The sequence below is a fragment of the Hydrogenophaga pseudoflava genome (assembly GCF_031020795.1).
Lineage (GTDB): Bacteria > Pseudomonadota > Gammaproteobacteria > Burkholderiales > Burkholderiaceae_C > Hydrogenophaga > Hydrogenophaga pseudoflava_A.
On the sequence record NZ_JAVHJP010000006.1, the window covers coordinates 1 to 55,914 of the forward strand.

General features: G+C 63.5%; 55 protein-coding genes (1 of these 55 only partly in view). 21 read left to right on the forward strand and 34 right to left on the reverse strand.

Annotation, left to right across the window (positions count from 1 at the left end; translation table 11 throughout):
- Window positions 1–166: 166 nt before the first annotated feature.
- The 13 genes from RCO38_RS18385 to RCO38_RS18445 form a co-directional block, all read right to left on the reverse strand.
- A complete protein-coding gene (locus tag RCO38_RS18385) occupies window positions 167–853 on the reverse strand; it encodes a PIN domain-containing protein (RefSeq protein ID WP_308329850.1) in 687 nt (228 codons plus the stop codon).
- Between the two features lie 14 nt (window positions 854–867).
- Window positions 868–1,530: a hypothetical protein gene (locus tag RCO38_RS18390; protein ID WP_308329852.1), complete on the reverse strand. Its 663-nt coding sequence runs from the start codon at window positions 1,528–1,530 to the stop codon at window positions 868–870.
- Window positions 1,531–1,783: 253 nt separating this feature from the next.
- Complete coding sequence (locus tag RCO38_RS18395) at window positions 1,784–3,637, reverse strand: DUF3732 domain-containing protein (protein WP_308329854.1); 1,854 nt, start codon at window positions 3,635–3,637, stop codon at window positions 1,784–1,786.
- Window positions 3,634–4,122: a three component ABC system middle component gene (locus tag RCO38_RS18400; RefSeq protein ID WP_308329856.1), complete on the reverse strand. Its 489-nt coding sequence runs from the start codon at window positions 4,120–4,122 to the stop codon at window positions 3,634–3,636. Before RCO38_RS18400 ends, RCO38_RS18395 begins: the two co-directional genes overlap by 4 nt.
- The gene (locus RCO38_RS18405) at window positions 4,119–5,327 is read right to left on the reverse strand and encodes a hypothetical protein (RefSeq protein WP_308329858.1); all 1,209 of its coding nucleotides are present in this window, start codon (window positions 5,325–5,327) and stop codon (window positions 4,119–4,121) included. The genes RCO38_RS18400 and RCO38_RS18405 overlap by 4 nt, the downstream gene beginning before the upstream one ends.
- A 354-nt stretch (window positions 5,328–5,681) precedes the next feature.
- Window positions 5,682–6,653, reverse strand: coding sequence for a relaxase/mobilization nuclease domain-containing protein (locus RCO38_RS18410; RefSeq protein ID WP_308329859.1), 972 nt, complete (start codon window positions 6,651–6,653; stop codon window positions 5,682–5,684).
- Window positions 6,654–6,669: 16 nt separating this feature from the next.
- Window positions 6,670–7,242, reverse strand: coding sequence for a hypothetical protein (locus RCO38_RS18415; protein WP_308329860.1), 573 nt, complete (start codon window positions 7,240–7,242; stop codon window positions 6,670–6,672).
- Window positions 7,243–7,562: 320 nt separating this feature from the next.
- On the reverse strand, window positions 7,563–8,519 hold the full coding sequence (locus RCO38_RS18420; RefSeq protein WP_308329861.1) for a ParB/RepB/Spo0J family partition protein: 957 nt from the start codon (window positions 8,517–8,519) through the stop codon (window positions 7,563–7,565).
- Complete coding sequence (locus RCO38_RS18425; protein WP_308329862.1) at window positions 8,500–9,357, reverse strand: ParA family protein; 858 nt, start codon at window positions 9,355–9,357, stop codon at window positions 8,500–8,502. Before RCO38_RS18425 ends, RCO38_RS18420 begins: the two co-directional genes overlap by 20 nt.
- Window positions 9,358–9,585: 228 nt before the next feature.
- On the reverse strand, window positions 9,586–10,446 hold the full coding sequence (locus RCO38_RS18430; protein WP_308329864.1) for a DUF932 domain-containing protein: 861 nt from the start codon (window positions 10,444–10,446) through the stop codon (window positions 9,586–9,588).
- 76 nt (window positions 10,447–10,522) lie between these two features.
- On the reverse strand, window positions 10,523–10,975 hold the full coding sequence (locus RCO38_RS18435; RefSeq protein ID WP_308329865.1) for a single-stranded DNA-binding protein: 453 nt from the start codon (window positions 10,973–10,975) through the stop codon (window positions 10,523–10,525).
- A 700-nt stretch (window positions 10,976–11,675) separates the two neighbouring features.
- On the reverse strand, window positions 11,676–12,077 hold the full coding sequence (locus RCO38_RS18440) for a JAB domain-containing protein (protein WP_308329866.1): 402 nt from the start codon (window positions 12,075–12,077) through the stop codon (window positions 11,676–11,678).
- A complete protein-coding gene (locus RCO38_RS18445) occupies window positions 12,044–14,632 on the reverse strand; it encodes a ParB/RepB/Spo0J family partition protein (RefSeq protein ID WP_308329867.1) in 2,589 nt (862 codons plus the stop codon). Before RCO38_RS18445 ends, RCO38_RS18440 begins: the two co-directional genes overlap by 34 nt.
- 695 nt (window positions 14,633–15,327) lie before the next feature.
- Between RCO38_RS18445 and RCO38_RS18450 the strand changes: the two genes are divergently transcribed.
- The 10 genes from RCO38_RS18450 to RCO38_RS18495 all read left to right on the forward strand — a co-directional run bounded on the left by RCO38_RS18450 (window position 15,328) and on the right by RCO38_RS18495 (window position 24,104).
- Window positions 15,328–16,371, forward strand: coding sequence for an ArsJ-associated glyceraldehyde-3-phosphate dehydrogenase (locus RCO38_RS18450; RefSeq protein WP_308329869.1), 1,044 nt, complete (start codon window positions 15,328–15,330; stop codon window positions 16,369–16,371).
- Window positions 16,371–17,642 carry an organoarsenical effux MFS transporter ArsJ gene (gene arsJ, locus RCO38_RS18455; RefSeq protein WP_308329870.1) on the forward strand — a complete coding sequence of 424 codons (1,272 nt, stop codon included), beginning with the start codon at window positions 16,371–16,373 and terminating at the stop codon, window positions 17,640–17,642. The genes RCO38_RS18450 and arsJ overlap by 1 nt, the downstream gene beginning before the upstream one ends.
- A gap of 10 nt (window positions 17,643–17,652) precedes the next feature.
- Window positions 17,653–17,988 (forward strand): ArsR/SmtB family transcription factor, encoded by a 336-nt coding sequence (locus tag RCO38_RS18460; protein WP_308329871.1) that lies wholly within the window; start codon window positions 17,653–17,655, stop codon window positions 17,986–17,988.
- Window positions 17,985–19,295: a hypothetical protein gene (locus tag RCO38_RS18465; protein WP_308329873.1), complete on the forward strand. Its 1,311-nt coding sequence runs from the start codon at window positions 17,985–17,987 to the stop codon at window positions 19,293–19,295. The genes RCO38_RS18460 and RCO38_RS18465 overlap by 4 nt, the downstream gene beginning before the upstream one ends.
- A 12-nt stretch (window positions 19,296–19,307) precedes the next feature.
- A complete protein-coding gene (locus tag RCO38_RS18470) occupies window positions 19,308–19,862 on the forward strand; it encodes an ArsI/CadI family heavy metal resistance metalloenzyme (RefSeq protein WP_308329875.1) in 555 nt (184 codons plus the stop codon).
- Window positions 19,863–19,874: 12 nt separating this feature from the next.
- Window positions 19,875–20,369 carry an arsenate reductase ArsC gene (locus tag RCO38_RS18475; protein ID WP_079364899.1) on the forward strand — a complete coding sequence of 165 codons (495 nt, stop codon included), beginning with the start codon at window positions 19,875–19,877 and terminating at the stop codon, window positions 20,367–20,369.
- Between the two features lie 68 nt (window positions 20,370–20,437).
- A complete protein-coding gene (gene arsB / locus RCO38_RS18480) occupies window positions 20,438–21,451 on the forward strand; it encodes an ACR3 family arsenite efflux transporter (protein WP_308329878.1) in 1,014 nt (337 codons plus the stop codon).
- Between the two features lie 16 nt (window positions 21,452–21,467).
- Window positions 21,468–21,890: an arsenate reductase (glutaredoxin) gene (gene arsC / locus RCO38_RS18485; protein WP_308329880.1), complete on the forward strand. Its 423-nt coding sequence runs from the start codon at window positions 21,468–21,470 to the stop codon at window positions 21,888–21,890.
- Window positions 21,868–22,617: an arsenical resistance protein ArsH gene (gene arsH, locus RCO38_RS18490; protein ID WP_308329882.1), complete on the forward strand. Its 750-nt coding sequence runs from the start codon at window positions 21,868–21,870 to the stop codon at window positions 22,615–22,617. The genes arsC and arsH overlap by 23 nt, the downstream gene beginning before the upstream one ends.
- Before the next feature lie 107 nt (window positions 22,618–22,724).
- Entirely contained in the window at window positions 22,725–24,104 is a 1,380-nt protein-coding gene (locus tag RCO38_RS18495; RefSeq protein ID WP_308329884.1) for an SLC13 family permease, read from the forward strand.
- A 54-nt stretch (window positions 24,105–24,158) separates the two neighbouring features.
- On the opposite strand, the gene RCO38_RS18500 is transcribed toward RCO38_RS18495, so the two are convergent.
- On the reverse strand, window positions 24,159–24,533 hold the full coding sequence (locus tag RCO38_RS18500; RefSeq protein ID WP_308329885.1) for a winged helix-turn-helix domain-containing protein: 375 nt from the start codon (window positions 24,531–24,533) through the stop codon (window positions 24,159–24,161).
- Between the two features lie 103 nt (window positions 24,534–24,636).
- Here RCO38_RS18500 and modA point away from each other — a divergent pair, with 103 nt between their 5' ends.
- The 4 genes from modA to RCO38_RS18520 all read left to right on the forward strand — a co-directional run bounded on the left by modA (window position 24,637) and on the right by RCO38_RS18520 (window position 28,343).
- On the forward strand, window positions 24,637–25,419 hold the full coding sequence (gene modA / locus RCO38_RS18505; protein WP_308329886.1) for a molybdate ABC transporter substrate-binding protein: 783 nt from the start codon (window positions 24,637–24,639) through the stop codon (window positions 25,417–25,419).
- Entirely contained in the window at window positions 25,416–26,090 is a 675-nt protein-coding gene (gene modB / locus RCO38_RS18510) for a molybdate ABC transporter permease subunit (protein WP_308329888.1), read from the forward strand. Before modA ends, modB begins: the two co-directional genes overlap by 4 nt.
- A gap of 65 nt (window positions 26,091–26,155) precedes the next feature.
- Window positions 26,156–27,262 carry an ABC transporter ATP-binding protein gene (locus RCO38_RS18515; RefSeq protein WP_308329890.1) on the forward strand — a complete coding sequence of 369 codons (1,107 nt, stop codon included), beginning with the start codon at window positions 26,156–26,158 and terminating at the stop codon, window positions 27,260–27,262.
- Between the two features lie 658 nt (window positions 27,263–27,920).
- Window positions 27,921–28,343 (forward strand): MerR family DNA-binding protein, encoded by a 423-nt coding sequence (locus RCO38_RS18520; protein WP_308329891.1) that lies wholly within the window; start codon window positions 27,921–27,923, stop codon window positions 28,341–28,343.
- A 226-nt stretch (window positions 28,344–28,569) separates the two neighbouring features.
- Here the strand turns inward: RCO38_RS18520 and RCO38_RS18525 are convergent, their stop codons facing one another.
- From RCO38_RS18525 to RCO38_RS18570, 10 genes are read right to left on the reverse strand one after another with little or no spacing between them, the layout of a single operon-like run.
- Complete coding sequence (locus tag RCO38_RS18525) at window positions 28,570–29,556, reverse strand: cation diffusion facilitator family transporter (protein WP_308329893.1); 987 nt, start codon at window positions 29,554–29,556, stop codon at window positions 28,570–28,572.
- A 15-nt stretch (window positions 29,557–29,571) separates the two neighbouring features.
- Window positions 29,572–29,991 (reverse strand): OsmC family protein, encoded by a 420-nt coding sequence (locus tag RCO38_RS18530; RefSeq protein WP_308329895.1) that lies wholly within the window; start codon window positions 29,989–29,991, stop codon window positions 29,572–29,574.
- 43 nt (window positions 29,992–30,034) lie between these two features.
- Window positions 30,035–30,442, reverse strand: a complete 408-nt coding sequence (locus RCO38_RS18535) for a rhodanese-like domain-containing protein (RefSeq protein ID WP_308329897.1) — start codon at window positions 30,440–30,442, stop codon at window positions 30,035–30,037.
- A gap of 14 nt (window positions 30,443–30,456) precedes the next feature.
- Window positions 30,457–30,690, reverse strand: a complete 234-nt coding sequence (locus tag RCO38_RS18540) for a thioredoxin family protein (protein ID WP_308329898.1) — start codon at window positions 30,688–30,690, stop codon at window positions 30,457–30,459.
- Window positions 30,691–30,693: 3 nt separating this feature from the next.
- Entirely contained in the window at window positions 30,694–31,632 is a 939-nt protein-coding gene (locus RCO38_RS18545) for an MBL fold metallo-hydrolase (protein ID WP_308329900.1), read from the reverse strand.
- 33 nt (window positions 31,633–31,665) lie between these two features.
- Window positions 31,666–32,712 (reverse strand): permease, encoded by a 1,047-nt coding sequence (locus RCO38_RS18550; RefSeq protein ID WP_308329902.1) that lies wholly within the window; start codon window positions 32,710–32,712, stop codon window positions 31,666–31,668.
- Between the two features lie 50 nt (window positions 32,713–32,762).
- The gene (locus RCO38_RS18555) at window positions 32,763–33,308 is read right to left on the reverse strand and encodes a sigma-70 family RNA polymerase sigma factor (protein WP_308329903.1); all 546 of its coding nucleotides are present in this window, start codon (window positions 33,306–33,308) and stop codon (window positions 32,763–32,765) included.
- Window positions 33,309–33,355: 47 nt separating this feature from the next.
- A complete protein-coding gene (locus tag RCO38_RS18560; RefSeq protein WP_308329905.1) occupies window positions 33,356–34,663 on the reverse strand; it encodes a sigma-54-dependent transcriptional regulator in 1,308 nt (435 codons plus the stop codon).
- Window positions 34,660–36,105 (reverse strand): HAMP domain-containing sensor histidine kinase, encoded by a 1,446-nt coding sequence (locus tag RCO38_RS18565; RefSeq protein ID WP_308329906.1) that lies wholly within the window; start codon window positions 36,103–36,105, stop codon window positions 34,660–34,662. The genes RCO38_RS18560 and RCO38_RS18565 overlap by 4 nt, the downstream gene beginning before the upstream one ends.
- Window positions 36,105–36,863 carry a PhnD/SsuA/transferrin family substrate-binding protein gene (locus tag RCO38_RS18570; RefSeq protein WP_308330221.1) on the reverse strand — a complete coding sequence of 253 codons (759 nt, stop codon included), beginning with the start codon at window positions 36,861–36,863 and terminating at the stop codon, window positions 36,105–36,107. The genes RCO38_RS18565 and RCO38_RS18570 overlap by 1 nt, the downstream gene beginning before the upstream one ends.
- A gap of 271 nt (window positions 36,864–37,134) precedes the next feature.
- On the opposite strand from RCO38_RS18570, the gene RCO38_RS18575 reads away from it, so the two are divergent.
- The 5 genes from RCO38_RS18575 to moaA all read left to right on the forward strand — a co-directional run bounded on the left by RCO38_RS18575 (window position 37,135) and on the right by moaA (window position 42,447).
- On the forward strand, window positions 37,135–37,659 hold the full coding sequence (locus RCO38_RS18575; protein ID WP_308329907.1) for an arsenate reductase (azurin) small subunit: 525 nt from the start codon (window positions 37,135–37,137) through the stop codon (window positions 37,657–37,659).
- Between the two features lie 10 nt (window positions 37,660–37,669).
- Complete coding sequence (locus RCO38_RS18580; RefSeq protein ID WP_308329908.1) at window positions 37,670–40,153, forward strand: arsenate reductase (azurin) large subunit; 2,484 nt, start codon at window positions 37,670–37,672, stop codon at window positions 40,151–40,153.
- Between the two features lie 64 nt (window positions 40,154–40,217).
- On the forward strand, window positions 40,218–40,532 hold the full coding sequence (locus RCO38_RS18585) for a c-type cytochrome (protein ID WP_308329910.1): 315 nt from the start codon (window positions 40,218–40,220) through the stop codon (window positions 40,530–40,532).
- Window positions 40,533–40,683: 151 nt separating this feature from the next.
- Complete coding sequence (locus RCO38_RS18590; RefSeq protein ID WP_308329911.1) at window positions 40,684–41,232, forward strand: nitroreductase family protein; 549 nt, start codon at window positions 40,684–40,686, stop codon at window positions 41,230–41,232.
- A 66-nt stretch (window positions 41,233–41,298) separates the two neighbouring features.
- Entirely contained in the window at window positions 41,299–42,447 is a 1,149-nt protein-coding gene (moaA, locus tag RCO38_RS18595) for a GTP 3',8-cyclase MoaA (RefSeq protein ID WP_374694562.1), read from the forward strand.
- A 65-nt stretch (window positions 42,448–42,512) separates the two neighbouring features.
- On the opposite strand, the gene RCO38_RS18600 is transcribed toward moaA, so the two are convergent.
- From RCO38_RS18600 to guaB, 4 genes are all read right to left on the reverse strand, one after another.
- The gene (locus tag RCO38_RS18600) at window positions 42,513–44,681 is read right to left on the reverse strand and encodes a PhoX family protein (RefSeq protein WP_374694555.1); all 2,169 of its coding nucleotides are present in this window, start codon (window positions 44,679–44,681) and stop codon (window positions 42,513–42,515) included.
- A 128-nt stretch (window positions 44,682–44,809) separates the two neighbouring features.
- Window positions 44,810–46,216, reverse strand: coding sequence for a tyrosine-type recombinase/integrase (locus RCO38_RS18605; protein WP_308329916.1), 1,407 nt, complete (start codon window positions 46,214–46,216; stop codon window positions 44,810–44,812).
- A 226-nt stretch (window positions 46,217–46,442) separates the two neighbouring features.
- Entirely contained in the window at window positions 46,443–48,053 is a 1,611-nt protein-coding gene (guaA, locus tag RCO38_RS18610) for a glutamine-hydrolyzing GMP synthase (protein ID WP_308329917.1), read from the reverse strand.
- Window positions 48,054–48,124: 71 nt separating this feature from the next.
- Window positions 48,125–49,594: an IMP dehydrogenase gene (guaB, locus tag RCO38_RS18615; RefSeq protein ID WP_308329918.1), complete on the reverse strand. Its 1,470-nt coding sequence runs from the start codon at window positions 49,592–49,594 to the stop codon at window positions 48,125–48,127.
- Window positions 49,595–49,773: 179 nt separating this feature from the next.
- On the opposite strand from guaB, the gene RCO38_RS18620 reads away from it, so the two are divergent.
- Complete coding sequence (locus RCO38_RS18620) at window positions 49,774–50,331, forward strand: DUF4124 domain-containing protein (RefSeq protein ID WP_308329922.1); 558 nt, start codon at window positions 49,774–49,776, stop codon at window positions 50,329–50,331.
- A 19-nt stretch (window positions 50,332–50,350) separates the two neighbouring features.
- On the opposite strand, the gene RCO38_RS18625 is transcribed toward RCO38_RS18620, so the two are convergent.
- Window positions 50,351–50,683 (reverse strand): RnfH family protein, encoded by a 333-nt coding sequence (locus tag RCO38_RS18625; protein WP_308329924.1) that lies wholly within the window; start codon window positions 50,681–50,683, stop codon window positions 50,351–50,353.
- Window positions 50,680–51,123 (reverse strand): type II toxin-antitoxin system RatA family toxin, encoded by a 444-nt coding sequence (locus RCO38_RS18630; protein ID WP_308329926.1) that lies wholly within the window; start codon window positions 51,121–51,123, stop codon window positions 50,680–50,682. The genes RCO38_RS18625 and RCO38_RS18630 overlap by 4 nt, the downstream gene beginning before the upstream one ends.
- Window positions 51,124–51,172: 49 nt before the next feature.
- On the opposite strand from RCO38_RS18630, the gene smpB reads away from it, so the two are divergent.
- A complete protein-coding gene (gene smpB / locus RCO38_RS18635; RefSeq protein WP_308329927.1) occupies window positions 51,173–51,664 on the forward strand; it encodes an SsrA-binding protein SmpB in 492 nt (163 codons plus the stop codon).
- 22 nt (window positions 51,665–51,686) lie between these two features.
- Here the strand turns inward: smpB and RCO38_RS18640 are convergent, their stop codons facing one another.
- The 4 genes from RCO38_RS18640 to truB form a co-directional block, all read right to left on the reverse strand.
- On the reverse strand, window positions 51,687–52,787 hold the full coding sequence (locus RCO38_RS18640) for an enoyl-CoA hydratase/isomerase family protein (RefSeq protein WP_308329929.1): 1,101 nt from the start codon (window positions 52,785–52,787) through the stop codon (window positions 51,687–51,689).
- Between the two features lie 23 nt (window positions 52,788–52,810).
- Window positions 52,811–53,824 (reverse strand): DMT family transporter, encoded by a 1,014-nt coding sequence (locus RCO38_RS18645; RefSeq protein WP_308329930.1) that lies wholly within the window; start codon window positions 53,822–53,824, stop codon window positions 52,811–52,813.
- A gap of 61 nt (window positions 53,825–53,885) precedes the next feature.
- Window positions 53,886–55,712 carry a translational GTPase TypA gene (gene typA, locus RCO38_RS18650; protein ID WP_308329931.1) on the reverse strand — a complete coding sequence of 609 codons (1,827 nt, stop codon included), beginning with the start codon at window positions 55,710–55,712 and terminating at the stop codon, window positions 53,886–53,888.
- Window positions 55,709–55,914, reverse strand: the final stretch of a protein-coding gene (gene truB / locus RCO38_RS18655) for a tRNA pseudouridine(55) synthase TruB (RefSeq protein WP_308329933.1). The gene runs 760 nt beyond the window's last position; 206 of the gene's 966 nt are visible here — the last part of the coding sequence; its start codon lies off the right edge, out of view; it ends in the stop codon at window positions 55,709–55,711. Before truB ends, typA begins: the two co-directional genes overlap by 4 nt.

Sequence of the window (55,914 nt, forward strand, 5' to 3'; positions counted from 1 at the left end):
CTGTAAACCCGCGGCTTGATCTCTTGCTAAGCTATCTGTGAGCGGCCCATGTCAAGATGGGATAACCGGACGCATACGCAGCAGCGGCCGTCATCGAAAAATTCAAATCCAGACTCAAGGTTTAGGCCGTAGTGCGGTACTTGAGGTCGTAGGATGATTTCGCACGCTATCGTCCCAAGCTGTGTTTTGCGGCACCCCAGTTAGGGGCGTACTCGAGACCAACAGATGCGAGGTCAGCTGCAATGTCATTCTTAAGGTGGCGGGTGTTCGAAGCGAAGTATTCCTTGGTGTTAGAGGAAGCAAAAACCATGGGCGCCTTCATCCCTGAGGCCCGCAACTGGCTCGCCGCCTCAATATAGGCCTCGACGATCACGCAGTCTTTCATTGATTCCTTGCCGCGTCGCGCTGGCGTGCGAGGCTCGTTGACACGCCGGAATGCCCGACTCGACACGCCGTCGTTGTGCGGCACCACCTGAGCAACCTGCAGCCACCGGTCCAGCACCGGCCGGGCCCTACTGGTATGGCCATCCAGATGACGGACCTGAATTGGCCCTTGAGCACCATACGCCCCAGCCACATCGTGAATGCGCTGCGCCTGCTCCAAGAATTTCTCCAATGCAACTTGCGCCTCTTCCTCAACGTTCACGATATTGCTTGCAATCTCCAGACTGACCTGCTCGGCCATGAGCACGGTCAGCCCGGACCCCGATTCGGCCATCGCGAGCAGGGCCAGCCCTGCATAGACGTCTTCAGGCATGACGCTTTCGCGAGTGATGTCGCGAACAACGTCAAGCACGGTGCACGTGTCCACGCACAGCACTGGCAACCCCAGTCCCACCAGACTGGAGATCATTTTGGGGCTCAAACTCATGAGCGCGAACGGTCGTATTGCTCAAGGAGGCCGAGGGCGAATTCATAGTCGATTGCCAGTTCGTGTGCTTTGTCGTTGGACCATTGCTCAACTTCGACCAGCCAACGAACAAGCTGATCGGTGTCCAAGCGCTTCGATGCGTCATGTGTCGCGATCAGAAAGGTGTACCAACGATCTCGGTCCATGGGATGCGCGGCACCCGTGGACTTGTTCGCTAGACGCGAGAAGCGCCTCAGCGCGGCAGCTGGTTCTGCCTCGATCCAGTCGTCAAGGGACTGATAGGGCGAGGACAGCTCGACCTCGAAACCGCCGGTACGGGACGCAGGCTCCGCGATTCTGGCTGCAAAGTCGCGCAGGATTGCGTTGTACTTGTTGATACCTAATTCGCCGACGTTTCGAGGCACGATGTTTGACACCTTGTAGCCGTCCCCGTCTTGCCAGAGCACTAGGCCGGATTCGTCGACATCATCGAATGAGTCCCGCACGAGAACTATCGCATCCTCGTCATGAATCGCATGGTCCCGGATGTCCCTTTCCCGCTCTAGGTCGTGGTGCCATGGCTTTTGGACCTGCGCCAGGATGCTCGCTCGAACCGAGCTCGCCGTTGCGCCCCCCTTGAGGTGAAGATTTTGGAAGACTTCGATGTTCTTGTCCGTCATTTCGATTGGGCCGTTGCGAGTCGTTCGGGGAAGGGAGGATAGCCGGCTTAGTGAATCGCCCCGGGGCGATTCACTAAGGAGCAGACGTTCAAGTTAGAGTCGGAGTGCAGGCCTTGGATGAGCCCTCCAGTCGTTCAACTCCTGAAGCCAAGGTGAGTCACGCACTGAGCATACGCGCGTGACCCGGTATCCCTATAGGCGTATTCTTGGACCTAACGCGCGTGCGTCTGCTAGTCATTCGTCATTGGGACGGTTATTGCACAAGATACCAGGACTCAGGGATTAGCCGCTCGCTCCCTCGGAATTCCTGGAGCACATGCACATTCCCCAGGCCCTGAAATGCGTCTGCATTCACATGCTCGAAAACAATCATTTGGAATTCTTGCGCGTGCGTGTCTCGCATATCTTGCACAAACCAATCAAGAAGCTCGAATGCAACTCGGACCAGTTCGCCATCCTCGCTTTTGAGTTGAACACCGTCCATTGGAACTTCTGAAGGATAGTAGGGGCGACTAGGTTGGTCGATAATAAGAAATGCTGGGATGAACGGTGACTTCTCGACCAGGGCAATGGCATGCAATGCTAAGAAGTGGAGCAAGTGCATGAACATGTGGTTCGAACTGCTCCCCACGTTCTCAATCACGCTTGATAGTGGTTTGCGAAGCCGCAACCGCTTCTCCTTGTAGACGAATTCGGGATGCCAAGTGGCGTAGTTGTAGAGAGCATCGCCGGTCCGTTTAAGCAAAATGGCGGCAATTTCATTGATAAGCGATAGTACAGCGTTGCGCTTAGTCTGCACATCTTCGACACTTATGTCGTCGATCTGGGACTGGAGCGAGCCGACAAGATTGCTCTCCGGTTCAGCATTTTGGGGGGTCGATGGGAAAAGTGTTTCTAGGCGACCGAGCGTCTCGCCAACAAAGAGCCATTTTTGCTTCTCGGTCTCAAAAGATTCTGGTGCGGCGGGTAACGCCTTCTGCTGCTCAACCAGTTTGGCCCGCTCCTCTATGAGCTTATTTTGAATTGAGCGCACCTGCACTTCGACAGGCTGATTTCGTTGCGTCACTTTTTTCACTGACGCCAGGTCTGACCTGATGCTGGCAATCAAGTTATCAAAGATAGGTGATTTGACAATGTATTCTGATTGGGCAAGGATTTCCGTTATGGGTATCAGGCTGTCGTAGGTTTCAGCACTCTGGCTTTTATATCGCTTAACCTCCGAAGACAGAAGTCGCAATTTACGCAGCCGTCGGTCTAAGTCAAAAATCGCTGCACTGATTTGGGAGTGTCGGTGAACGGAGTCTTCATTGTCTGGTGTGCGAGCCTCCTGTAAAGCTGCCTTGAGCGTTTGCGGGGAGAGCTGCCGTTCGTCTATGGCTGGCAATCCAAACGCTGCGGCCTGCGCCGCTAGTTGCCTGAGTTCGCCATCAAAGTCAGCGCGCCCCCTTTCTAGACGATTAGAGCGGCGTTCCTCTTTGACAAGCTCACGCTCAAGCTTCTCTTTTCTCTCTCTGTTGGCAATGTTCTGCAACGTGTCGATGCCCATTGCCAAGTCAAAAATGCGTGGCAATGCTTCACGGTATCGGTCCTCATTTTGCTTGTCGAAATAGGTATCGCGACTCGTAATGATGTCTTCCGAAATGGTATTGAAAAGGAAGAAGTATCTGAAGGAGACTTTGGAGCCAGACCTGAGTGCCCCGCCACCATAAGCAAGTCGAACTGCCTCATCTATCTTAAATTCCGCCTCAAGTATTAGCTTGAGATCATCAATTGCGATGTTTGATGTTGGTTGATCAGGGATGTTGCCAACAGATGAAAAATAGACTTCATTAGAAACTGCGTTGCCATTTGGGCTTTGTCGAGCTATGGTGTAGTGCTTTTCGTTTATGGCAAAGGTAAGTCCGTACCATGAAGTGTTGTCATTGATGATGTCGAGTGGAATTTTGTGAGAGCTACCCAGGAAGCAGTAATCCAAGATATCTAGGATGGCACTCTTGCCGCGATGGCTTCCGCCCGTCAGGATGTTGACTTTTCCGCGTTTGAAGTGAAGCTGCCGCTTTTCGTTGCGATGGGACCAGAGAGTAATCGTATCAATCGCGAATTTCAAAGCTCAATCCTCAGGTTTAAGTAAAGCTCGCCCTCAGGGGATGCGAGCAAAGCTGCGATATTCTTAGCGGCCTTCTTTATTCGCATTGCACGGTCGCCTATCGCGACTGAAAATGTCAAGGTTTTTGCAAGAACGAGTTCGCCGTTAAATGCAATGTACTTTGCTTCTGCAAGCAACTGGATAGCGTTGAGAGTGGGGGTCAGGCCAGCCAAAAACCTAGAATTGAAATTGAGGAATAGGTCAGGTCGTGTACTCGTCAAAGCTGACACCTCACGTGCGCGTACGTTCTGTTTTCCTAGGTGTCGCACAGTTGAGTCGTGCATGATGATTGGCATGACCAGTAGCGCTTTAGCCACCGATAAGGTTTGAGTCTCCTCAAGGATGGCCATAAGCCCGGCGGCGCAGATGGCAAAGTTGTTGTAATTTGACCCTTCGTCGTTGGACGAACGCTCATGTACGTCATCGACGCCCTTGAACTCAGTCATTTCGTCTCCCAATCTTTATGCCATCCAATCCTACCAATGTCGGAGAGATGGTAGATTTCACCGTTGCTGTGCTGAATAGACAATACATCGTCACACAATGGAAATGTTGCGCCCAGCATTTCCCTAAGAATTCCACGCCCAATCTTCTCTATGTCTTTGTCTTCGCAGTCAATAAAATCTGCACGAAATTTTCCCTGCCACAGAGTCCTCACATTGTCATGGAGGGTAGAAATGTCTTTGCTGGTAACCTCACCCATCTTGTCCCAATGATCTAGATGCATTGCTAGTTGAAGCTTCTTTGTCGTCAAGTCTGCAGCAATCTCGACATCAACTACATTCAAGTATTTAACCTCCAGCAACCGCTTGATGAAGACTTGAGAAAAAAGATCGTCAGGCATCGATGGCAAGAAGGATTTGATAGTCAACTTAGTGCTTCTTGCGTCGTTGAAATGCTTCCTAAACTTGGCATGAAAGTCCTCAAATGAAAGGATGACAGCTTCGCCGTCTTTAACTTTCTGGAATATGTGTGCCCGCAAATTCGAGTCTATCGCGGCTAAAACATCAGGAACCTTCGCCGTCTCAATGTGAAATTCTTGAACCGCCTGTTTTACCAAGCCAACAATGTCGGCGACATCCAGTTCAAATTTAATAGAAAGTAGAAAGCTTTCTAGAACTGGCAAATCCAGAGATAAAATTTTATTGATGTAATTTTTGATGCCATCGTCAGTGGTCGATTGCTCAGCCGCCTCCAGTACGAGCTTCGCGGCGTCGGCCGCAATTGAGTTTGCCTGCAGCTTACTAATAGCTTCGAATATTGTGTTGGAGTTGCTGTGCTTCTTGTTTGCAACGAGATGAAACTCGGATTGTCGCGTGAACTCAAGCTGTTTTTCCACTTGTTCGCGACCCGCCACCTTGTCTGTAATGACCATCGCCCAGTTGTAGAACGTTTTCCACATGTCTTTGTCCAGCTTCGTAAGTGCTACGGGCTGACCATTCGCTGCAACTTGGGTCGTATGTTTTAGCTGGTAGAAAATGTTTCGGTTTTGGCCGAGTTCGGTGTGAACATCGTCTTTGACCTCAAATCCAACTGACTGACCCACTTTGAGATTAAGAACTTGAAGCAAAAAATAATAGTATTGGTAATCGAAGCCAATACTCTTATCTGCCGCGTTTGTCTTGTCAGCGTGAGTTGCAGTCGAAGCCATACTCAAAGTCAGATGTTTGTTACGGTCACCAATGCGCACACGAATGCGCCGGCCCTGGGCTTGAACACGAGTTCGTATCAATAATGATACGTGTGGTTGAGCGATACGCCCAAGCTATTCGGACCGTGCGCACCTGTTTCCCCAGCCACAGTGTGGAGCTGCACCTGTGAAAGTGTTGAACACACTTGGCTGCCCTGCTTGTGTCACGGCGCGAACCACGGATACCAACGTCGCGAGTCCGCTACCGAGTCTGCTTCGCGTGCTCTGCCGCCGTCAGAGCTCTCCCTCTGACCGGCAGCAACCAGCCTTAACGTGCATTCAGGTTCAGCCGGGATGACAGCTGCACTCGCCCCATTAGCGTCGGTTCTCAGGCCCAACGGCAGGCACGGGCAATTGTGGAACCTTGCCCACCTCCAGCGATACCTTCTGCTGATTCCACGACGCAGTCGCCTCCTGCACAAAGCTCGCGATCGAAGCGGCCAGCTTGACATCCCGTGCATCTGGTGACGCCGCCAATGCCTGCCCGATGTGCAACCAGCCCTTTATGGCCTCTTCCCGGCTGGTTCGCGCCTTGGCTCCTGAGCTATTGACGGGTCGGACCTTTCTCAACCGACCGCCCTCCTTGGCCTTCAGCCACCAGAGTTCCGGATAGCTGGTGTTTCGCCCTCGTGTGGCTTGTCGGGTTGCCTCGGCCTCGACCCCGTAGCCACGCAGCTTCTCCGCAAAGGTCTCCCGCCACCGCTGCAGGTCGGCCTTGCGCGGGTTGAGGCGCCTGCCGCTCATCGACTCTGCCCGCACGCTGATGTGTACATGTGGGTTGGCTTGGTGGTCGTGCAGCACCATCACGTACTTGTGGTCAGCCAGCTCGGTCTGCGCGAACTCGCGCGCCGCTTTCTGCACAATCAGCGGGTCGGTGCCCCGGGGCATGGACAGCATGATGTTGAAGGCCTCGCGACGGTTGCCTTCATCCCCGATCAAGCTGCCGCCATAGCGCCAGTCTTCGCCCAGCTCGTGCACAGCGGATTTACCGCGCACCGTGTCGCCTTGTTCGGTCTCGATGTCGAGTCGGCCGTTTTTGCTGATGTAGCGGATGTGGGCTGCAATGGCCTGCATGCCCCGCCCTCCCCCAGTGACCTTGACCATGACCTGGGGTGCTCTCTTCACCACGGTGGCTTCAATGCGTTTGCGGATGGCGTCTGCGCGCTGGCGCATGCCTCCATCGCCCAGCTTGGGCTGAGGCTTGACCTTGACCACCCGGTTGCCCGGGTAGAACAGGCGATCACCCCACTGGATGAGCACCCCGTCGATTTTGTGCGTCTGGGTCATGGTGTCCTCCTGGTGGTCATCGGCTCAGGTGCCGAGAAGTCTGTGCGGTTGCCCCACGTGGCCGCAGATCGGCCAGCAGAGCCGCGGCCTGGGCGAGGTGTCGCCGAACGTCGCCATCCAGCGTGTCGAGCATGTCCCGATAAACCAGTGCCCTGGGCACGTTGCTCTGGGTCAGCAGGCGTGTGAGGGCGTGGATGTTGCGACTGAGGTCAGCGAGATGGGCGTTGGAGCCAGTGATAGCGGCCAATTGCTCCGCCTTGCTGGCGCCGCTCAGAAGCCAGGGTGCTCCCGCCACCAACTCCGCCACATAGCGACCAGGGCTCAGGCCCGCCTGCTTCGCTGCAGCCAAGGTGGTCTGAATGTCTTCGCGGGCCATGCGCAGGCACAAACGCGCATTGGCCGGTGCCCGTTTGAAGGCCGTGTGCTCGGATACCGACGCCTCGGGCTCTGCAAGGCCCCCCAGTGCTTGAATCAGAGCCGTTCTGACCAGGGTCGAGGGCGACATGCCCAAGGCCTGAGACCGGTCCAGCAGCAGACCCTTCAGGCCTTGCAGGTCGATGCTGATGCGCTCGCGAGAATGGGACTCCATGATCGCCTCCAGACACGTGATCACCCGGGGTGACGTGTCGGACAACCGGCGCCGCGGCGCCTATCCTGCAATCACCCATGCACTGATGTTCACCGAGGATCGATAGAACCGAGGTGCTGGATTCACCCTGAAATCCAGCAGACTCTGGCAAGCTGGCACCCACCGGGTTGTCAAACCGTTTGACAACCGGTGAGGCTGCAGTCCGCGAACTGAGGGGGGATGGGCAGCAGGTCGATGGCGTTCAAGCCAGGGCCTGGCTGCCAAGAGAAGGACTGGTTTTGGTGGGACCGAACCGGGAAGTTGTCAAACGGTTTGACAACTCATGTCCCGGTCCATCCCAACAAGGTCAGGCGACTGGCTTGCACCGCTTGCATCTGACCACCCGTCACAGGCATCACATAGACCTGCCCTGCCTGTGCTGGCCTCTGCAAGATGCTGAGCGCTACCTCAACACCATCCAGGCTGGCCAGCAGTCTCAGCGGAGCATTCATGGGCGCGCGAGGCGTGGATTCCGGGTTGAGGCTTGGGGATTGCCTGGTCTTATCCGTGGCACCTGTTTGAGCATCCTCCATCCGGCTGGCCTCCATGGTTTCGATCAGTGCCGATGTTCCCCGACGAACACTGCCCGATCCTTCGGTGAGGTCGGTACGCAAGGCCGCAACGCTTTCTCGGGTGATGGCCTCCCGATCCGAAGCCCAGGCCTCGACATACTGCGGATGCTGACCCGCCAGCTTGCGCAGTTCGTAGAGTTCGGCAAGCCCTCGACAGCGCCCTTCCCGGTACGCCCCCATCAACCAGTCCGGCGGATCGATCAAGGCCGTCGCCAGCGTCACGTACTGCCGGCTCTTGCCGATGGCGCGCGCGATGTCGGCCTGCGTCTGCCCCTGGTTCAGCGCCCGTTGCACGAACAGCGCGATCTCCAGTGGGCTCAGGCCCTTGCGCTGTTCGTTCTCGATGAACTGGTCCACGCTGTTGGCGGTCTGGTCCACAAAGGCGGGGATCTCGGACAGTCCGACCCGCTTGCAGGCCCGCAAGCGACGAGCGCCGAAGTTGAGCATCCAGCGGCCGGACTGTGTGGGATGGGTGCGCACCGAGACCGGTTGGCGCACGCCCCGCTCACGAATGGTCTCCGCCAACTCGGTCAGGCTCTGCTCGTCGAACTCCTGCCGGGGCTGGTCCGGGTCTTCGTCGATGGTGTCCAGCGGAATCCGCAAAGGGGTTCCGCCCTCCCCCCCGGTCGGCGGCAGCAGGTCCAGACTATCCAGCGACAGGGCCATGGTCCGCTCCATTGATGGGGGTGATGGGGGTTGTCTGTGTCTGCGCTCCATCCAGCACGGCTTTGGCAATCACGACCATGGCCACCTCGATCTCGCGCCAGGCGTCCCGCGCGGCGGTCTTCTTCATCTCCCACAGCACCAGGCCTTCGGCCTGCGCTTCGGCCACGGCCGAGCGGCGCGGCATGGAGGCGTACTGCCCCGGCTTGGTGCCGTAAGGAATCAGGATGGGGTGGAACTTCTGCACCAGTTGCAGGAAGTTCTCCCGCTGGAACGGGTTGGCCTCCACCATCACCGGGAGCAGCCCGATCAGGTGCAGCTTCGGGTTGAGCATGGTCTTGATCTTGCGCACCCCCACCCGGTGGTGGTTGAGCAGGGCATGCACGCCGTCCAGGGCTTCCTGGTTGAGCTGGATCGGGGAGAGCACGAACTCGGCCGAGACCAGCGCCGCGATCATGCGGATGTCCGGGTTGGGGTTGGTGTCGATGAGGCAGACGTCGAACCGGGCTTCCATGGCCTTCAGGAAGACGCGCAGGTTGTTCGCGAAGGCGTTTTGCAGGCTGGGCTGGCGCTCCAGCCCGGAAAGATCTTGGTCAGCGGCGACAAGGACGAAGTCCGCGGACGGAATGACCGGGCTCGTCTGCGTGAGCAAGGCGCTGGCCGGGACTTCGGCCACGGCCACGCGCTGGGACTTGCGCAGCGGGTCCGAGAAATTGCCCTGGTGGTCCAGGTCGATGGCCAGCACGCGGCAGCCGAGTTTGCGGAAGTAGTGGGCCAGCAAGGTGGCGACGGCGGATTTGCCGACGCCCCCCTTCTGGTTGGCGAGCACAAGGGTCTTCATGGGGGTTCCTCCAGCGCGACCGACAAGGGAGGTCGAGGCGAAGGACAACCGTTCCCGGGCGCCGCGCTCGATGCGCCGGCGGCCGGGATCGCGCGAGCCGGCGCCGGCCGGCGAGCGCGTTTTGGAATTTCACGCGCACGCACCGCTCGATGATGGGCGCGCTGCGGCGTGTGGGCGGCGCTGGATTCGGGGTTGAATCCAGCGCCGGGTTCACACAGACCTTGTGGATCAGACCTTGAGTTTGCGCATCTCTTCAGCCAGCACCCACAGCGCCCGGTTCAGGCTCACGCTGCGGTCAATGCTGGCCACCGGGCGGGTGTGCAGGCGCCGGCCCTTGGCACCGCGCCCGGGCTGGCCACCACGCAGGGCGTTCTCCTGCACCCGCTGAAATGTGGTCCACAGGCTGTTGCCGAAGTCCTCCGGACGGCGGGCTTCGATCAGCTGTTCGGCGGTCACCGGGGCCGGTGGTTCGCCCTCCCCTCGTTCACCGTAGCGCAGCGCCAGGGCGGCGGTGGCGAAGGCCTGCTGTTCCTCGCGCCGCAGCGGCAGGGCTTTCATGCTGTCGGTGGAGGCGTCCACCACCTCGAAGTCCTCCAGCACCCGGAACGCGCCTTCGATCACCTCGTCCTGAATGTTGCCCTTGTGCGGGATGCGGATGTCGTTGGTGACGTCGCCCACCACCAGACCATTGCAGCAGACAAACCTGAACACGCCCGCCAGCATCTGGTAACTGCTGGCGCCGTCGTGGCTGTTGATCAGGATGATTTCGTTGGCCTCGGGCCGGGTGTTGACCTGCCCGGCGTGGCGCATGCGGATCATGTGCTTGGTGAACTCGGTCTTGCCTTCGATGCGGCTTTTGCTCTGGGCCACCATGAAGGGTTCGAAGCCTTCCTGGCGCAAGCCGCGCAGCACGTCGATGGTGGGGATGTAGGTGTAGCGCTCGGAACGGCTGCCGTGTTTGCCTTCGGCAAAGATGGACGGCGCAGCCCGGCGCATCTGGTCTTCGGCCAGCGGGGTCTCGCTGCGGATCACAAACGTGTTCTGACCAAAGCGAGCGGCCAGGCGGGGGGAATGGGCGGTAGAGATCATGGTGATGCTCCTGGTTCTAGGAATGGGGGCAGAAACGGGATGAACGCCGGGCGGCCGAACCGCCCGGCTTGCGTGTTCAGGCATGCGCCGGTTGGCGTTCGCTGCGGGCCTTGCGGCTGTTGTTGGGTGCGCTGGGGGCTGCTGCAGGGGGATCACCCGCACCCTCACGCGAGCGGCGGGCTTCGCCCTCGGCCTTGCTGTCGAGGTAGTCGATTTCGTCCACGGTGAAGGCCAGCCCGTAGACCTCCGCCCCGTCGTTGTCCTGGTAGTTGTTATTGCGCACCCGCCCGACGATGTTCACGTGCGAGCCCTTGCCCAGGTACTCGGCCGCGTGTTCGGCCTGCTTGGCCCACAGCGTCCACTGGATCGCGGTCGCTTCTTCGGACCGCTCTTCGCCGCTGCCCCGGCGGCTGTTGCTGATGGCGGTCAATACCGCCTTGGCGACCTTGCCTTCGCGCCCGTTGACGAATTCGAGCTTGACGGCACCGGCCAGGTGCGCGTGACGCTGGATGACTTGAACATTGGCCATGGTGGAACTCCTTGCGAGAGCGACCAGCCGGACCCCGATCCGGGTTCCTCAAAGCTGATCCTCTCGCTCGGACTCCCTCGCTCCCGCCCACGGGCGGGCGGGGGGTGGGCAAGGCCCCTTCCCTCGGGAAGGGGTGGGGGATGGGGACACCTTGCAGCACGAAACAGTGAGCCAGTCACCTGGCCCACCGCTGAAAGATCCCCCCACAAGTCCCCCTCATCTGTGGATGGGGGCGCCGTGGGGGGATAACGGTGGGCCCATTGGCGCACGCGCTGCCCCGAGCCTCTTCGGGCGACCAGCGCAGCGCAGGCGACCGGGTGAACTGAGCAGCGGCGGCTCTGCGGACGGCGTGACACCAAGCGCAGCGACTGGCGCGGCGTTCGAGCCGCTGCGATCACCTCAGGGGTTCACGGACCCCAAGGCTTCCAACGGCCCGGCTTCGGGCATGGCGGGTGTCCGGGGGGACGATCTGGCGGGCGGGACGGGACCACAGCGCAGCGGCGGGAGCGGCCTGCACGTCAGTTCGTCCAGCGGGCTCGTTCCCGCGCAGCGGGAAGGAAACCAGACCGCGATACCGGGCACGGGACAGGGCCGCTGCCCCATGTGCTGCCGGTGAACACCGGCCATGCTCCGCCCTCCTCTGCGCTCGTGCGTAGCGCGCTGTTCAGCAACAAGAAAGTTGGGGCTGAAGCCCCATGATTTACGCGAGGCCGATTTCTGCCATGGAGCAGATCACGTCGCCAGCGACGATGAAATGGTCGAGCACCCGCACATCGACAAGCGCGGCCGCCTGCTTGATCGTCTGCGTCAGATGTTCGTCGGCCCGCGACGGACGGGCCTCGCCACTGGGGTGGTTGTGCACCAGGACCAGGGCGCTGCTGTTGCGCATCAGTGCATCGCGCACCACCTCACGCGGGTAGACCGATGTCTGGCTCACCGTGCCCCGGAACATCTCGACGTAGTCCAGCACGCGGTTCTGCGAGTTCAGGTGCACCACGGCAAACACCTCATGCGGCAGGCTGCCCAGCCGGGCACGCAGAAAGTCCTTCACCACGGCGGGCGAGTCCATCAGGTCGCTGCCGCGCACCTGGGCGGCCAGCAACCGCTGCGCCGCCAGCAGCACCTCGTCGGCCTCGGCCGGCCGGTACTGGCCTGTGAGGTCGCGGATGAGAAAGCCTCCCGCCCCTGCGGGCACCGACAGGAGGGAATCGAGGGAAGAGAACAGATCGTGCTGCATGACCAACTCCGGTGATCGGGCGGGATTGCCCGAGACCGGAACCGGCACACCGCAGCGCAGCGGTCACAGGTTCGAAGACGGCCGCAAGGCCGCCAGCGCCCACAGGGCGCGCAGACCTTGACGGCGAGAACGGTGTGCAAGGATGAAGGGAACAGCAAGCCAGCCCCACCACACCTGCAGGCGTGAGGCAGGCAAGCGCAGCGCGCAGGCCGGGGCATGCCCCCGGCCGGAGGCGTCAGCGATCGGCGCCCGACAGGGTCGAGACACCGGGACACGCGTGGCCTGGTGGCTTGATGCGCAGCACCAGAGCGCGGTCCGGCCGCGCCGGAGAGGCACAAAAAATCCCGGCTGAAGCCGGGATGTGGTGGTGCACGTCTGAACTTGTCGCTGTTCAAGTCGCCTGATGAGCGTCTGTCTCGTGCTCGCCCTGCCCTTCCACCACCTGAACAGGCTCGGTCAGCATCTGCGGCAGCCAGCCCGAGCCAGCGGCCAGCGGCCAGCCGTTCGGCCTCGGCGGTGATCTGGGTCTTCTTGAGCTTTGCAAGCCGTTGCACCTCACCCGGAGCGAAAACCTGCACCCCTTCCAACGCCTTGGCCTTGGACACGTGGTCGAAGTAACCCGCTGCCGTGGGTGTCCACCAGCCGTGCATGTCCAGCCCCACCGCCTGTGCCAGCAGCGCGGCGGGTGCTTCGTCTTCGTGTTGAGCGAGGGCCGACACCGTCAGGCCCACACACAGGGCCAGCAGCGACAGCAGTTCTTCCTGTTCCATTGCCAGCAGTTCGGCAAACAGGGCCTTTGGGTCCCCCGGCAACCGCGCTGCCCAGGCCTCGCGCACGGCGCGCAGGCCCTGCGAAGCCGGGGCCTCTGCAACGTCTGGAGCATGCTGCTCCAGCCGGTCCTGCGGTGTGGCGCTGATGTTGACCGGCGATGCACCGTAGCTACCCAGGATCACCCGCTGCGTCAACTGGTGCACCAAGGCGACCAGCGCGATGTTGGGATGACGGGCCACCTCGGCCTGCAGGGCGGCGGTGCGGTGCGCGCTCAAGCGCCGCACCAGCTTCTCTGACAGTCCGCCCCGGCTGGTGGGTGTTTCTGCTGACTCCACCTCGCCTTCTGCCTGTGCGTCCGTTGTCGGTCGATCCTGCGCTCGCAATGCCTTGACCTGTTCAACGCGCAACAGCCCGCGATGCACCACCACAGCCCCCATGGGGTCCACCGACACCACCGCGCCGGCCATGGACACGACGCCGGGTTCGTACACCACCAGGGTCTGTTCGATGGCGTCCAGTTCATCGCCCAGCCGGTCCAGTTCTTCGTGCAGAGCCTGCGCACCGTCGTCGCTCAGGTCGTCGTCTTCGTCATCGAGTTTGTCCTGGAGCCGCGCCTGCTCCGCCTCCAGTTTCTCGATACGCTTGGCTTCCGCCTTGCTGGGTTCCCGGCGCGAGCGCCGCGCCCGCTGGAAGGTGTGCAGTTCGGACGAAGACACACGCGGCGTGACATCCACCCAGCCCCAGCCTTCGACCCGCACCGACTCGGCCGCATCGGCCAGCCGGTCACGGGCCAGCCTCTCCAGCAAAGCGGCATCGGTGAGGAACACCCCCTTCTGCTCGTCCGCGAACAGGTCGCGCCGGATGCCACCGCCCGCCGCTTCGTAGGCCTCCACCCCCACGAATCGCGCGAGCGCGTCGCGGCAAGCATCCACCTCGTCGCGGGTCAGGTGGTCCCGCAGGGATTCCGGACTGCGCTGCCACTGTGGCACCTCATAGAAAGCCGACACCTGCGCTGCATGGTCGTCGGTGATCGCCAGGGCCATCAACTGCTCCAGCGTGACCGCTCCCAGCTGGTAGTCCACCAGCAGCCGGGGTGCGACGTTGGCCAGCCGCAGCCGCCGGTTGACCACCAGCGGTGTGACTCCGAAGTCAGCAGCGATGTCTTCCAGCGACCGGCCTTCGGCCACCAGCGACTTCCAGGCAAACAGTTCGTCCACCGGGGACATCGCCTCACGCTGCACGTTCTCGCTCAGGCTCACGGTGCGGGCCGAGGCATCGGGCACCAGCAGGCAAGGCACCGGATGGTCCTTCGCGAGTTTGTGGCGCTTGACCAGCAGCTTCAAGGCGGCCAGCCGCCGACGCCCGGCCACCACCTCGGACCACTGACCATCGGGCGTGGTGACGACGGTCAGGTTCTGCAGCAGACCCACGCGGGCGATGCTCGCTGCGAGTTCGGGAATGGCCGTGCCGCCGCTCTGGCGCACGTTGCGGCTGGAGGGCCGCAGCCGCGACAACGGGATCAGGTGCAGTTCGTAAGGTGCGACCTCTGGCACGGTGACAGATTCGGCTGCAACTGCCGACTCGCCAATGGTCGCAGCGACGGCCACGGCGCTCAAGGCCAGGGTTTCGGATTGGGTAACGGTGTTCATGTGAAATCTCCTGTCCCACACGGGGACCTTGTTCAAACAATGGAAGACATCGAAAAACAGAGGGGAAGTCAGTCGGCGTTGTGCATGGGCGCTCTCCTTGGGTGTTGGGCTCCGCAGGGGCCGCGAAGCCCTTCGCGGCCATGGGCAGCAGCTGGGGCCGGCGCGGGTGCGCCGTCAAGGGAGGAAGCGAAGGCGCTGGCGCGGCCCGCAGGCGCAGCCGAGGACACGGGCGCCGCAGCGGCCCTTGACGGGAGGAGCGCTCGCAGAGGCCAGGCAAGCCGGCGAAGCTGGCGCGCAGGTGGTGCTAAGTCCGCTTAGCACCTCCGAAGAGAAAAAGGTCAGCCCTTCGGTCGAGGGCCAAACCCAGCCGAAAGGCCGTCAGCGTTCATAGGATGCACAGACGGTGAAAGCGAAAACGGTGAGCTTGGATGAAGGGATCAGCAAGCCAGCCCCACCACACATCTAGGCGTGACGCACACAAGCGCAGGACCACTCGGCCGAAAGCGTCAAGGATTGGCGCTTCACGGCCAGGCCCTGTACGGGGAGTGGGGCAAAGCTTGCAAAGCCCGACGCCTGGACGACATTGCATTTGTGCGTTCCGCCCCTCCTTTCGCTCGCTTCGTGTCACAAAACTTTCATGGCGATCCGTTATTATTCAAATAACATTGAATCGTTGAAAGTTAGGAGTTCCAACCATGAAAGTCGGTATCAACGGCATGGGCCGCATGGGGCGGCTGGCCCTGCGCGCGGCCTTCGGCGCCATCGAACGCGAAGCCATCGACCCCCGCCAGGGCAACCGCCTGGAGGTGGTGCACCTCAACGAAATCAAGGGCGGCGCCGCGGCCACCGCCCACCTGCTGGCCTTTGACACGGTGCAGGGCAAGTGGCGCGCCGACATCGCGGCCGAAGGCAGCGACGCCATCCGCATCGGCGACCGCCGCCTGTCGTTCAGCGAGCACGCCACCGCCGCCGAAATCCCCTGGGGCGATCTCGGCGTGGACGTGGTGCTGGAGTGCACCGGCAAGTTCCTCACACCCGAAACCCTGCAGGGCCACCTGGACCGCGGTGCCAAGCGCGTGATCGTGGCCGCACCAGTAAAGGTTGGTGGCGTGCTGAACATCGTGGTGGGCGTGAACGACCACCTTTACCAGCCGGCGCGCGACCACATCGTCACCGCCGCCAGCTGCACCACCAATTGCCTGGCCCCGGTGGTCAAGGTGGTGCACGAAGCCATCGGCATCAGGCACGGCCAGATCACCACGCTGCACAACCCGACCAACACCAACCTGGTGGTAGACGCGCCGCACAAAGACCTTCGCCGCGCCCGCAGCGCCATGGTCAACCTGGCCCCCACGACGACCGGCAGCGCCACCGCCATTGCGCTGATCTACCCCGAACTCAAGGGCAAGCTCAACGGCCACGCAGTGCGTGTCCCGGCGCTCAACGCCTCGCTGACCGACTGCGTGTTCGAGCTGAACCGCGTCACCACGGCCGAGGAAGTGAACGCGCTGTTCGAAGCCGCCGCCAGCGGCCCGCTGGCCGGCATCCTGGGCTACGAGAACCGCCCGCTGGTGAGCGCCGATTACGCCCGGGACACACGCAGTTCCATCGTCGACGGCCTCTCGACCATGGTGACCGACGGCACGCTGCTCAAGGTCTACGCCTGGTACGACAACGAGATGGGCTACGCAACGCGCATGGTGGACTTGGCCTGCCACCTCGAATCCGTCGGCATCTGATGAACGCCGCCTCAACGACCACCGCCAGCCACGCGACGCGCAACTACGCCATCGTCACCGCCGCCTACTGGGGTTTCACGCTCACCGACGGCGCGCTGCGCATGCTGGTGCTGCTGCATTTCTACAAGCTGGGCTATTCGCCGTTCACGCTGTCTTTTCTGTTCCTGCTGTACGAAGCGGCCGGTGTGCTGGCCAACCTGATCGGTGGCTGGCTGGCCACGCGTTTCGGCATCCAGCGCATGCTGACCGTGGGCCTGGTCACGCAGATCACAGGATTCACCCTGCTCTCTCTGCTCAACCCGGCGTGGACGGCGGCGATGTCGGTGGCCTGGGTGGTGCTGGCGCAGGGCATCTGTGGCGTGGCCAAGGACCTGACCAAGACCGCCAGCAAGTCGGCCATCAAGGTCACGCAGGCGCAGGCCAAGGCCGAAGACAGTGGCAACAACCAGCTCTTCAAGTGGGTGGCCTGGTTCACCGGCAGCAAGAACGCCATGAAGGGCTTCGGCTTCTTCCTCGGTGGTGTGCTGCTGCAGGCGCTGGGCTTCCAGCACTCGCTCTGGGCCATGGCCAGTCTGCTGGTGCTGGTGCTCATCGGCGTGGTCTCGTCGGTGCCGCCGATGATGGGCAAGGCCAAGGCCTCCAAGTCGGCCAAGGAACTCTTCGCCAAGAACGCCGGCATCAACGGCTTGGCCGCCGCGCGCGTGGCGCTGTTCGGCGCGCGCGATGTGTGGTTCGTGGTGGGCGTGCCGGTGTTCCTGTATTCGCAGGGCTGGAACTTCACCATGGTCGGCGGCTTCCTGGCGGCCTGGACCATCGGCTACGGTCTGGTGCAGGCGCTTGCACCTAACCTTGTCAAACGCAGCCCCGACGGGCTGAGCAGCGAGGTGCCGGCGGCGCGCGGGTGGTCGCTGGTGCTGGCGCTGATCCCGGTTGGCATTGCTGCTGCCGTGCTGCTGGAGTTGCCGAACCTGCAGTGGTGGGTGGTCGGCGGGCTGGGGCTGTTCGGCTTTGCTTTCGCGGTCAACTCGTCGGTGCACTCCTACCTGATCCTGGCTTACGCCGGCAGCGAGAAAGCGGCCGAGGACGTGGGCTTCTACTACGCCGCCAATGCGCTGGGCCGTTTCTTCGGCACGCTGATGTCGGGCCTGCTCTACCAGTGGGGCGGCCTGCTGTACGCGCTGGTGGGCTCGGCCCTGATGCTCTTTACCTGCTGGCTGCTCACGCTGGCGCTGCCGACCAAGCTGGCTTTGCCGGCGCCCCAAACGACCTGAGGAGACTGCCGTGGAAGAAGCTCAAGTTGTCAAAGCGCTGGCCGCGCTGGCACAAGAGACGCGCCTGCGAATCTTTCGCCTGCTGGTGGTGGCCGGCGCCGACGGGCTGACCCCGGGATACATGTCGGAGGCGTTGGGCACACCGCCAAACGCCGTGTCTTTTCACCTGAAGGAGTTGAGCCACTCAGGCCTGATCGACGTCGAACGCGACGGTCGCAACTTGATCTACCGCGCCCAATTTGACCGCATGAACACGCTGCTCGGTTACTTGACCGAGCACTGCTGCGCAGGCCAGCCTTGTGAAATTGCTCCCTCGACCTGCACCGACTGCGGGGACCCGGCGTGAACCTGGCCGAAGCGCTGAACCTCGGCTGCGCCTGTCAGACGCTGGAGACAGCGCGTCTGCGAGAACAGCTGGAGACTGAGCCTGCACTGGCTGGTCTGACCATGCGTCTGGCCGACAGCCACCCACATCTGTTCTCGCGCACGGCGGTCTTCCTCGATGCCCGTGTGATGGCGCAGATCACTGACGCGGTGGCCGCGCTGGAGCGCGTGATCGCACGGCCCGCCTGGCAACAGCGGGCCCTGGACCGCGCTCCGCAGATTGCCGGTATTGCCCACGGACCCGCCGGAGTCTTCATGGGCTACGACTTCCACCTGGCCGACGACGGACCGCGCCTGATCGAGATCAACAGCAACGCAGGCGGCGCCTTCCTCAACGCCGCGCTGGCGCGGGCACACCGCGCTTGCTGCGAGTCGTTTCAGCAGGTGTTCGACCCACAGGACCGGTTGCGCAATCTCGACGAAGCCTTCGTCGCCATGTTCCGAGCCGAATGGCAATCGCAACGCGGCGATGCTCCGCTGCGCAATGTGGTGATCGTGGACGATGTGCCTGACGCGCAGTACCTGGCACCGGAGTTCCAGATGGCGCGCGCGCTGTTCGCAGCACACGGCCTGATCGCCGTGGTAGCCGACCCGCGCGAGCTGCAGTGGCGCGATGGCGCGCTCTGGCACCCCGCCCTGCCCGCAGGCACGCCGGTGGACCTGGTCTACAACCGCCTGACCGACTTCTACCTGCAGGACAGTGGCCACGATGTGCTGCAACAGGCCTACCGGGCTGGCTCGGCCGTGGTCACGCCGCACCCCCGCACCCACGCGCTGTACGCCGACAAGCGCAACCTGGCCACCCTGTCCGACGCGGCGCTGCTCGAACACTGGGGCGTGGGCGAAGCGGACCGCGCCCTGCTGCGCCGGGTCGTGCCCGCGACACAGCGCGTCACCGCCGAAAACGCCGACGCGCTCTGGGCGCAGCGCCGAACCCTGTTCTTCAAACCTGCTGCCGGCTTCGGCGCCCGCGCTGCCTACCGCGGCGACAAGCTGACCCGACGGGTGTGGGACGAGATCCTGGCCGGCGATTACGTCGCCCAAACCACCGTGCCGCCCAGCGAGCGGCTGGTACGTGTGGGTCACGAGACCATGCGGCTCAAGCTCGATCTGCGCGCCTACACCTACCGCGGCCAGATGCAGTTGCTGGCCGCACGCACCTGGTCGGGCCAGACCACCAACTTCCGAACCGAAGGTGGCGGTTTCTCGCCAGTGGTGGTGCTGCCGGCCACAGCCTCATTCACTGACATTTCGCCCTCGCAACCCTGAACGGTGACCCCGATGAAACGTTTCCACGTCCACCTCCACGTCAACGACCTGGACAAGAGCATTGGCTTCTACTCCGCCCTGTTCAACCAGGCCCCCACCCGCACCGAGGCCGACTACGCCAAGTGGATGCTGGAAGACCCGCCGGTGAACTTCGCCATCTCCACACGGGGTGAGCAGCCGGGCATCGACCATCTGGGCATCCAGACCGACAACGCTGAAGAACTGCAGGCCCTGAAGGACCGCGCCACGGCCGCCGACATCAGCTTGCTGGACGAAGGCGCCACCACCTGCTGCTACGCCCGCAGCGAAAAGCACTGGATCACCGATCCGCAGGGCATCGCCTGGGAACACTTCCATACGCTGGGCAACATCCCGGTGTTCCGCGAGAAGGCGGACGAGGCCTCGGCGGTGGCCTGCTGTGCACCCAGCGGTGCGCCCGCCACCCACTGCTGTACACCCGCCGCCGAAGCGGCCGGGTGCTGCTCGCCCACCCTCCCCGCTGCCGCAGGCGCCCGTTGTGCGCTCTCATCCCCCTCCTCCGCCTCCTCCTCAACCAGCTGCTGCTGAAAGGTTTTCACCATGTCCGTCTACAACGTGCTCTTTCTGTGCACTGGCAACTCGGCTCGAAGCATCATGGCCGAATCCATCCTCAACCATCTGGGCGGTGGCCGGTTCCGGGCCTTCAGCGCCGGTAGCCACCCGGCTGGCCAGGTGAATCCGCACGCCATCGAACTGCTGCAACGCAACCACTACAAGACGGACAGTCTGCGCAGCAAGAACTGGAGCGAGTTCGCGCAAGCCGATGCGCCACACATGAACTTCGTGCTCACCGTCTGCGACAAGGCCGCCGGAGAGGTGTGCCCTGTGTGGCCGGGCCAGCCGATGTCGGCGCACTGGGGCGTGCCCGATCCTGCCGAAGTCAAGGGTGATGATGAAGCGGCGAAGAAGGCCTTCGCCGACACCTTCATGGTGCTCAGCCGCCGCATCGCGCTGATGGTGAACCTGCCGTTTGAAAAACTCGACCGGCTGGCCCTGCAGAAGGAACTGGTGGACATCGGACGGCAAAAGGCCTGACCGGGCGTTTGATGCACACAGCCCGGTCGCTCAGGCGGTCGGGCATTTTTGCTTTTTGGGAGATTTGAATGGGTGTGTTTGAGCGTTATCTGACCGTCTGGGTCGGTCTGGGCATTCTGGCCGGTGTGGGCCTTGGGCTGGTGATGCCCGGCGTGTTCCAGGCCGTGGCCGCGATGGAGATCGCGCAGGTCAACCTGGTGGTCGCCGTGTTCATCTGGATCATGATTTACCCCATGATGATCCAGATCGACTGGCACGCCGTGAAGGACGTGGGCAAGCGGCCGCAGGGCCTGCTGCTCACGCTGGTGGTGAACTGGCTGATCAAGCCCTTCACCATGGCGGCGCTGGGCGTGCTGTTCTTCCAGTACGTGTTTGCTTACTGGGTCGATCCGCAATCGGCGAGCGAGTACATCGCCGGCATGATCCTGCTGGGCGTGGCGCCCTGCACCGCCATGGTGTTCGTCTGGAGCCAACTGGTGAAAGGCGACGCCAACTACACCCTGGTGCAGGTTTCGGTGAACGACCTGATCATGGTGGTGGCGTTCGCCCCCATCGCCGCCTTCCTGCTCGGCGTGACCAACGTGACCGTGCCCTGGGAGACGCTGCTGCTGTCCACCGTGCTCTATGTGGTCTTGCCGCTGCTGGCGGGCATGGCCACGCGCCAGGTGCTGGTGAAACGTTCTTCGTCTGCACTGGGTCAGTTCGTGGCGCGCCTCAAGCCCTGGTCGGTGGTCGGCCTGATCGCCACGGTGGTGCTGCTGTTTGGCTTCCAGGCCGGCACCATCGTCGAAAAGCCTGGCGTGATCGCGCTGATCGCGGTGCCGCTGATCCTGCAGTCGTATGGCATCTTTTTCATCACCTGGTGGGGCGCCAAGTGGCTCAAGCTGCCGCACGACATCGCCGGACCGGCCTGCCTGATCGGCACCTCGAACTTCTTCGAGCTGGCCGTGGCGGTGGCGATTTCGCTGTTCGGCCTGAACTCGGGCGCCGCGCTGGCCACCGTGGTCGGCGTGCTGGTCGAGGTGCCCGTGATGCTCTCGCTCGTGGCCATCGTCAACGCCTGGCGCCCCCGGACCGCCTGAACCCGCAGCGCACCCCATGCCCGACATCACGATCTATCACAACCCGGCCTGCGGCACCTCGCGCAACGTGCTGGCCATGATCCGCAACAGCGGCGTGGAACCCACGGTCATCGAGTACCTCAAGCACCCGCCCAGCATGCAGCAGATCCAGGCATGGCTGAGCACCATGGGCGCCACGGTGCGCCAGGTGCTGCGTGAAAAAGGCACACCTTTCGCCGAGCTGGACCTAGGCAACCCGAAATGGACCGATGAACAGCTGCTGGCCTTCATCCAGCAGCACCCCATCCTGCTCAACCGCCCCTTCGTGGTCACGCCGCTGGGGGTGCGCCTGTGCCGCCCTTCCGAGGTCGTTCTCGACATCCTGCCCTATCCGCAGCAGGGCCCTTTCATCAAGGAAGATGGTGAGGTCGTCATTGATGCAAAAGGTCGCCGTGTCTAAGTCCGTTTCCAAACCCCTGGCCGATCTGCCGCAAGTGCAGGCCGAACATTTCCGTGTGCCCGATCCGTCGCGGCTGTTGCGTCCGCACTCGGCCCATCCTCCGCGCATCCTGCTGCTGTACGGATCGCTGCGCCCGCGCTCCTTCAGCCGCTTGCTGGTGGAGGAAGCTGCACGGTTGCTGCAGGCCATGGGTGCGGAGACCCGCATCTTCAACCCCAGCGGCCTGCCCCTGCCCGACGACGCGCCGGAAACCCATCCCAAGGTGCAGGAGCTGCGCGAGCTGACCCTGTGGTCGGAAGGCATGGTCTGGTGTTCGCCCGAACGCCACGGCGCCATGACCGGCATCATGAAAGCCCAGATCGACTGGATTCCCCTGGCGGCCGGCGCCGTGCGCCCCACCCAGGGCAAGACGCTGGCGGTGATGCAGGTCTGTGGCGGCTCGCAATCGTTCAACGCGGTCAACCAGATGCGCGTGCTCGGGCGCTGGATGCGCATGATCACCATCCCGAACCAGTCGTCGGTGGCCAAGGCGTTTCAGGAGTTCGACGACCAAGACCGCATGAAGCCGTCGAGTTACCACGACCGGGTGGTCGATGTGATGGAAGAACTGGTCAAGTTCACCTGGCTCACCCGCGACGTCTCGCCCTACCTGGTGGACCGCTACAGCGAGCGCAAGGAAAGCGCCGAAGAACTCATGCGGCGGGTCAACCTGCCCAAGGCGGTGTGACCTCCGGCGCGATGACTGACTCAGCATGACGCAAAGCGACGCATGAGCATCGAACGGCCACCCCAAACACGCTCGGCCCCGCAGCGCACCGCGCGGAGGGTAGCCCAGTGAGCCCTGAAGCCGCTTCTGACGGGGGTGTGGTTTCGGCCCGCCGGGCCGTGTTCTCGTTTCTGGTCGCGCTGTCGCTGTCGCTGGCTTTGGTCGCCTGGCTGCCTTACGAGGCGTCGGTCACCAAGGGCCTGTGCCTGCTGGTCTTCATCGGTGCGCTGTGGCTGACGGAAGCGATTCCCTTGCCGGTGACCGCGCTTCTGGTGCCGGTGGGTGCGCTGGCGCTGGGGCTTCCGGGCCTGACCACGGTGAAAGCCCTGGCGCCTTTTGCCGACCCCATCGTCTTTCTCTTCCTGGGCGGCTTTGCCCTGGCCAGCGCCCTGCGTTCCCAGCAGCTGGACCGCAAGATGGCCGGGTTCCTGCTGACGCTGTCGGGCGGCCATCTGGGACGGGCCGTGTGGCTGCTGTTTGGCGTCACGGCCTTGCTGTCCATGGGCATCAGCAACACGGCCACGGCCGCCATGGCGCTGCCATTGACCCTGGGCATCCTGGGGCCGCTCGACCCGCAGCGTGAACGGCGGACGTTTGCCTTTGTGCTGCTGGGCGTGGCCTATTCCGCCAGCATCGGGGGCATGGGCACCCTGGTCGGCTCACCGCCGAATGCGATTGCGGCGCGCGCGGCGGGCATTGACTTTGCCCAGTGGCTCTGGATCGGCTTGCCCCTGGTGCTGGTGCTCATGCCCCTGATGGCGTTCACCCTGTGGCTGGTGCTGCGCCCGAACCTGGATCGACGCATCGCCATCACCACGACCGACGTGCCCTGGACCTGGCCACGGGTTCTGACGCTGGGCGTGTTCCTGCTGACCGCGCTGGGCTGGACCTTTGGGGCCGAGCCTCTCAAAAAGCTGGGCATCCAGAGTCCGGACACGGTGTTTGCGCTGGCCGCTGCCATCGCCGTGGTGACGCTGCGGTTGGCAAGCTGGCGGGAGGTTTCTGAACACACCGACTGGGGGGTGTTGATCCTGTTCGGCGGTGGCCTGGCGCTGGGCGAGGTGCTGGCCCTCTCGGGCGCCTCGCTGGTGCTGGGGCAGCAGGTGGCCAGCCTGCTGCAAGGCGCGGCGCCATGGACCATGCTGCTGGCGGTCGCCGCCTTCATGGTGCTGCTCAGCGAATTCGCCAGCAACACCGCCGCTGCGGCGCTGCTGGTGCCGGTGTTTGCCGCCGTCGCCAGCCAGATGGGGCTACCGGTGGAGACGCTGGTGGTCGTGGTCGCCCTGGCCGCGTCCTGCGGTTTTGCCCTGCCCGTGGCCACGCCACCCAATGCCCTGGTGTTCGGCACAGGCCGGGTGCGCCAGCGCGACATGCTGCGGGCCGGCCTGTCGCTGGACCTGGTCTGTGTGGGGGTGTTGACGATCTGGGGGCTGCTGGTGCGCGCGTAGCCATTTCTGATCACGGTTTCTCAGTTGTGACACCCTGTGCGATCGCCACTGCGGCTACGACGTTGGCTGGATCAGCGCTACCAGCTCGCCCAGCGGTTTTTCAATCGCCTTCTGCGCCTTGAGCTCCACCGAGCGGTAAAGCTGGAGCACCTGCAGTCCCATGGGGGTTAGCGATGTGCCACCTCCGGCGGCCCCGCCGCGCTGCTTGATCACCAGTGGTTCCACAAAATCGCGGTTCATCGCATCGACAAGCGACCAGACCCGCTGGTAGCTCATGCCCAGGCGCCGCCCGGCTTCGGCGATGGAGCCGGTTTCGGCAATGCCCTGCAGCACGTCCGCCTTGCCGGGGCCGATGGCCACGGCATGCTTGATCTGGATGCGAAAGCGTGTGCGCTCCTCCAGGGCAGTGACGTTCAACGTGGGTTTCATGGGCCGAATGATAGCTGCGGGAAGTTTCGATATACTTTTTTGGAGATATCGAATTTGAAAGATATTGAACCGATCGTTCGCCTCAACGGACTGGAGCCCGTCAATGAGTACCACCCGTCGCTGCCTGCTGGCGCTGTCCCTGTCGCTGGGTCTTGGCGCCGGGGCGGCCCGTGCGCAGGCTCCAGTCCCCACCGTGGCCGCAGCCGCCGACCTAAAGTTCGCCCTCGAAGACGTGGCGGCCCAATTCGAGAGAGCCACCGGATACAAGCTGCGGCTGGTCTTCGGCTCCTCGGGCAGCTTCTACTCACAGCTGTTGCAAGGGGCGCCGTTCCACCTGTTCATGTCGGCCGACGAGGGCTTTGTGTTCAAGCTGGCCGACGCCGGCAAGACGCGCGACCGTGGCCGTCTCTACGCCTACGGCCGGATCGGCATCATGGTGCCCAAGGGCTCCCCGCTCAAGGCCGACGGTGAGCTCAAGGACCTGGGCGCCGCGCTCAAAGACGGGCGGCTCAAGAAGTTCGCGATTGCCGCGCCCGACCACGCGCCCTACGGCATGCGGGCCAGGGAAGCCCTGCAGCACGCCGGCCTGTGGCAGGCCATCGAACCCCGGCTGGTGTTCGGCGAGAACATCTCGCAGACGGCCCAGTTCGCCACCTCGGGGGCCACCGAGGGCGGCATCATCGCCTACTCGCTGGCGCTGGCGCCGCAGGTGGCCAGGCTCGGGGACTTCGCGCTGATCCCGCAAGACTGGCACCAGCCCCTGGCCCAGCGCATGGTGCTGATGAAAGACGCCCCCGAAGCCGCGCGTGCGTTCTACGAATACATCGCCACGCCCGAAGCCCAGGCCGTCATGGTCCGCTACGGCTTCGCCATGCCCAAGCCATGACGGGCATGGACTGGACCTCGCTGCTGCTCTCGCTGGAGCTGGCGGCGGTGACCCTGGTCGTGCTGCTGCCCCTGGGCCTGTGGCTGGGGCGCTGGCTGGCGCGCTCGGACTTCAAGGCCAAGGCACTCGTGGAAGCCACCGTGGTGCTGCCGCTGGTGCTGCCGCCCACGGTGCTGGGCTACTACCTGCTGGTCTCCCTGGGCGCGGGGTCTCCGCTGGGGCGCTGGATGCTGGAGACCTTCGACATCCGGCTGACCTTCAACTTTCTCGGCCTGCTGATCGCGTCGGTGATCTTCAACATCCCCTTCCTCGTGCAGCCGGTCCAGCGCGCGTTTGAAGCCATTCCCGCCAACCTGAGCGAGGCGGCGGCGGTCAGCGGCCTGTCGGCCTGGCAGACCTTCACCAAGGTGGAGCTGCCGCTGGCCTGGCCGGGCATTCTCTCGGGCATGGTGATGACCTTCGTGCACACGCTGGGCGAGTTCGGCGTGGTGCTGATGATGGGCGGCAGCATCCCCGGCGAAACCAAGACGGTGGCCATCAGCATCTACGACCGGGTGCAGGCCTTCGATCTGCAAAGCGCTGACCGCATGGCCTTGCTGCTGCTGGCCCTGTCGCTGGTGGCGGTGGCCGCGTCCTTCTTTGCCACCGCGCGCATGGTGAAGACACGATGAGCACGGGTACGAAGCCGATGGATTCAGGTGGAGCGCTGCAGGTTCGGATCGACCAATCCTCGCCCATGCCCCTGCACGGCGAATTCAGCTGCCAGCCCGGCGAGCTGATGGCCCTGGTCGGCCCGTCCGGCGCGGGCAAGACCTCGATGCTGCGCTGCATGGCCGGTCTGCTCAAGCCCACCGCGGGCCACGTCGTGGTGGGCGAGCAGGTGTGGGTGGACACCGCGAGCGGCGTGTGCCTGCCGCCGCAGCAGCGCCATGTGGGGCTGGTGTTCCAGAACTATGCGCTGATGCCGCACATGAGCGCCCTGGACAACGTGGCGCTGTCTATGCTGCACCTGTCACCCGCGCAGCGACGCGAACGGGCGGCCCGCTGGCTGGACCACGTGCGCCTCTCGACCGATCAGCAGGCCCGCAAGCCCGCCAACCTGTCGGGCGGGCAGCAGCAACGGGTGGCGGTGGCCCGCGCCCTGGCGCGCGAGCCGCGCCTGCTGCTGCTGGACGAACCCTTCTCCGCGGTTGACCAGATGAACCGCCAAGGCCTCTACGACCTGCTGGCCGATCTGCGGCAGGACCTGCACATCCCCATCGTGCTGGTGACCCACGACCTGGTGGAGGCGCGGCACCTGGCCGACAGCCTGGTGGTGATGGATGCAGGCACGGTGCTGCAGCAAGGCACGCCAGCAACGGTCTACAGGTCGCCCCGCAACGCCCGGGTGGCCGATCTGGTGGGCGTGCAGAACCGCTTCAAGGGGCGCTGGCTCGGGCCGCTGTTCGGGCAGGATGCGAGCGACCGCGCTGGCTGGCTCGAATGGCTGTCGCCCGCTGGCCAGGCCACGGGGGTGAAGCTGCGGGTGCGGGACAAGGGGCGGATTGCTGCCGGTCAGGCGGTGACCTGGGTGATCCAGGGGGATGGTCTGCATCTGGGAGACGAGGCATACACGGCGCTCCAGGACACGACATTCGGGCAGGTGGAACTGCAAACCACCGTCACGTCGGTCCGCCATTTGGGCGAAACCACGCTGGCCACATTTACCGTCGAAGCGCTCGGCGGCGTCGTACTGCGCCTGATGCGCTCGGGTCCCTTGCGACAGCGTCTCGCGGTGGGCCAGTCCCAGCTGATGCGGCTGGCGTGCGACTGGGTGCACGTCATGCCAAGCAAGGTGTCCTGAAGTCGATCTCCGCCCGGACGCTTGCCCCCAAAGCTGCTGGAAAGAGTGACACGCGAGAACGTGGCTGATCGTTTGGCTGGCGGTTGATCCGCCGCAAACCATCCAACGAAAGGCTAGTCAGCAGTGGCGGCTATCCAAAAGTGGCGACGGCCTGAACACTGACTCGTGATTTCCCCAGCTCTGATGCCGATGTTCAGCCCCAGTGCTTCCTACCGTGGGGCACAGCCGCATCCTGTCGCGTTGTGACTCACCGCGCATGCGCTTCCAATAGCTGATTCACATCCACCTGCTCTGCCCCCCTTCCGAGGTCTCCAGACCTGAACACTCCACCACAGTGCTGCAAAGGATGCCATCACCAATAGCGCCACCAGTTCCAGACCGATCTGGACATTCACACCAAGCCAAGTCTTCAAACCCAGCGCAGCCGCACCCCCCAGCATCGGAATCGCCAGGGGAACGGCGCAGCAGGCAGCGCAAGCTCCGGCCACGCCCAACATCGTCAGTACAGGTCTTTTCACAAGTTTTCTCCAGTTGATTAACGCGGGTCGATTCCCGTTGCAGCACTCTAAAATCTCAAGCCACTTGAGATGCAAGACCCACCGTGAAAAAACCCGAGGTCCCCGCTGCCCCTTCCCCCGCGTTGCTAACCATCGGCACCTTGGCCAAGCGCGTCGGTTTCGCCGTCTCAGCCCTTCGGTATTACGAGGAAGTGGGTCTGATACCCCCAGCCATGCGCCGAGAGAGCGGCCATCGTGTCTACCCTGAGTCGGTGCAGGACGTGCTGATCCTCATCCGCCATTGCCGAGACCTGGGCTTTTCCATTGAACAGACCCGCGAATTGGTCACGCTATCGACCAGCTCCGAACGCGACTGCGTGGAGGCCAGGGCGATTGCCCAGGCTCACCTCGCGGCCGTGCGGACCAAGATGGCGGAGTTGCGCCGTCTGGAGCGAAGCCTGTTGCGTTATGTCCGTGCCTGCAGCGAGGGCTGTGCGGGCGGCCCGGCGCCCGACTGCAACATCCTGACCGACTTTAGTCCTTGCGTGCCCATGCCGGACGGTGCAGCCAGATGCTGTGCCTGATCGTGCGCTCGCGATACGGCACCGTGCGAAACGACGTGGGTGTGCTGCAAACGGTGCTGACCGTGTTGACACGGTTCCTGTTCGCAACGACCCTGTTGGCCAAACGCTTGGAGTTGTTCGGGTAGCGTGCATCTGGGTGACACCCATGCACCTGTTCAGGTCAGGCGGCCCCGCCGACGGAACTCTGCAAAAGACAGTGCCACGCAGACCCAACAGCAATCGCACCTCACAGCGGGTGGGGATGACCGACCCCATGATTCGAGGCCAAGTCGACATGGGGTTTAGGCTCTTGGGTCTGGCGAAAGGCGCCATGCCAGTCGCCACAAGGCTGCGTGAACGGCACTTGCACCACCTGTAGGGTGGCATGGGTGATTTCAAACCGGTCGTGCAGCAGCTCGGTGGCCCGCTGGATAAATCGATCATCAGCGTTGCCCTCTGGCATCACCAAGTGGGCCGTCATCGCCACCTGCGAGGTGTCCATGGCCCAGATGTGCAGATCGTGTACGCGGCTAACCCCTGGCAGTGAGGCCAAGCAGTCGTGCACTGCCTGTGGGTCCACGCGGTCGGGCACACCGTCGAACAGCAGGTGCAAGGATTGCCGGAACAGGCTCCAGGTTCCCCAAAGGATCACCGCCGCGATCAACAAACTCACCACCGGGTCGAGCCAGACCCAGCCCATCCAGAGCGTCAGCGCACCAGCCAACACCACCCCGGCCGACACCAGCGCATCGGCGGCCATGTGCAAGAAGGCGCCGCGGATATTCAGGTCGTGCGCGCGCCCGCGCATGAACAGCAGGGCCGTCACGGTGTTGACCACGATGCCGACACCGGCCACGGCCATGATGGTCAAGCCTTCGCTGCCCGCCATCGGCTCTGACGCCAACAGGCGGCCGACGGCCTCCCACGCCAGCGCGCCCATTGCCACCAGCAGCAACAAGGCATTGGCAAACGCAGCCAGGATGCTGCCGCGTTTCCAGCCATAGGTGTGGCGGGCGTCGGGCCGCAGCCTGCCGGCCAAGGCACCACCCCAGGCCAGCACCAGCCCGGCCACGTCGCTGAGGTTGTGTCCGGCATCGGCCAGCAGGGCCAGCGAGTTGATCTTCCAGCCGTAGAAGGCCTCGACGCCGACAAACGCCAGGTTCAGCGCGATGCCGATGGCAAAGGCCTTGTCGAAACTGGTGGATGCATGGCTGTGGTCGTGTCCGGCGCTCATCGGTGTTGCACTCTCTCAGGCGCGGCGCATCACGCCGCTCAAATCTGTACCCGGAGCCACCGTGTTGAACACCGTTCCGTACTTCTTGACGTTGTCGTGCAGCAGGTCGATGCGCCGGTCCGTTTCATCGGTGTCCACGATGATCTGATAGCGGATGCTTTCCATCTTTGGTGGCACGTCCTGTCGAACACCGTCCACGATCACCCGCACGCCTCGCAGCTGAAACTTCAGGATAGGCACCACTCGCTCGATGCCCTTGATCATGCAAGCCGACAGCGCCGACAGCAGAAGCTCGGCCGGGTTGAACGCCTCTGGGTTGCCGACCAGGTCGGTGTCCAGGGTGATCCGGGCTGACTTGCACAGGGACTGGCTGTGGTGCGCATCGATACGTTCGGATTCAACGTGAAAGCGCATCTTGGTGGGGTTGTCGGTCATGGCTGGTTTCCTTTTTTGGCCAAATGCATTCCCAACTCCGTTCTCAACAGCAGCCTGTTGAGGAAGCTTGACCCGCAGGGGCGCTGCAGCAGCAGGACGACGAGGCAGCTGCGGGCACCTCAATGCACTGGCCGATCACCGGGAAGTTCTTGCGCATCCATTTGAGGATGCCGCCTTCCATGTTGCTCACACGGGTATAGCCGTGGTACTGCAGAAAGTAGGTGGCCTTGAGGCTGCGAGCCCCACTCTCGCAGACCAGCACCAACTCGCGGTCCTTGGGCAATTCGTTCCAGCGCTGTTCCAGCTCGGACAGAGGGATGTTCACGATGGTCGGTACGTCAAAGGCGGTGCGGGCCACTTCGGCGCGCTCGCGCACGTCCACCAGCCAGGCACCCTCGTCCACCAGACGGCGCGTAGTGGTGGGGCAGACCTGTTTCGCTTCGTCCAGCATGTTGCCTCCTTTGCTCAAGCCGACAGCCACTGTTCGATCTTCTCGCGGCTGGGCACACCACCGGCGTGCACCACCTTGCCGTTGATGACCACACCAGGCGTGCTCATGACGCCGTAGCCCATGATGTCGCGCAGCTCTTCCACCTTCTCCAGCTTCACTTCGACGCCATTGGCTTTGGCCACCTGGTCGATCAGCGCGATGGTGTTCTTGCAGTTGGCACAACCCGTGCCGAGTACCTTGATGTCCATGATTTACTCCTGTTCCATTTCGAGATAAGTGCGGTTGGCCAGTTGGGGCAGCCAGACATCCACGTGTTTGAGGTGCTTGAAGGGGGCCGCGTCAAAGCTCTTGATCGCGGAACTCATGTCGGTGCCCGCCTCCACCGCCTTACCCATGTGCGCCCGGAGGGCCTTGAGCAGATCGCCGGTGTCCTTCTGCGCCTGCGCCAGCGTGGTCACGCGGCCATGGCCGGGCACCACCACCTTGGGGTTGAGCGCTTCCAGCACCTCGAACGATTCGACCCAGGTCTTGGTCTTGCTCACCGGGTGCAGGCCCAGGATGCGGTCCACGTAGACCACGTCACCCGTGAACACCACACCGCTCTGCGGCAGCCAGACCATGCTGTCGCCCGGCGTGTGGCCGCCTTGGCGGTGCAGCACCTGCACGGCGACGCCGCCCAGGTCCAGCTTCGTGTCGGCCTCCTTGAGCCAGCGGGTGGGCAACACGATCTCGGTGCCGTTCATCTTCTCCTTGAGCACCGGCGCGTTCGCTTTCAGGTGCTCGGGACCACGGGCCTTCATGTCGGCATCGGCGTTGGCATGCGCCATGATCTCGGCGCCCTGCGCCTTGAAGTAGCCGTTGCCCAGCCAGCGGTGGTCCTGCCCGCCGGTGTTGATGACCCATCGGATTGGCTGCGGGGTCACCTTCTTCACAGCCTCGGCGATTTGCTTCGCGCCCTGAAAGCTGGCACCGCTGTCAATCAACAGTGTCCCCGCCGGCGTCACCACCAGACCGATGTTGGCGTTGAGGGCTTCGTTCTCGTAGGTTCGACCTTCGGTGTCGCCTACGTAGGCATACACGTTGGGTGCTACAGGTTTGAAAACGATCTCCACCGCCTGCGCGGACCAGACCACGCTAGCAATCAAGCCAGCGGTCAGCAGTTGTTTGAGCCGCATGGATGGGATGTGCATGCCAGTGGGTTTCCGTAAACTGAGGAAAGAAAATCAAAGCACTGCGTTGAACACGAATCCAACGATCAGGATGCCGGTGGCGACCACGCCCACGAAGGTGGCGATCAGCCGGACCTTGAGGACCTTGCGCAGGATGATCATTTCGGGCAACGACAGCGCGATCACGCTCATCATGAAAGCCAGCACCGTACCCAGCGCCGCGCCCTTGGCCAGCAAGGCCTGCACGATGGGAATGACCCCGGCCGCGTTGGTGTACATAGGCACGCCGATCAGCACCGCCAGCGGCACCGACCACCACGCGTCCTTGCCCATGAAGCTGGCCATGAAGTCCTGCGGCACCCAGCCGTGGATGCCGGCACCAATGGCGATGCCAGCCAGGATGTAGGGCCATACCTTGCCCACGATTTCGCGCACCGAGGCAAAACCCGCCTGCATCCGGTCGGCCAGCGTGGTTTCGGCCGCCTCGTAACCGGCCGACATCTTCGGCATGTCGCGCACCCAGTCTTCGAGGTGCGCCTCCATCTTCAAGCGTCCAATGATCCAGCCCGCCACGATGGCCACCGACAAGCCCAAGCCCAGGTAAAGCGCGGCGATCTTCCAGCCGAACAGGCCGAACAGCAGCGCCAGCGCGACTTCATTGACCATGGGCGCGGAGATCAGGAACGAGAAGGTCACGCCCAGCGGCACACCGGCCTGCACGAACCCGATGAACAGCGGCACCGCCGAGCAGGAACAGAACGGGGTGACGATGCCCAAGGTGGCCGCCATCACATTGGCCAGGCCCTCGGTGCGCCCGGCCAGCAGCGCGCGCGTACGCTCGGGCGTGAAGTAGCTGTTGACCATGCCCATGACGAATACCACGCCGGTTAGCAGCAGCAAGACCTTGGGCGTGTCGTAGAAAAAGAACTGCAGCGCGCTGCCCAGATGGCTGCTGCGGTCCACCGGCAGCGCGGCGACCAAAGCCTCGGACACCGGGATCAGCGACTGGTACAGGCCCCACCACAGGGCGGCGGCGGCCAGCAGAAACAGCACCGGCTGCTTCTGCGGCCAGCGGGTCAGGTTCGATGTGAGGGTGCTCATGCCTCAGAAGACGAGGCAGGTGCAAAAAGGATGCAGGAAAGACGGCTCTTTTAGCGAGACGGTGTTCGCGGAACAAAGTCGTCCACCCGCCCCTCACTGTCAAACGACACCTGGCAGGCTGAGGTCATGCGCTCGCGCATACGTTTGCGTGCACGCTGCAGACGCGACTTGACCGCGGGCAGGGAAAGCTGCCTTTGCCGAGCGAACTCGGCCTGCGTCATGCCCTGCAGGTCGCACAGCTCGATGACCTCACGGTCCTGCGGATCAAGCTCAGAGAGAACACGCGGCAGGCAGGCCTGTGCCAGACCGTCCAGTGGGTGTTCAGACACTACCGCATCCAGCAGCTCGTCCAGCCCTTCGGGCAGCGGCAACCCTTCGTGTCGGGTGCGCAGGCGGTCGGTCAGGGTATTGCGCGTGACCTCGAACAGCCAGGCCCTTGGCTGTACCACGGAAGAAAGCGACTGACCCTGACGCAGGATCTTGATGAACACGTCTTGCAGGATGTCGTCCACTTCACTGCGTATCGACACGCGCGACAGCAGCCATCGGCGAAGCTCCGTTTCGTGGCGGGCCCAGAGCGACAACGGGTCGTTCATATCAGTTTCACAGCAAGTGCGGTCAGGAACATAGACTGGTCAACTCTTCAAGCGGAGATGGCAAGCTTTTTCATTTTCTCCCACAGGGTCTTGCGACTGATGCCCAGCACTTCCGCAGTTTTTCCAACACTACCCTCGCAATGCTGCAGCGCTTTCTGGATGTGGGAACGTTCCACGGTTTCGACCACACGTTGCAGGGTCACGATGCCATTGCCTGAAGCCTCGACTGCTGCGGAGGACCAGGCGGGTTGACCTTCGGGAAGGTCCAGCATTCCGCCGTCGCTCAGCACCACGGCCTCCTCCAGGAACGAACGCAGCTCCCGCACGTTGCCCCGCCACTCCCGCCCCATCAGATCGCGCACAAAGGGCTCGGACATGGCCAGGGGCCGACCCTGCTCCAGCACGATCTGGGCCAGCAGCTTCTCGGTCAGCCAGCGGATGTCTTCTGGCCGCTCGCGCAGCGGTGGCAACTCGATCTTGATGACCGCCAGCCGGTAGAACAGGTCTTCACGGAAGGCACCCGCGTTCATGTCCGCGTACAAGTCGCGGTTGGTGGCGGCCAGGATGCGGAAGTCACTCTGTGTGGTGCGCTCGGCCCCCAGTCGGAAGAAGCACTTTTCCTGCAGGGCGCGAAGCAGTTTGGCCTGCATGCTGGCGGGCAACTCACCCACTTCGTCCAGAAACAAGGTGCCCTTGTTCGCCCGCTCCAGATAACCCTTGTGGGTACGCACGGCTCCTGAGAACGCGCCTTTTTCATAGCCGAAAAATTCGGCTTCCATCATGGTCTCGGGAATCGCCGCGCAGTTCACCGCGACGAACTCGCCCTTGCCCGCTCGGGGGTCGAGGCTGTGGATGAGCTGGGCCGCCACCTCCTTGCCCACGCCCGACTCGCCCGTCAGCAGCACCGACACACGCTGACTCGCCACCTTGTGCACCATGGTTTCGACCCGGCGCATGGCGACCGACACGCCGAGCAGGGCATCGTCATCGGGTGCCACGGACAGGTCCACCGCCTCCCGGATCTTCGCCACCAGACTTTCGATGTCGAACGGCTTGGTCAGGTACTCCCTTGCACCGGCGCGCACCGCCGCGACCGCATCGTTGACGCTGCCGTAGCCCGTGAGAAAAAACCAGGGCAAGGCTCGCACAGTGGCGGGCAAAGCCACGAACCATTCGGTGGCCAGACCGTCGGGCAGCCGGACATCGCTGACCACGGCATGGGGCAGCGACAACAGCGCATCGCGCGCTTCGCTGAGCCGCCGGCACCAGCTCACCTGCAAGCCCTCCAGTTCAAAGCGTTGCATCAGCGACTCACCCATGATGGGGTCGTCTTCAATCAACAGGATGGATGTCATGTCTGGCCTTCCGGCGCCTCCCGGTTCGGCACTTCGAACAGGAGGCAGGTTTGTGTGGTTTCGGTGATGTCCAGCTCGAACCGGCCGCGCAGGTGGCTGGCGAGTTCCTGGCAGACCCATAGGCCAAAGCCGCGTGGGTCTTTGCCGCTTTCGGCGGCCAGCGTGCTTTTGAACTTGTCTTCGCTCAGCACCGGTCCGCTGTTGCTGATGCAGAACCGCACCCGGGATTCATCGGCCTGAAGCCTTGCGGCAATCACGCCGTGTTCACCCGCCGCCTTGAGCGCATTGAGCAGCAGGTTGAGCATGACTTGACGCAGTGGCGCGGACGGCACCCTCAGGGCTGACTCCACATCGACCTGAACCCGAATTTCTGCCCGGTGCTTGTCGGCCGTGCTCTTCACCAGAGCCACGATGTCTTCCAGGTCACCCGGCTCCAGAGGGCGATCCTCAATGCGCGCCTGTGGCAACAGGGCTGCGACGGTGGTGCGAATCTGCTGCAGGCCCCGGTCGAGCAGGTCGATGGTGCGCAGGCGGATAGCCTCATTGCCCCCGTGCAGACGCAGCGTCTGGGTGGCGGTCAGCATGCCCGCCAGGGGGTTGTTGATTTCGTGCGCGACGGCCGCCGTCATCTTGCCCACCGCCGCCAGGCGTTCGGCCGACAAGGCGCGTTCTTCCGCCACCTTGCGACGTTCGAGTTCGCCCATCAGCTGTGCAACGGCATCGCCAATGCGGCTGAGTTCGGGGTCGGTGGTCTTGGGCACATCGGCGCGCAACACCCCGGGGTCGTCACGTCCGATGCGCTCGATCACGGCCACCAGCCGGCCCACCGGACGGGCCATGCGCTTGCCTACCCACCACCCAAGGGGGCCGAGCACCGTGACCGCCAAGACGATACCGATCAGCGCTGTGCGGGCCAGCGAGGCCCAGTCAGGTGCGAAGGCGGCCGACTCCACCTCGGTGAAGACAAAGCCCAGAGTCTGACCGTCTTCGCTGCGGATCGGGTCGATCAGCACCACTGAACCATCGGGCCTGTTGAGCAAGGCCCGCCGTTCGATTGCCATCGCAGTCAACAGCGGCTGCTCGCGCCAGGGCTCGCCCAGCACCTGGCGCCCGGTTTCCAGCTTCACCGGGTCCGAAGCGGCGAACACTGCTCCGTCCGGCGTCAGGATCGCCAGCCGTGCCAGGTCCGCATCCGCCCCCGGCACCAGCTGCGCAGTGTCGCGCAGCAAGGAAAACACGCGCCAGGTGTCGTCGGCAGCCAGCAGGGGGCGCACCTGCGCGATCACCAGCACCACCGCCCGGTCTAGCAGTGACAGCGTGTCGCGCCGCGCGTTCTGCGCCTGGACCCGCGCCGTGATGGCCGTGACCAGCACGGCCGCCAGCAGCACGGCCAGTGACAAGCCCAGCGGAATCTGCACCCGATAGGGCAGGCGCCGGAGCATCAGCTGCCCACTCCGCTGCCCGGCACCTGCTGGGCCTGTCGGCGAATCGAGTCGAACAGGCTGGTCTGGCCCGGCGTGAATCCAGACAGGTTCAAGGAGGCCAGCAGGTCGCGACCGACCTTGTCGTCGCCCATGCGCAGCAAGGCCTGGCGCAGTGCTTCCATCTGCGGGTGTTCACGCCCCTTGCGCGCGACCAGCGGCGGAAACCCGAACGGCTCCGACTTCCAGATCACTTCGGTCTTGGCGATGGCGGGCATGGCCTGTGCGCGCATCGTTTCCCACACATAGCCGTCGATGGAACCTGCCTGGGCCAGTCGGGCGGCCACTGCCTCGGCCACGTTGCGGTGACCGTGGGTGAAAAAGCCGCGCTTGAGTTCGCGTGTAGCGACACCGGCCTTGGCCAGCTGCGCCTGGGCCACCAGCCAGCCGGAGTTGGACAACGGATCGGAGTAAGCCAACACCCTTCCCTTGAGATCTGCCCAGCCCTGCACCTCGGGGGCGGGCGTCTTGGAGCGGATCAGGTAGGCCTGGTAGAACGGCTGGCCCTGGTACAGCGGCACCGCGAGCAGGCTCAGATCGCTCTCGAAACGCACGAAGGGGTAACCACAGATCCACGCCGCGTCGATCTGCCCCGAGAACAGCAAGTCCAGGATGCTCTGGTAGGACTCGCGGGCCACGAACTCGACCTCGATGCCCACCCGGCTGCTGAGATAGCGCCCCCAGCGCGACAGAAAGGCGACCTGGTCGGCCAGGATCACCGGGGTCAAACCGATGCGCAGTCGATCCGCCCCCCAGCTGGGCAGGGGTACAGCGGCTGAGACGGCGCTGCAGAGGCCGGCGGTCAGGGTGCTTCTTCGATTCACCATCGTACGTGGGGTGTTACGTTTTCGTAACTTTGATTTTGGTCATGGTTACGAAAAATTCACAACGGACAAACCCCAGTGTTGCAAGTGCTTGTTTTTAAACACATCCACCCCTGGCACGGGCGTTGCGAAGAGTGGCCGCCTTTGTTCAAAACCAGGAGACAACATGGACGACGTCAAAATCGGCCGCCGCTTCTTTCTGAAGTCCGGTGGCGCTGCCGCAGCCGTAGCCGGTTCGGTGGTCATTCCCATCCGCAACGCCAACGCCGCCACCCCGGCCACCGCCAGCGGCACCACCCTGCCCTACCCCAAAAAGGCCGTCGGCTCAGCCAAGGGCATGCCACTCAACCAGGCGGTGAGTTTTGCCTACCCCGATGACAGCTCGGCCTGCCTGGCCATCCGCATGGGCTCGCCTGTGCCCGGCGGCGTCGGCCCCAACGGCGACATCGTGGCCTACAGCTCGTTCTGCACCCACATGGGCTGCCCGGTCGGCTACGAACCCGGCACCAAGACCTTCAAGTGCGGCTGCCACTTCTCCATCTTCGACCCCGAGAACGGCGGTCAGATGGTCACTGGCCAGGCGACCGAAGACCTGCCGCGCATCCTGCTGGAGTACGACGCCAAGACCGACAGCGTGCACGCCGTCGGTGTCGACGGCCTGATCTACGGCCGCCAGTCCAACGTCCTGTAAGGAGAGCAGCATGACCACCCAGATCAACGACCGCATTGCGCTGCCCCCGAAGGACGCGCAAAAGACCAACATGACCTGCCACTTCTGCATCGTCGGATGTGGCTACCACGCCTACAAGTGGGATCACAACACTGAAGGCGGTCGCGCCCCGGACCAGAACGCGCTGGGCTTGGACTTCCGCACACAACTGCCGCCGTTTGCCACCACCCTGACCCGGGCGATGACCAACACCATCACTGACAAGGGCGGCAAGAAGTGGAACATCATGATCGTCCCCGACAAGGAATGTGTCGTGAACAGCGGCCTGTCGTCCACACGCGGCGGCAAGATGGCCAGCTACATGTACACGCACGACGGCATCGGTCGCGAGCGCCTGAAGCACCCGCGGGTCAAGCGCGGTGACCAATGGCTCGACACCAGTTGGGAACAGGCTTTGGCCCTGTATGCAGGCCTGACCAAAAAGATCCTCGACAACGACGGCCCTGACGGCCTGTTCTACGACTGCTTCGACCACGGCGGCGCTGGTGGCGGTTTTGAGAACACCTGGGGCACCGGCAAGCTGATGTTCAGCGCGCTGAAAACCCAGATGGTGCGCATCCACAACCGCCCGGCCTACAACTCCGAGTGCCACGCCACGCGCGACATGGGCGTGGGCGAACTCAACAACAGCTACGAAGACGCCCAGCTGGCCGATTGCATCCTGTGCACCGGCGCCAACCCCTACGAAACACAGACCAACTACTTCCTGAACCATTGGGTGGCCAACCTCTCGGGCTCCACCGTGGACAAGAAGAAAAAGTGGTTTCCGGGCGAAACGGCGGCTGCGGCCAAGATCATCATCGTGGACCCGCGCCGCTCGGCCACGGTGGCGATCTGCGAACAGGTGGCAGGCAAAGAGAACGTGCTGCACCTCGATATCCAGCCGGGCACCGACACGGCGCTGTTCAACACACTGTTCACCTATGTCGTGCAGCAAGGCTGGATGGCCAAGGACTTCATCGCCAAACACACCAGCGGCTATGACGATGCAGTCAAGACCAACCGCATGAGCCTGGAAGACGGCGCCAAGGCCACGGGCCTGACGGTGGCCCAGATCAAACAGGCGGCGGAATGGGCCTACAAACCCAAGGCCAGCGGCCACCGCCCGCGCACCTTCCACCCCTATGAGAAGGGCATCATCTGGGGCAACGACAACTACGTCATCCAGAGTGCACTGGTGAGCCTGGTGCTGGCGACCGAAAACGTCGGGCGCCGCGGCACCGGCGTGTGCCGCCTGGGCGGCCACCAGGAGGGATACACCCGTCCGCCCTACCCCGGCAGCAGCAAGATCTACCTGGACCAGGAAGTCATTGCCGGCAAGGGCCTGATGTACACCCTGTGGGGCACCAACCCCTACCAGACCACGGTGAATGCAGAGCAACACCGCCTGGTGCTGAGCAAGCGCGCCAAGATCGTGGACGAAGCCATCGCCCGAGCCCGCGGCGCCAGTGTGGAGCAACTGGTGGAAGTGATCTACAACGCCTGCAAATACCAGGGCGGTATGTTCGTGGCGGCCATGAACCTCTACCCCACGCAGCTCGCCGATGACGCGCACCTGCTGTTCCCGGCCACCCAGCCAGGCGAAATGAACCTGACCTCCATGAACGGCGAGCGCCGCCTGCGCCTGTCCGAAAAGTTCATGGACCCTCCTGGCTCGGCCAAACCCGACTGCCTGATCGCTGCTGACATCGCCAACACCCTGAAGGCGATGTACCAGAAAGACGGCAAGGCGGACATGGCCAAACGCTTCGACGGCTTCAACTGGAAGACCGAAGAAGACGCCTTCAACGACGGCTTCCGCCGCGCCGGTCGTCCAGGGGTCGAACCCATCGACAGCCAAGGAGGACCGACAGGCTACCTGGCCACCTACGAACTGCTGCGCAAGGCGGGCACCAACGGTGTGCAACTGCCCATCAAGGAAGTCAAGGACGGCAAGCTGATCGGCACCGAAATGGAATACGCCGATGGCAAGTTCAGCACCGGCGACGGCAAGGCCCATTTCAAACCCGCACCGTGGAACGGCCTGCCCAAGATGGTGGCTGATCAAAAAGCCAAATTCAAGTTCTGGATCAACAGCGGTCGCGCCAACGAAGTCTGGCAGACCGCCTACCACGACCAATACAACAGCTTCGTGCGCGACCGCTTCCCGATGGCCTTCATCGAGATGAACCCGGACGATGCCAAGGCACTGGGCGTGGCGGCTGGTGACGTGGTCGAGGTCTACAACGACTTCGGCAGCACCTACGCCATGGCCTACCCGCTCAAGGCGCTCAAGCCGGGCCAGACCTTTATGCTCTTTGGCTATATCAAGGGGGTGCACGGTGACGTGGTGACCTCCTGGGTGGATCGCAACGTGGTGCCCTACTACAAGGGCACCTGGGCTGGCATCAAGCGCGTGGGCAGTGTGGACGACTACAAGAAGTCGATCTCGTTCAAAGACCGCCGGTTCGCTTGAGGATGGCTGGGTTGCGGGCGGCCGGTGGCTGCCCGCCTTTTTTAATAGAACGTTCGGAGACAACATGATTCGCAAGTTCGGTGCCGTGATAGCACTCGCTATTTCGGCTTCTCTGCCCGCCGTGGGCCACGCCAGCACGGAGCTGGCTCAAAAGAACGCCTGCATGGCCTGCCATGCCGTGGACAAAAAACTGGTTGGCCCCGCCTATGCCGAAGTGGCCAAAAAATACGCCGGCCAGAAAGACGCTGAAGCCACCTTGGTGGCCAACATCAAGAAGGGTGGATCGGGCAAATGGGGCCCCATTCCCATGCCGGCTCAGGCCGCGCTGAGCGAGGCGGATGCCAAGACCCTGGCCAAGTGGATTCTGTCCAGCAAGTGATGTGTTGAGAAGACCGATGTTGCATCGGTCTTCTTTTTCAGGAGACAAGAACATGGGACATGTCGGACTGGAAAGCCCCCTTGCTGCGTCCCAGTTGGCTCTGCGTCACACCACAGAGCCACAAGCCAGTGCGTCTTCGTTTGCGGATGCTTTGATCACATCCCGCCAGAACATTTCCCCCAAGCGCCTGGTGGAGCCAGGCCCGAATGTGTTTCAGCTGGACCAGATTTTTCGCAGCGCAGCTTCGGCACCCGACCACGGTCTGGTCAAGCCTTGGCGGTTCGTCATCGTGCCGCAGGACAAACGAGCCTTGCTGGCCGAGGTCTTCGCACTCGCGCTGGTGGACCGCGACCCGGGCGCGACGCTGGAGCAGATCGAGACCGCCCGGGAGAAGGCGCACCGCGCCCCAGTGCTAATGCTGGTGGTGGCCCGGCTGGGCGCCTGCGAGCCACCCATCCCCGCGTTGGAGCGCATGGTGTCCGTGGGTGCAGCCGTGCAGAACATGCTCCTGATGGCGCATGGCCAGGGCTTCGGCAGCAGCCTCACCAGCGGTCAGGCCATGCAGTCCCCCCGCATGCGCCAGCTGTTTGAACTCGCCACAGGTGAAGAAGCGGTCTGCTTCCTGAACATCGGCACCGTCTCCAAACGCAAAGCCCAACGTCTGCACCCTGAGACAAGCAGCTTTGTAAGCACGCTGTGACCGTCTCGCGTCCGCAGAACCTATCAGCGTCCGTCACAACAATGGAGACATGCCATGGGTGAACCTCTGCTGGCACGCGTCATTCCCCTGCTGGACCATCGCCAGTTCGTGGAACGACAGTCGGCGCATTCGTTCGCGGAACCACTGGTCACCGGAGAAGTCCGGGATCGGCTTCAGAGACCCCTGCGTGACCTGCGCATCAGCGTGACCGATCGCTGCAACTTTCGGTGCGCCTACTGCATGCCCAAGGAAGTCTTTGGCAGCGACTATCAATACCTCCCGCACTCATCGCTGCTCAGCTTCGAAGAGATCACCCGGGTGGCCCGACAGTTCGTCGCTTTGGGCGTCAGGAAGATTCGGCTGACCGGTGGTGAACCGTTGTTGCGCAAGAACCTGGAAGAGCTGCTGGTTCAGCTTACAACGCTGAACACGCCCGATGGCGATGCGATCGATCTGACCATGACCACCAACGGTTCGCTGCTGGCGCGCAAGGCGGTGGCACTCAAGGCCGCCGGCCTCAACCGTGTGACGGTCAGTCTCGATGCACTGGACGACCGCGTATTCAAGCGCATGAACGATGTGGACTTTCCGGTGGCCAAGGTGCTGGATGGCATCGAGGCAGCGCAGGCTGCCGGTATCACCAATATCAAGGTCAACATGGTGGTCCAGCGCGGCGTCAACGACCAACAGATCATGCCCATGGCACGCTTCTTCCAGGGCTCCGGTGTAGCACTGCGATTCATCGAATTCATGGACGTGGGGTCCACCAACGGCTGGAACATGGACGCTGTGCTGCCCAGCGAAGCGGTGATTCGCACCATCTCCGAACACATGCCGCTGGTGCGCCTGCAGGCCAGCGCTGCGGGCGAAACCGCGCAGCGCTGGGGCTATGCTGGACCGAACGGTCAACACCAACCATCTCTGGGCGAGATTGGCGTCATCAGCAGTGTGACCCAGGCGTTCTGTGGCGACTGCAACCGGGCCAGGCTGTCCACCGAAGGACGCTTGTTCACCTGCCTCTTCGCAGGTCAAGGCTTCGATCTCCGGCACATCCTCAGGGGCACGACCACGGCAGAGGATGAACAGCTAACCAGGGTCATCAACTCAGTGTGGCGTGGACGCGCGGACCGCTATTCGCAGATGCGCTCATCCGTGCGTCAACAAAACAACAGTACCCATCAGCGAAGGCCAGAGATGAGCTACATCGGTGGCTGAAAGCGACCGGCCAGCCATCAACAAAAAAGCCCGCCGAAGCGGGCTGAAACCCACACAAACCAACTTTACACCCCGATCAAGCCACCGTCGTTCTTGGTGATGACAATGGTGGCCGAGCGCGGGCGTTTGCCGGCGCCGTACCCGGCGTTGGTCGGCCACTGGCTGGTGTATTTGGACGGGTCGTTCACATCCGCCATCGCGGTGTTCTCCCCCGGGTGCTGGATGTTGATGAACACAGCGCGGCCGTCGGGCGTTTCGCACCAGCCCGTGATCTCGCAGTCTCGGGGGCCGACCAGAAAGCGTGCCAGCGTGGTGGGCGTCGGAGTCTTGCCCACGTAGGTGGTGACTTCCTTGTCGCCCTGCTTCACTGTGCGAGGACCACCGTCGCCGAGTTTGCCCGGAATGGCGGCCAGCATCATGCAGTTGGTCTGGTCGGTGTAGGCGCCGTCGTCGGTCTGGATCCAGCAGATGCCGGTGGCCGGGCTGAACACCAGTCCATCGGGCGACGACATGTCGTTCTCGTCGGTCAGGTTCGACAGGTTGACGCTGGATTTGTCGGCGCCAGCCTCGGCGCCGAACACGTAGATGTCCCACTTGAAGGCGGTGCTGGTGGGCGAGGCGTCGGCCATGCGCACGATATGTCCGTTGACGTTGCCCTTCTGCTCTTTGTTGCCCTTCATGTCGGTGTAGACGCGCGGGTTGGCGGCGTCGATCTTCTCCACCGTACGGCTGCTGTTGTTGGTCAGCGTGCTGTAGAACTCGCCGGTGCGCGGGTGCACCCCACCCCACTCGGGGCGGTCCATCTTGGTGGCACCAGCGACATCGGCCGCCAGACGGGTGAAGACAGCGATGTCGGCATCGCTCTTGAACTCGAAGTAGGAGCTGTTGGCGATCTTCGGGTTGTCCATCGACAGTTCCAGCCACTCGCCGGCACCGTCGTCTTTGAAGCGGGCGGCGAACAGCGTGCCCTTGTCCAGGTACTTGTCACCGGCGGCCAAGCGGTTGGCCGGGCTGGCGTCCTTCGGGTCCCACTTCGCAGCGGACACGAACTTGTAGATGTATTCGTTGCGTGCGTCGTCGCCCATGTAGCAGACGATGGGCTGGCCCGCCACCGGCTTGGCAAACGCCACGCTCTCGTGCGCGAAGCGGCCCAGGCCGGTGCGCTTGCGCATCGGGGCGGCGGTGTCGTATGCGTCCACCTCGACCACATAACCGAAGGTGTTCATCTCGTTGCGGTAGTCGTCCTTGGCACTGGCGCCGATGGCGCTGTTGTTCCAGCGGGCGTACTGGTCTTGCGGACCTGCGCTTTCCCAGCCGTGGCGGCTGGCGGCCCCGGCGTTGCGACCGTAGCGCTTGAGGCCTTGCACCTGCTTGTCCTTCTTGCGTGCGTCGTCGTCTTTGGCGTCGCGAGAGAAGTAGCCGAACCAGTTCTCTTCACCGCTGACAAAGGTGCCCCAGGGCGTCTTGCCGGTGCCGCAGTTGTTCAGCGTGCCGCGGCACAGGGTCGCGTCGGCGCTGAACTTGGTCACCAGGTGTTCGCTGCCGCGGGCCGGGCCGTGGATGGCGGCGGTGGTCATGGCGGTGATGCGACGGTTGAACGGCGAGGTGGGCTTGTAGGCCCACTGTTTGCCGCTGGCCTGCACTTCGACGAAGGACAGGCCGTGGATGGCCAGTTCCTTGTCCACTTCCGATGCGGGGCGGGGCAGCGTGGAGGCACCGCCGTTGGCGTGGATGAAGAAGGAGGCGAGTTTTTCGTCGGTGGTGGCTTCGTGGTTCACGCCCAGGATGCCGCGGGTGTTGAAGCTGTCGGACGGTTTGCCAGCGGCATCGAGACCGAACCATTCCATACCGTCGTGGTGGTCACCGGCGCGTTGCTCAAACGCGGTGTCGGTGCCGTCGTTCTTGTAGGCGGGCACACCGGCGGCCAGCGGGTCGCCCAAGGCGTAAATGATCTGGGCGGTGTAGCCCTCGGGGATGCTCACCTTGTCGGCGGTGCTCTTGGCCACGGGCTTGAAGCCCAGGCCGTCCACAGAGGCGCCGCTGCCGCCGCTGCCGGTGGTGGCGCAGCCGGTGACGGCCGTGGCACCCAGTGCGGTGGCGGTCAGGCCAGCGCCACGGAACAGGCTGCGGCGAGTCAGGCGGCTGCCCAGAACTTCTTCAAAGTACGGGTTGGCGCTGGTGTTGGAGTTCTCGTCGTTGAAGAGATCGCTGGGGCGTGTTGTCTGTGATTTCACAATGGTCTCTGAAGGGTTGAACAGTCCCTTGAGCATCGACAACAACAGTGAAACTCTCGTGACGCTTTCGAGGCAGCTGTGTGTCCGACCCAGGCGCTACCAGGCGCGTAGCCAGATATTGCGCCCGCCTACAGGTTCATGCCTTCTGCGTCGTGCGCCGCCGCGTCGATCTTCGCCTTGCCCCTGACGATGACCTCCCTCGCGGATTCCCCGCGCATCCAGCAATCCACCATGTCCGCCCATACCTGCATGAGGACTCGCCGAGGCCCGGACAAGCGAGCGTGGTTGTAGGCCGCTGCGACTTGGTCTTTTTTCTGGTGTGCCAGGCAGGCTTCCACCAATGCCTCAGGGAAAAGCGCGTCGTTGAGGCGTGACGAGAACGTTCGGCGTAGATCGTGCACAGACACTGGCAGAAACAGCTCCTGACTGGGTGTTCGATCCTTGTTGATCCGGTCCACCGAAGCGGCGATCGTCCGGTTCAGCGTGGCCTGGCTGATCGGCTCGGCGGAGTCATACCGGCTTGGATGGAGAAAGTCGCTCGACGGGAAACAGGTCCGAAGCGTTGTCAGTATGTCCAGGGCCTGCTCGGCCAAATACACCGTGTGAGGCTTGCCTGCCTTCATCCTCTCGGCTGGGATCAGCCACTGTGCCCGATCCCAGTCCACTTCTGCCCAAGTAGCCCCGATGAACTCACCTTTGCGCACACCCGTTAGCAACAAGAACCTGACGGCCAGCCGAAGTGTCGGCGCAGTCCCAGTCATCTCCAGACCGTCGAGCAAGGTCTTGATTTCATGCCGGTTCAAGTTGCGCTCGCGCGGGACAAACGTGGCGTAGGCCTTGCGTGCAAGTGCTTCTGCCGGATTGGCGATTTCGACGCCTTTGCCGTTGGCGAACCGGTAGACCTGCAACACCAGTTCCCTGGCGTGCACGGCCGGACCTGGGCCTCGCTCCTTCTTGACGCGGTCGAGCAACTCACCCAGTGCAATCGGCTTGATTTCATCAAGATTCAGCTTCCCGAACGGACCAGCCAGGATGCGGTCATAGATCGATCGCCGTAGCGCCAGTGTGCTGTCGGCCAGCCGCTCGGCGCCGCTCTTAGTGTCGGACTTGAATTCAAAGTACCGCGCCACCCAGCGCCCAAAGCTCATGGCGTCGGCGACTTCGCTCCGCTGCTCAACCTTGGCACGAGCTGGCGACCGCCCAGAACTGACATCAACCCGCGCACGAGCCAGCAGCAGGCGCGCTTCCTCCAGCGTCACATCCATGCCATAGGCCAAGTGAGATCGCTGGGCATAGCGAGCAACCGGTTCATGGCGTCCGATGGTCAACGTCTCGCGTCGGCCGCTCAATCGATAGTCATAGCGGAAGGACCTACTGCCGCTGGGCGAGACCACGACGTACAGACCGTTGCCTCCGTCGCTGACCTTGTAGGCCCGTTCACCCGGCAGCAGTTCTCGCAGTTTTGCTTCCGTCAATCCGTGGCGTGTTCTCGCGCTCGCCAGCCCAACCCGCGCCCGTTCCATCAAGGTGTCCATGAGGTCTCCGATCCGTTGCTTGTCGCAGGACCGAGATACCGTCATGGGGTCTGACGGTATCGCTGCAGGCCTGCCAGCTTAGGTGCCCGGATACCGTCAGGTCAACCGTCAGACCGCCTGGGACGCCCTGGGATTCGATGGGACGCTATGAAACGCTAAGTCCTTGTCCCTGCAGCGAAATCGGGTTTTCCTGGGATGTTCCGAAACACCTTGGGACGATCTTGACTCATTCCCACTCGATGGTCGCCGGTGGCTTCGAGCTCACGTCGTAGGTGACACGGTTGATGCCACGCACCTCGTTGATGATGCGGCTGCTGACCTTCTTGAGCAGCGCGTACGGCAGCTCGGCCCAGTCGGCGGTCATGAAGTCGCTGGTCTGCACCGCGCGCAGCGCCACCACGTAGTCGTAGGTGCGGCCGTCGCCCATCACACCCACGCTCTTGACCGGCAGGAAGACCGTGAAGGCCTGGCTGGTCAGGTCGTACCAGCTTTTGCCACTGTTGTGGTCGATGGTCGAGCGTAGTTCCTCGATGAAGATGGCGTCGGCCCGGCGCAGCAGGTCGGCGTATTCCTTCTTCACCTCGCCCAGGATGCGCACACCCAGACCCGGCCCCGGGAATGGGTGGCGGTAGACCATGTCGTGCGGCAGGCCCAGCGCCACGCCCAGTTCGCGCACTTCGTCCTTGAACAGATCGCGCAGCGGTTCCAGCAGCTTCAGGCCCAGCTGCTCCGGCAGGCCGCCTACGTTGTGGTGGCTCTTGATCGTGACGGCCTTCTTGCTCTTGGCGCCGCCGGACTCGATCACGTCGGGGTAGATGGTGCCCTGGGCCAGCCACTTCGCTCCCTTGGCGCCATCGCCTTTGAGCTTGGCGGCCTCCGCCTTGAACACATCGACAAACAGGCCGCCGATGATCTTGCGCTTCTTCTCGGGGTCGGTCACACCGGCCAGTTGGCCCAGGAACAGCTCGCTGGCGTCCACCCGGATCACCTTGGCGTGCAGTTTGCCCGCGAACATGTCCATCACCATGTCGCCCTCGTGCAGGCGCAGCAGTCCGTGGTCCACGAACACGCAGGTCAGCTGGTCGTCGATGGCGCGGTGGATCAGGGCGGCGGCCACGGATGAATCCACGCCACCGGACAGGCCGAGGATCACCTCCTCGTCACCCACCTGCTCGCGGATCTTCTGCACCGCTTCCTCGATGTGGTCGCGCATGATCCAGTCGGGTTGCGTGCCGCAGATCTCCAGCACGAAGCGCTCCAGCAGCGCCCGGCCCTGCACGGTGTGCGTCACCTCGGGGTGGAACTGCACGGCGTAGTAGCCGCGCGACTCGTCGGCCATGCCGGCGATAGGGCAAGCGTCGGTGCTGGCCATAAGCTTGAAGCCCGGCGGCATTTCAGTGACCTTGTCGCCGTGGCTCATCCAGACCTTGAGCATGCCGTGGCCTTCGGGCGTGGTGAAGTCGGCGATGTCCTTGAGCAGCGCCGTGTGCCCACGGGCGCGCACTTCGGCGTAACCGAACTCGCGGGTCTTGCCGGCCTCGACCTTGCCGCCCAGCTGCTGGGCCATGGTCTGCATGCCGTAGCAGATGCCCAGCACCGGTATCCCCAGCTCGAACACCGCATCGGGTGCCTTGTCGTCCACCTCGTAGACGCTCGCGTGGCTGCCCGAGAGGATCACACCCTTGAGCTGGCCATCGGCCGCGAACTCGCGCACCCAGTCGCTGCTGACGTCGCAGGGATGCACTTCGCAGTACACGTGGGCTTCGCGCACGCGGCGAGCGATGAGCTGGGTGACCTGGGAACCGAAATCGAGGATGAGGATTTTCTGGTGCTGCATGGCGATGGAAGCTCGTGTGAATCAGAAAGCAAAAAGGCCGTCCGGCGGGACGGCCTCTGGGGCGATAGTGATCAATCCGCCCGGTAGTTGGGGGCCTCTTTGGTGATCTGCACGTCGTGCACATGGCTCTCACGGATGCCGGCCGAGGTGATCTCGACAAACTCCGCCTTGGCGCGCATGTGCTCGATGGTCGGGCAGCCGCAGTAGCCCATGGAAGCGCGCAGACCGCCAGCCATCTGGAAGATGATCGACACGACCGACCCCTTGTAGGGCACGCGGCCTTCGATGCCTTCGGGCACCAGCTTGTCGGCGTTGGGGTTGCCGGTGCTGCTTTCCTGGAAGTAGCGGTCGGCGCTGCCCTGCTGCATTGCGCCGATGGAGCCCATGCCGCGGTAGCTCTTGTAGCTGCGGCCCTGGAACAGCACGATCTCGCCCGGAGCCTCTTCGGTGCCGGCGAACATGCCGCCCATCATCACGGTGTTGGCACCCGCCGCGATGGCCTTGGCGATGTCACCGCTGTAGCGGATGCCACCGTCGGCGATCATGGGCACGCCCGTGGTCTGCAGCGCGGTGGCCACGTTGTCGATGGCCATGATCTGCGGCACGCCCACGCCCGCCACGATGCGGGTGGTGCAGATGGAGCCAGGGCCGATGCCGACCTTGACGCCGTCGGCGCCAGCTTCCACCAGCGCCAGGGCGGCGCTGCCAGTGGCGATGTTGCCGCCGATCACGTCCACCTGCGGGTAATTCTGCTTGACCCAGCGCACGCGGTCGATCACGCCCTTGCTGTGGCCGTGTGCCGTGTCCACCACGATGGCGTCCACACCCGCCCTGACAAGGGCTTCCACCCGCTCCTCGGTACCCTCGCCCACGCCCACCGCCGCGCCCACGCGCAGACGACCGGCCGCATCGCGCGCGGCGTTCGGGAAGTTCAGCTGCTTGGTGATGTCCTTGACGGTGATCAGGCCCTTGAGCTCGAAGGCGTCGTTGACCAGCAGCAGGCGTTCGAGCTTGTGCTTGTTCAGCAGCGCCTTGGCCTGCTCGGGCGTGGTGCCTTCGGGCACCGTGATCAGGCGCTCGCGCGGGGTCATGATCTCGCTGACCGGCAGGTCGTAACGGCTTTCAAAGCGCAGATCGCGCCCGGTGACAATGCCAACGACCTTGCCGGCGTCCACCACCGGAAAACCGGAGACGCCCAGCTCGTCGGACAGTTTCATGACCTGCCGCACGGTCGTCGAGGGGCTGATGACCACGGGGTCGCGCAGCACGCCGGACTCATAGCGCTTCACTTTGGCCACGTGGGCCGCCTGCTCCTGCGCCGAAAGGTTCTTGTGGATGATGCCGATGCCGCCTTCCTGGGCAATGGCGATCGCCAGCCGGGCTTCCGTCACCGTGTCCATGGCCGCCGAAACCAGCGGCAGGTTCAGACGGATGTTGCGGGTGAACTGGGTGGCGAGGGAGGTGTCCTTGGGCAGGACCTGGGAGTACGCAGGGACGAGCAGAACGTCGTCAAAAGTGAGCGCTTTGCCGAGGAGGCGCATGGGGTAAAGCTCCAAAAACACGATTGTACCCGGCGGGCATCCGCCGCTCGCCCGGATAGGCCGTTCCTCCCCCGTCCCCCAGACCGGTAGCTCCGCCAGTCCGGCAAACAGGGCCCCTTCGTCACCTGACAGACGGTCTGCGACGGGTGTCGAGCGGGCGGCGGGTTAAACTGAGTCGCATGCCCAGCCGTCACACATTCCCCGCGTACTGTCGAGCGCTCGCGTTCGCTTCCTTCGCCGTCCTGTTCAGCGGATCAGCCCTCGCTCAATGGGTCTGGGTGGATGCATCCGGCAACAAGGTGTTCAGTGACACGGCTCCGCCGCCGGGCACGCCCGAAAAGAGCATTCTTCGCAAACCCGGAAGCTCGCGCCAGGCCGCTCCGGCGAGCCCCGCGCCGACCGGAACCGACTCCGCTGGCGCGCAGTCTGTGGACGCGCCAAAGGTGACGGGTCGCGATGAACAGCTCGAGGCCAAGAAAAAGCAGGCAGAAAAGCAGGCACAGGAAGCCGCCCAAGCCAAGAAGAAAGCCGAGGACGACCGGCTGGCCGCGGCCCGCGCTGGGAACTGCGAGCGTGCCCGCCGCGCCAAAGCCACGATGGATTCCGGTGTTCGCATCGCCACCACCAACGCCAAAGGCGAGCGAGAAATCATGGACGACAAGGCGCGCGCCGCCGAGGTGCAGCGCATTGAGGGCGTCATTCGCTCGGACTGTGCTCCGGCGTCGGTGAGCAACTGAGGACAGGGCCGGGGCCTGTTCAGTAGCCGGCCTTGGAGTTGGGGCGCCGTTGGGCAAACAGGCCGGCGCTGCGCGCGCCCTGCCCCACAAACCGCTCCCGTCGTGCCACCTTCGGATCTACCCTCAGATCGCGGTAGAGCTCCACGCGGTCACCGTCCCTGAGCGGGGTGTCTGGCGCGGCCTTGCGCCCCCACACGCCACTGGTCCAGCCCGGCTCGAGCGGATTCACCGCGCCAGTGGACCATCCGGCAACGCTCAGCGCCTGAGCGAGCGTCGTACCTTCGGCCAGTTGCAGTGGCAACTCTTCCACCACCCGAGGCCGGGTGGATCGCACCAGCACCACGGAGATCATGCGCCGTACACCTGGTCTGCGCGCTTGACAAAAGCGTCCACAAGACTGCCGGCGATCCGGTCGAACACAGGCCCGACCAGTGTGGCCAAGGCCTGGCTCGAGAACCCATAGGTCAGCGTGAACTCCACCTTGCAGGCCCGCTGACTGCCATCGCCCAGCGGAGTGAAGTTCCAGACCCCTTCCAGATGGGAAAACGGGCCATCGACCAGCTCCATCAGCACCTGGCGGTCATCGACGTGCCGGTTGCGCGTGGTGAAGCTCTGCTTCAGTCCGCTGATCGACATGCCGACACGCGCCACCATGCCGCGCTCATCGCGCTCCATCACCTCGCTGTGGTCACACCACGGGAGAAACTGCGGATAGTGCTGCACATCGGTGACCAGCGCGAACATCTCGTGGGCGCTGTGCCAGAGCAGGACGGACTTCTGAATCGTTTTCATACAATCGGCGCCCATTGTATGGGTCGCCTGCGGCCCCATTTACCGCGCCATGTCCACCAAACCCAGCAAATCTGCCACCAAGAGCTCTGACAGCCGCATCGCGGACAACAAGAAGGCCTTGTTCAACTACGCCATCGAGGAGCGCTTCGAGGCGGGCATGGTGCTGCAGGGTTGGGAAGTGAAGGCGCTGCGCGAAGGCAAAGTGCAGCTGACCGACGGCTATGTGGTGATCCGCGAGGGCGAGCTGTTCCTGATCGGTTGTCAGATCAATCCGCTGCGGACCGCGTCGACCCACGTCAGCCCGGACTCGGTGCGCACCAAGAAACTCCTGCTGCACAAGGACCAGATCCGGCGCCTGATCGGCAAGGTCGAACAGAAAGGCCACACCTTGGTGCCGCTGAACCTGCACTGGAAAAGCGGCAAGGTGAAATGCGAGATCGCCCTCGCCAAGGGCAAGGCGGAGCACGACAAGCGCGACACCATCAAGGACCGCGAGGGCAAGCGCGAGGTCGAGCGCGCGATGAAGCAGCGCCAGCGCTGAAGCACGCCAGCCTGGCGCGGTTTCAGCCGAGGTGGCGCAACGGATGGGCGCTGGCCGGCCAGGGACTGGCGAAAAACGCCTCGACGTCGGCATCCCCCACTTCTTCGACGCGGGACGGGTTCCAGCGCGGCGCGTGGTCCTTGTCCACCGCCAAAGCTCGGATGCCTTCGACGGTCTCGCTGGCCGCACCGGGCCGCAGATGGAAACACCGGCGCACCAGGTCGCGCTCCATGCGCAACTCCTCGGCCAGCCCCATGCCGCGCGCCCGTCGAACCTGCTCCAGCACCACATGCAGCATCAACGGGGACCGCTTGCGCAGGAGCCGTGCGGTGTCGCGGGCCCAGTCGCCCTCGGCGTTCTCCAGCGCCAGGACCACCGCTTTCACGCTGTCCAGGGCGAACACGCGGTCGATGTCGGCCTGTGGAAAGTGGGCCTTGTGGGGCGCCTTTTGCACGTGGTTCAGGCACCAGCGCTCCACCGCATCGCCACTCTCGTAGGGCGTCTGGCCCAGGCTTTCCCACAGGCCCGCCAAGCGGCCGCTGTCCATCATGGCATCGGCCAGGCCAGCTGTCAGGGCACGGGCCCCGTCGAGCACCAGGCCTGTCAGTGCGAGGTATTCCCCCAGACGGCCCGGGCAGCGGCTGAGGAAGTAGCCGCCCCCCACATCCGGGAACAGGCCGATGCCGGTTTCGGGCATGGCGATCTTGCTGCGCTCCGTAACAAGCCGCAGGCTCGCCCCCTGGCTGATGCCCATGCCGCCGCCCATGCAGATGCCATCCATGAAGGCGATGTACGGCTTCGGGTACGTGTGGATCAGGTGGTTGAGCGCGTATTCCTCGGTGAAGAAGTCTTCGAGTTCCGGGTTGCCAGAGAGCGCCGCCCGGTGAAAGAAGCGGATGTCGCCGCCCGCGCAGAAGCTGCCGAAAGGTCCTTCCTTGCCCATGCCGCGGACCGCCACCGCCAGTACCTGAGGGTCTTCTCGCCAACGCAGCAAGGCGGCGCTGATGTCGCGGATCATGCCCAGGGACAGGGCGTTGAGTGCGGCGGGGCGGTTCAGAGTGATGCAGCCGACGCGGCCTCGCAATTCCGCCAGGACAAGGCTCTCGGTGGGGGTGGCGTTCATCTCGACGTCTCCTTATTGAGGACTCAATGCGGCGCAGCACCGCTTTCATCGGGCATGGGGCCTCCCCCCTGCCGGTCGTGCCAGGCCAACAGCTCGTTGAGCAGCAGCGCGCCGATCACCACACTGCCGCCCAGCATGACTTCGTGGCCGGGGATCTCATTCGCCCAAAGCCAGGCCCACACAATGCCGAAGATCACTTCGAGCAGCGCCAGCAGGGATACCTCAGGCGCTTTCAGCGAACGTGCACAGACAACAGCCAGCGCACAGGGAATCGCCAGTTGCACCAGACCCAGCATGGCCAGCCATGCGATGTCGCCCCCGGTGGCCTGGAACGGGAACGCCAGGGGAAACGTCGCGGCGGTGGAAATGAGCGCGCCCACCAGCACCGACGGGACCAGGTCGATGGATTCGCCATGCTGCTGGCCACGCTGCACCACGGTCCAGTTGATGGCACCGGCCACCGGTACGCACAACGAAGCCAGCGAGCCCAGCACCAGGCCCGAGGCGTTGGCCGCCGGGTCGGTGAAGGCTGCCCACATCTGGCTGCCATACATGTAGAAGATGCCCGCTCCGGCCGCCACGATGGCGGCCCAGGTGCGCGCAGGCAGGCGCTGCCCGATGAACACGCGCGCGATCACCGCGGTGAACAGCGGCCCCGCCGCCATGATGACCAGCACGTTGGCCACGCTGGTGAACGTGAGGGCCAGCATGAAGGCGGTGAACATCACGCTCCAGCACACCCCGGACACCCAGAAGGCGCGCGAGCCCCCGAGGATGCCCCAATGGTGGCTCAGCGGGCCCTGCCCTGACGGCGCATCGGCCAGGACTCCGGATGCCCGGTCGGCCGCCCGCCACAGGGGCAGGATGATCAGGAGCGACACGGCGGTGAATGCGCTGCGCCAGAACGTGACCTCGAAACGCGCCGCCGACTCCAGCTGACGCGAGACCACGCCGGCGATCGACCACATCAGGGTCACGGCGACCATGAGAAACACCGCCTGGGTGTGGCTCAGTCGGTTGAGCAGCTTGAAAGGCATGGACTGGACACGATAGAAGCCCCCATCCAGCACACGCCGAGGCGCAGTGGGGGCTTCAGATTCAGGCCTCGCGCAACGCGCGCTTGCGGTCGTGTTCCTTGAGGTGGCGCTTGCGCAGGCGCACGCTCTTGGGCGTGATTTCGACCAGCTCGTCGTCCTCGATGAAGTCCACGCCGTACTCCAGGGTCAGGTCGATCGGGGGCGTGATCTTGATGGCGTCTTCCTTTCCGCTCACGCGGAAGTTGGTCAACTGCTTGGTGCGGGTGGCGTTGACCACCAGGTCGTTGTCGCGGCTGTGAATGCCGACGATCATGCCTTCGTAGACAGGGTCGTTCGGCTTGACGAACATGCGTCCGCGGTCATCGAGCTTGCCCAGGGCGTAGGTGAAGATCTCGCCGTCGTCCATGGAAATCAGCACGCCGTTCTTGCGGCCGCCGATGTCGCCCTTGTGCGGCTCGTAGCCGTCGAAGATGGAAGCGATCAGGCCCGAGCCGCGGGTCAGGTTCAGGAACTCGTTGGAAAAACCGATCAGGCCACGGGCCGGGATGCGGTACTCCAGGCGCACACGGCCACGGCCATCCGGTTCCATGTTGATCATTTCACCCTTGCGCAGACCCAGGGCCTGCATCACGCCGCCTTGATGCTGCTCTTCCACGTCGGCGGTGACCAGCTCCATCGGCTCGCACTTGACGCCGTCGACCTCCTTGAACATCACGCGCGGCTTGGACACGGCCAGCTCGTAGCCTTCACGGCGCATGTTTTCCAGCAGGATGGTCAGGTGCAGTTCACCTCGGCCGGACACTTCAAAGATGCCGTCTTCGTCGGTTTCCTTCACGCGCAGGGCCACGTTGTGCTGCAATTCCTTCTGCAGTCGGTCCCAGATCTGGCGGCTGGTCACGAACTTGCCTTCGCGGCCCGCCAGCGGCGAGGTGTTGACGCAGAAGTTCATGGTCAGCGTCGGCTCATCGACCTTCAGCATGGGCAGCGGGGTCGGGTTGGCCGGGTCGGTCAGCGTCACGCCGATGCCGATGTCTTCGATGCCGTTGATCAGCACGATGTCGCCCGGGCCGGCTTCGGTGACCTGCATGCGGTCAAGCCCCTGGAAGGTCAGCACCTGGTTGACGCGGCCCTTGACGCTCTTGCCGTCCGGGCCTTCCATCACCAGCACGTCCATGGACGGCCTGATGGTGCCGGCGTTGATGCGGCCCACGCCGATGCGGCCAACGAAGCTGTTGTAGTCGAGTGCCGAAATCTGCAGCTGCAGCGGTGCGGCCGGATCACCCTGGTGTGCCGGCACATGGCTCAGCACGGTGTCGAACAGGGCGGACATGTCCGGACCCCACTGTTCGCCAGGAGCGCCCTCTTCCAGCGACGACCAGCCGTTGATGCCAGAGGCGTAGACCACCGGGAAGTCCAGCTGATCGTCGGTGGCCCCCAGCTTGTCGAACAGATCGAAGGCGGCGTTGACCACCTTGTCGCAATTGGCACCGGGCTTGTCCACCTTGTTGACCACGACGATGGGGCGCAGGCCCAGGGCCAGCGCCTTCTTGGTCACGAAGCGGGTCTGCGGCATCGGCCCTTCCTGGGCGTCGATCAGCAGCACCACGCCGTCCACCATGGACAGCGCGCGCTCGACTTCACCGCCGAAGTCCGCGTGGCCAGGGGTGTCGACGATATTGATGTGCGTGCCCTTCCAGCTCACGGCGCAGTTCTTGGCCAGGATGGTGATGCCGCGCTCGCGTTCGATGGCGTTGTTGTCCATCACCGTGTCCACGACCTTTTCGTGCTCGGCGAAGGTGCCCGACTGGCGCAGCAGCTGGTCCACCATGGTGGTCTTGCCGTGGTCGACGTGGGCGATGATGGCGATGTTGCGGATCTGTTTGCTCATGTTGCAGGTTCCAGGATTTGCTGTATTTCGATGGGGCTCAGCAGCCGCCCCGGGATGAGTTCGCCGGCCTCGGTGTGGCCGCTGCCCAGCAGGACCGGCGAATGGGAAGTGCCCGGCGGCGGGCCGTAGATCGCCACCCGGGACAGGTCGGCCCAGGTCCCACGGCGGCGCACGCCGCTGAGGAAACGCGCGGCATTGTCGC

What these genes read in the sequence shown, in the direction of transcription:
- RCO38_RS18385 (WP_308329850.1), bottom strand. Translation starts at nt 853, where the DNA reads ATGATCTCCAGTCTGGTGGGACTGGGGTTGCCAGTGCTGTGCGTGGAC.
- RCO38_RS18390 (WP_308329852.1), bottom strand. Translation starts at nt 1,530, where the DNA reads ATGACGGACAAGAACATCGAAGTCTTCCAAAATCTTCACCTCAAGGGG.
- RCO38_RS18400 (WP_308329856.1), bottom strand. Translation starts at nt 4,122, where the DNA reads ATGACTGAGTTCAAGGGCGTCGATGACGTACATGAGCGTTCGTCCAAC.
- RCO38_RS18405 (WP_308329858.1), bottom strand. Translation starts at nt 5,327, where the DNA reads ATGGCTTCGACTGCAACTCACGCTGACAAGACAAACGCGGCAGATAAG.
- RCO38_RS18410 (WP_308329859.1), bottom strand. Translation starts at nt 6,653, where the DNA reads ATGACCCAGACGCACAAAATCGACGGGGTGCTCATCCAGTGGGGTGAT.
- RCO38_RS18415 (WP_308329860.1), bottom strand. Translation starts at nt 7,242, where the DNA reads ATGGAGTCCCATTCTCGCGAGCGCATCAGCATCGACCTGCAAGGCCTG.
- RCO38_RS18420 (WP_308329861.1), bottom strand. Translation starts at nt 8,519, where the DNA reads ATGGCCCTGTCGCTGGATAGTCTGGACCTGCTGCCGCCGACCGGGGGG.
- RCO38_RS18425 (WP_308329862.1), bottom strand. Translation starts at nt 9,357, where the DNA reads ATGAAGACCCTTGTGCTCGCCAACCAGAAGGGGGGCGTCGGCAAATCC.
- RCO38_RS18430 (WP_308329864.1), bottom strand. Translation starts at nt 10,446, where the DNA reads ATGATCTCTACCGCCCATTCCCCCCGCCTGGCCGCTCGCTTTGGTCAG.
- RCO38_RS18435 (WP_308329865.1), bottom strand. Translation starts at nt 10,975, where the DNA reads ATGGCCAATGTTCAAGTCATCCAGCGTCACGCGCACCTGGCCGGTGCC.
- RCO38_RS18445 (WP_308329867.1), bottom strand. Translation starts at nt 14,632, where the DNA reads ATGAACACCGTTACCCAATCCGAAACCCTGGCCTTGAGCGCCGTGGCC.
- RCO38_RS18450 (WP_308329869.1), top strand. Translation starts at nt 15,328, where the DNA reads ATGAAAGTCGGTATCAACGGCATGGGCCGCATGGGGCGGCTGGCCCTG.
- arsJ (WP_308329870.1), top strand. Translation starts at nt 16,371, where the DNA reads ATGAACGCCGCCTCAACGACCACCGCCAGCCACGCGACGCGCAACTAC.
- RCO38_RS18470 (WP_308329875.1), top strand. Translation starts at nt 19,308, where the DNA reads ATGAAACGTTTCCACGTCCACCTCCACGTCAACGACCTGGACAAGAGC.
- RCO38_RS18475 (WP_079364899.1), top strand. Translation starts at nt 19,875, where the DNA reads ATGTCCGTCTACAACGTGCTCTTTCTGTGCACTGGCAACTCGGCTCGA.
- arsB (WP_308329878.1), top strand. Translation starts at nt 20,438, where the DNA reads ATGGGTGTGTTTGAGCGTTATCTGACCGTCTGGGTCGGTCTGGGCATT.
- arsC (WP_308329880.1), top strand. Translation starts at nt 21,468, where the DNA reads ATGCCCGACATCACGATCTATCACAACCCGGCCTGCGGCACCTCGCGC.
- arsH (WP_308329882.1), top strand. Translation starts at nt 21,868, where the DNA reads ATGCAAAAGGTCGCCGTGTCTAAGTCCGTTTCCAAACCCCTGGCCGAT.
- RCO38_RS18500 (WP_308329885.1), bottom strand. Translation starts at nt 24,533, where the DNA reads ATGAAACCCACGTTGAACGTCACTGCCCTGGAGGAGCGCACACGCTTT.
- modA (WP_308329886.1), top strand. Translation starts at nt 24,637, where the DNA reads ATGAGTACCACCCGTCGCTGCCTGCTGGCGCTGTCCCTGTCGCTGGGT.
- modB (WP_308329888.1), top strand. Translation starts at nt 25,416, where the DNA reads ATGACGGGCATGGACTGGACCTCGCTGCTGCTCTCGCTGGAGCTGGCG.
- RCO38_RS18515 (WP_308329890.1), top strand. Translation starts at nt 26,156, where the DNA reads ATGCCCCTGCACGGCGAATTCAGCTGCCAGCCCGGCGAGCTGATGGCC.
- RCO38_RS18525 (WP_308329893.1), bottom strand. Translation starts at nt 29,556, where the DNA reads ATGAGCGCCGGACACGACCACAGCCATGCATCCACCAGTTTCGACAAG.
- RCO38_RS18530 (WP_308329895.1), bottom strand. Translation starts at nt 29,991, where the DNA reads ATGACCGACAACCCCACCAAGATGCGCTTTCACGTTGAATCCGAACGT.
- RCO38_RS18535 (WP_308329897.1), bottom strand. Translation starts at nt 30,442, where the DNA reads ATGCTGGACGAAGCGAAACAGGTCTGCCCCACCACTACGCGCCGTCTG.
- RCO38_RS18540 (WP_308329898.1), bottom strand. Translation starts at nt 30,690, where the DNA reads ATGGACATCAAGGTACTCGGCACGGGTTGTGCCAACTGCAAGAACACC.
- RCO38_RS18545 (WP_308329900.1), bottom strand. Translation starts at nt 31,632, where the DNA reads ATGCACATCCCATCCATGCGGCTCAAACAACTGCTGACCGCTGGCTTG.
- RCO38_RS18550 (WP_308329902.1), bottom strand. Translation starts at nt 32,712, where the DNA reads ATGAGCACCCTCACATCGAACCTGACCCGCTGGCCGCAGAAGCAGCCG.
- RCO38_RS18555 (WP_308329903.1), bottom strand. Translation starts at nt 33,308, where the DNA reads ATGAACGACCCGTTGTCGCTCTGGGCCCGCCACGAAACGGAGCTTCGC.
- RCO38_RS18560 (WP_308329905.1), bottom strand. Translation starts at nt 34,663, where the DNA reads ATGACATCCATCCTGTTGATTGAAGACGACCCCATCATGGGTGAGTCG.
- RCO38_RS18565 (WP_308329906.1), bottom strand. Translation starts at nt 36,105, where the DNA reads ATGCTCCGGCGCCTGCCCTATCGGGTGCAGATTCCGCTGGGCTTGTCA.
- RCO38_RS18575 (WP_308329907.1), top strand. Translation starts at nt 37,135, where the DNA reads ATGGACGACGTCAAAATCGGCCGCCGCTTCTTTCTGAAGTCCGGTGGC.
- RCO38_RS18580 (WP_308329908.1), top strand. Translation starts at nt 37,670, where the DNA reads ATGACCACCCAGATCAACGACCGCATTGCGCTGCCCCCGAAGGACGCG.
- RCO38_RS18585 (WP_308329910.1), top strand. Translation starts at nt 40,218, where the DNA reads ATGATTCGCAAGTTCGGTGCCGTGATAGCACTCGCTATTTCGGCTTCT.
- RCO38_RS18605 (WP_308329916.1), bottom strand. Translation starts at nt 46,216, where the DNA reads ATGGACACCTTGATGGAACGGGCGCGGGTTGGGCTGGCGAGCGCGAGA.
- guaA (WP_308329917.1), bottom strand. Translation starts at nt 48,053, where the DNA reads ATGCAGCACCAGAAAATCCTCATCCTCGATTTCGGTTCCCAGGTCACC.
- guaB (WP_308329918.1), bottom strand. Translation starts at nt 49,594, where the DNA reads ATGCGCCTCCTCGGCAAAGCGCTCACTTTTGACGACGTTCTGCTCGTC.
- RCO38_RS18620 (WP_308329922.1), top strand. Translation starts at nt 49,774, where the DNA reads ATGCCCAGCCGTCACACATTCCCCGCGTACTGTCGAGCGCTCGCGTTC.
- RCO38_RS18625 (WP_308329924.1), bottom strand. Translation starts at nt 50,683, where the DNA reads ATGATCTCCGTGGTGCTGGTGCGATCCACCCGGCCTCGGGTGGTGGAA.
- RCO38_RS18630 (WP_308329926.1), bottom strand. Translation starts at nt 51,123, where the DNA reads ATGAAAACGATTCAGAAGTCCGTCCTGCTCTGGCACAGCGCCCACGAG.
- smpB (WP_308329927.1), top strand. Translation starts at nt 51,173, where the DNA reads ATGTCCACCAAACCCAGCAAATCTGCCACCAAGAGCTCTGACAGCCGC.
- RCO38_RS18640 (WP_308329929.1), bottom strand. Translation starts at nt 52,787, where the DNA reads ATGAACGCCACCCCCACCGAGAGCCTTGTCCTGGCGGAATTGCGAGGC.
- RCO38_RS18645 (WP_308329930.1), bottom strand. Translation starts at nt 53,824, where the DNA reads ATGCCTTTCAAGCTGCTCAACCGACTGAGCCACACCCAGGCGGTGTTT.
- typA (WP_308329931.1), bottom strand. Translation starts at nt 55,712, where the DNA reads ATGAGCAAACAGATCCGCAACATCGCCATCATCGCCCACGTCGACCAC.